At 30.9% G+C, this 57671-nt stretch carries 58 protein-coding genes, 8 tRNA genes and 1 pseudogene (2 of these 67 cut by a window edge); 31 read left to right on the top strand and 36 right to left on the bottom strand.

Annotated elements, in window-relative coordinates; translation table 11 throughout:
• On the top strand, positions 1-222 hold the final stretch of the coding sequence (frhB, locus tag ACZ5LY_RS03840; protein ID WP_464576925.1) for a coenzyme F420 hydrogenase subunit beta. The gene continues 621 nt to the left of window position 1, outside the view; the window shows 222 of its 843 coding nt (coding positions 622-843); its start codon lies beyond the left edge, outside the window; the stop codon is at positions 220-222.
• Here the strand turns inward: frhB and ACZ5LY_RS03845 are convergent, their stop codons facing one another.
• Entirely contained in the window at positions 223-603 is a 381-nt protein-coding gene (locus tag ACZ5LY_RS03845; RefSeq protein WP_013414109.1) for a CBS domain-containing protein, read from the bottom strand.
• An 89-nt stretch (positions 604-692) separates the two neighbouring features.
• Between ACZ5LY_RS03845 and ACZ5LY_RS03850 the strand changes: the two genes are divergently transcribed.
• The 3 genes from ACZ5LY_RS03850 (at position 693) to ACZ5LY_RS03860 (ending at position 1992) form a co-directional block, all read left to right on the top strand.
• Positions 693-766: transfer RNA gene (locus ACZ5LY_RS03850), tRNA-Lys, on the top strand.
• 8 nt (positions 767-774) lie between these two features.
• Positions 775-846: transfer RNA gene (locus ACZ5LY_RS03855), tRNA-Gln, on the top strand.
• A gap of 123 nt (positions 847-969) precedes the next feature.
• Positions 970-1992, top strand: coding sequence for an adenylosuccinate synthetase (locus ACZ5LY_RS03860; RefSeq protein WP_464576927.1), 1023 nt, complete (start codon positions 970-972; stop codon positions 1990-1992).
• Here ACZ5LY_RS03860 and thiD read toward each other — a convergent pair whose 3' ends face one another.
• The 7 genes from thiD to ACZ5LY_RS03895 form a co-directional block, all read right to left on the bottom strand.
• Positions 1993-2754 (bottom strand): bifunctional hydroxymethylpyrimidine kinase/phosphomethylpyrimidine kinase, encoded by a 762-nt coding sequence (gene thiD, locus ACZ5LY_RS03865; protein WP_464576929.1) that lies wholly within the window; start codon positions 2752-2754, stop codon positions 1993-1995.
• A complete protein-coding gene (cofC, locus tag ACZ5LY_RS03870; RefSeq protein ID WP_013414112.1) occupies positions 2748-3419 on the bottom strand; it encodes a 2-phospho-L-lactate guanylyltransferase in 672 nt (223 codons plus the stop codon). Before cofC ends, thiD begins: the two co-directional genes overlap by 7 nt.
• Positions 3420-3430: 11 nt before the next feature.
• Positions 3431-4078 (bottom strand): ARPP-1 family domain-containing protein, encoded by a 648-nt coding sequence (locus tag ACZ5LY_RS03875; RefSeq protein ID WP_464576931.1) that lies wholly within the window; start codon positions 4076-4078, stop codon positions 3431-3433.
• 11 nt (positions 4079-4089) lie between these two features.
• Positions 4090-5490, bottom strand: coding sequence for a proline--tRNA ligase (gene proS, locus ACZ5LY_RS03880; RefSeq protein WP_464576933.1), 1401 nt, complete (start codon positions 5488-5490; stop codon positions 4090-4092).
• A 73-nt stretch (positions 5491-5563) separates the two neighbouring features.
• Positions 5564-5638 (bottom strand) — tRNA-Arg (locus tag ACZ5LY_RS03885).
• Positions 5638-6375, bottom strand: coding sequence for a proteasome assembly chaperone family protein (locus ACZ5LY_RS03890; protein ID WP_464576935.1), 738 nt, complete (start codon positions 6373-6375; stop codon positions 5638-5640). The genes ACZ5LY_RS03885 and ACZ5LY_RS03890 overlap by 1 nt, the downstream gene beginning before the upstream one ends.
• Positions 6359-6799, bottom strand: coding sequence for a PepSY domain-containing protein (locus tag ACZ5LY_RS03895; protein ID WP_245526729.1), 441 nt, complete (start codon positions 6797-6799; stop codon positions 6359-6361). The genes ACZ5LY_RS03890 and ACZ5LY_RS03895 overlap by 17 nt, the downstream gene beginning before the upstream one ends.
• Positions 6800-7082: 283 nt before the next feature.
• On the opposite strand from ACZ5LY_RS03895, the gene ACZ5LY_RS03900 reads away from it, so the two are divergent.
• Positions 7083-7772: a hypothetical protein gene (locus ACZ5LY_RS03900; RefSeq protein WP_464576937.1), complete on the top strand. Its 690-nt coding sequence runs from the start codon at positions 7083-7085 to the stop codon at positions 7770-7772.
• On the opposite strand, the gene ACZ5LY_RS03905 is transcribed toward ACZ5LY_RS03900, so the two are convergent.
• A complete protein-coding gene (locus ACZ5LY_RS03905) occupies positions 7759-8907 on the bottom strand; it encodes a tRNA (guanine(10)-N(2))-dimethyltransferase (RefSeq protein ID WP_013414118.1) in 1149 nt (382 codons plus the stop codon). The genes ACZ5LY_RS03900 and ACZ5LY_RS03905 overlap by 14 nt on opposite strands.
• Positions 8908-8993: 86 nt before the next feature.
• On the opposite strand from ACZ5LY_RS03905, the gene ACZ5LY_RS03910 reads away from it, so the two are divergent.
• Entirely contained in the window at positions 8994-9905 is a 912-nt protein-coding gene (locus tag ACZ5LY_RS03910) for a CPBP family intramembrane glutamic endopeptidase (RefSeq protein WP_013414119.1), read from the top strand.
• A complete protein-coding gene (locus ACZ5LY_RS03915) occupies positions 9871-10953 on the top strand; it encodes a DegT/DnrJ/EryC1/StrS family aminotransferase (protein ID WP_013414120.1) in 1083 nt (360 codons plus the stop codon). Before ACZ5LY_RS03910 ends, ACZ5LY_RS03915 begins: the two co-directional genes overlap by 35 nt.
• Here ACZ5LY_RS03915 and hycI read toward each other — a convergent pair.
• The 4 genes from hycI to ACZ5LY_RS03935 all read right to left on the bottom strand — a co-directional run bounded on the left by hycI (position 10945) and on the right by ACZ5LY_RS03935 (position 14173).
• Complete coding sequence (gene hycI, locus ACZ5LY_RS03920; protein ID WP_052293476.1) at positions 10945-11343, bottom strand: hydrogenase maturation peptidase HycI; 399 nt, start codon at positions 11341-11343, stop codon at positions 10945-10947. The genes ACZ5LY_RS03915 and hycI overlap by 9 nt on opposite strands.
• Positions 11344-11383: 40 nt before the next feature.
• A complete protein-coding gene (locus ACZ5LY_RS03925) occupies positions 11384-12166 on the bottom strand; it encodes a methyltransferase domain-containing protein (RefSeq protein ID WP_464576940.1) in 783 nt (260 codons plus the stop codon).
• On the bottom strand, positions 12153-12575 hold the full coding sequence (nikR, locus tag ACZ5LY_RS03930) for a nickel-responsive transcriptional regulator NikR (RefSeq protein ID WP_013414123.1): 423 nt from the start codon (positions 12573-12575) through the stop codon (positions 12153-12155). Before nikR ends, ACZ5LY_RS03925 begins: the two co-directional genes overlap by 14 nt.
• A gap of 314 nt (positions 12576-12889) precedes the next feature.
• The gene (locus tag ACZ5LY_RS03935) at positions 12890-14173 is read right to left on the bottom strand and encodes an FAD-dependent oxidoreductase (protein WP_464576943.1); all 1284 of its coding nucleotides are present in this window, start codon (positions 14171-14173) and stop codon (positions 12890-12892) included.
• Positions 14174-14250: 77 nt separating this feature from the next.
• On the opposite strand from ACZ5LY_RS03935, the gene ACZ5LY_RS03940 reads away from it, so the two are divergent.
• The 3 genes from ACZ5LY_RS03940 to ACZ5LY_RS03950 all read left to right on the top strand — a co-directional run bounded on the left by ACZ5LY_RS03940 (position 14251) and on the right by ACZ5LY_RS03950 (position 15732).
• Complete coding sequence (locus ACZ5LY_RS03940) at positions 14251-14490, top strand: HypC/HybG/HupF family hydrogenase formation chaperone (RefSeq protein WP_013414125.1); 240 nt, start codon at positions 14251-14253, stop codon at positions 14488-14490.
• Between the two features lie 227 nt (positions 14491-14717).
• Complete coding sequence (tfe, locus tag ACZ5LY_RS03945; protein WP_013414126.1) at positions 14718-15239, top strand: transcription factor E; 522 nt, start codon at positions 14718-14720, stop codon at positions 15237-15239.
• Positions 15226-15732, top strand: a complete 507-nt coding sequence (locus ACZ5LY_RS03950; protein ID WP_013414127.1) for a TIGR00295 family protein — start codon at positions 15226-15228, stop codon at positions 15730-15732. The genes tfe and ACZ5LY_RS03950 overlap by 14 nt, the downstream gene beginning before the upstream one ends.
• Here the strand turns inward: ACZ5LY_RS03950 and ACZ5LY_RS03955 are convergent, their stop codons facing one another.
• The 9 genes from ACZ5LY_RS03955 to map form a co-directional block, all read right to left on the bottom strand.
• Positions 15733-16641, bottom strand: coding sequence for a DUF5591 domain-containing protein (locus ACZ5LY_RS03955; RefSeq protein WP_013414128.1), 909 nt, complete (start codon positions 16639-16641; stop codon positions 15733-15735).
• Positions 16642-16643: 2 nt separating this feature from the next.
• A complete protein-coding gene (locus tag ACZ5LY_RS03960; protein ID WP_464576946.1) occupies positions 16644-17477 on the bottom strand; it encodes a coenzyme F420-0:L-glutamate ligase in 834 nt (277 codons plus the stop codon).
• Entirely contained in the window at positions 17474-18115 is a 642-nt protein-coding gene (locus tag ACZ5LY_RS03965; protein ID WP_464576948.1) for a (Fe-S)-binding protein, read from the bottom strand. The genes ACZ5LY_RS03960 and ACZ5LY_RS03965 overlap by 4 nt, the downstream gene beginning before the upstream one ends.
• Before the next feature lie 2 nt (positions 18116-18117).
• Positions 18118-18819, bottom strand: coding sequence for a GTP-binding protein (locus ACZ5LY_RS03970; protein WP_013414131.1), 702 nt, complete (start codon positions 18817-18819; stop codon positions 18118-18120).
• Positions 18820-18824: 5 nt separating this feature from the next.
• Positions 18825-19586: an ATP-binding cassette domain-containing protein gene (locus ACZ5LY_RS03975; RefSeq protein WP_464576951.1), complete on the bottom strand. Its 762-nt coding sequence runs from the start codon at positions 19584-19586 to the stop codon at positions 18825-18827.
• Positions 19583-20362, bottom strand: coding sequence for a phosphosulfolactate synthase (gene comA / locus ACZ5LY_RS03980; protein ID WP_464576953.1), 780 nt, complete (start codon positions 20360-20362; stop codon positions 19583-19585). Before comA ends, ACZ5LY_RS03975 begins: the two co-directional genes overlap by 4 nt.
• Positions 20363-20470: 108 nt before the next feature.
• Entirely contained in the window at positions 20471-21682 is a 1212-nt protein-coding gene (locus ACZ5LY_RS03985) for a glycosyl hydrolase family 18 protein (protein WP_464576955.1), read from the bottom strand.
• 31 nt (positions 21683-21713) lie between these two features.
• Entirely contained in the window at positions 21714-23249 is a 1536-nt protein-coding gene (locus tag ACZ5LY_RS03990) for an oligosaccharide flippase family protein (RefSeq protein ID WP_464576957.1), read from the bottom strand.
• 12 nt (positions 23250-23261) lie between these two features.
• Complete coding sequence (gene map / locus ACZ5LY_RS03995) at positions 23262-24179, bottom strand: type II methionyl aminopeptidase (protein ID WP_013414136.1); 918 nt, start codon at positions 24177-24179, stop codon at positions 23262-23264.
• A gap of 260 nt (positions 24180-24439) precedes the next feature.
• Here map and ACZ5LY_RS04000 point away from each other — a divergent pair.
• From ACZ5LY_RS04000 to hjc, 6 genes are all read left to right on the top strand, one after another.
• A tRNA-Asn gene (locus ACZ5LY_RS04000) sits at positions 24440-24512 on the top strand.
• Between the two features lie 7 nt (positions 24513-24519).
• Positions 24520-24593, top strand: a tRNA-Ile gene (locus tag ACZ5LY_RS04005).
• A 13-nt stretch (positions 24594-24606) separates the two neighbouring features.
• Positions 24607-24681 (top strand) — tRNA-Glu (locus tag ACZ5LY_RS04010).
• Positions 24682-24703: 22 nt separating this feature from the next.
• Positions 24704-24787: transfer RNA gene (locus tag ACZ5LY_RS04015), tRNA-Leu, on the top strand.
• 17 nt (positions 24788-24804) lie between these two features.
• Positions 24805-24877: transfer RNA gene (locus ACZ5LY_RS04020), tRNA-His, on the top strand.
• A 35-nt stretch (positions 24878-24912) separates the two neighbouring features.
• Entirely contained in the window at positions 24913-25329 is a 417-nt protein-coding gene (gene hjc / locus ACZ5LY_RS04025; protein ID WP_013414137.1) for a Holliday junction resolvase Hjc, read from the top strand.
• On the opposite strand, the gene ACZ5LY_RS04030 is transcribed toward hjc, so the two are convergent.
• Complete coding sequence (locus ACZ5LY_RS04030; RefSeq protein WP_464576960.1) at positions 25323-26261, bottom strand: FkbM family methyltransferase; 939 nt, start codon at positions 26259-26261, stop codon at positions 25323-25325. The two genes, hjc and ACZ5LY_RS04030, sit on opposite strands and share 7 nt — an antisense overlap.
• A 24-nt stretch (positions 26262-26285) precedes the next feature.
• Positions 26286-27440, bottom strand: a complete 1155-nt coding sequence (locus ACZ5LY_RS04035) for a glycosyltransferase (RefSeq protein WP_464576962.1) — start codon at positions 27438-27440, stop codon at positions 26286-26288.
• Between the two features lie 180 nt (positions 27441-27620).
• On the opposite strand from ACZ5LY_RS04035, the pseudogene ACZ5LY_RS04040 reads away from it, so the two are divergent.
• Positions 27621-27701 (top strand): annotated as a pseudogene (locus ACZ5LY_RS04040) (hypothetical protein); the annotation flags it as partial.
• A gap of 51 nt (positions 27702-27752) precedes the next feature.
• Positions 27753-28019 carry a hypothetical protein gene (locus tag ACZ5LY_RS04045; protein ID WP_464576964.1) on the top strand — a complete coding sequence of 89 codons (267 nt, stop codon included), beginning with the start codon at positions 27753-27755 and terminating at the stop codon, positions 28017-28019.
• Here ACZ5LY_RS04045 and nrdD read toward each other — a convergent pair whose 3' ends face one another.
• Together nrdD and ACZ5LY_RS04055 are read right to left on the bottom strand one after the other, a co-directional pair.
• A complete protein-coding gene (gene nrdD / locus ACZ5LY_RS04050) occupies positions 28020-30296 on the bottom strand; it encodes an anaerobic ribonucleoside-triphosphate reductase (protein ID WP_464577991.1) in 2277 nt (758 codons plus the stop codon).
• 316 nt (positions 30297-30612) lie between these two features.
• The gene (locus tag ACZ5LY_RS04055; protein WP_464576966.1) at positions 30613-31317 is read right to left on the bottom strand and encodes a sortase; all 705 of its coding nucleotides are present in this window, start codon (positions 31315-31317) and stop codon (positions 30613-30615) included.
• Between the two features lie 64 nt (positions 31318-31381).
• Here ACZ5LY_RS04055 and ACZ5LY_RS04060 point away from each other — a divergent pair, with 64 nt between their 5' ends.
• From ACZ5LY_RS04060 to ACZ5LY_RS04085, 6 genes are read left to right on the top strand one after another with little or no spacing between them, the layout of a single operon-like run.
• Complete coding sequence (locus tag ACZ5LY_RS04060) at positions 31382-32059, top strand: glycosyltransferase family 2 protein (RefSeq protein WP_464576968.1); 678 nt, start codon at positions 31382-31384, stop codon at positions 32057-32059.
• Positions 32038-33036 carry a flippase-like domain-containing protein gene (locus ACZ5LY_RS04065; RefSeq protein WP_464576970.1) on the top strand — a complete coding sequence of 333 codons (999 nt, stop codon included), beginning with the start codon at positions 32038-32040 and terminating at the stop codon, positions 33034-33036. The genes ACZ5LY_RS04060 and ACZ5LY_RS04065 overlap by 22 nt, the downstream gene beginning before the upstream one ends.
• A 5-nt stretch (positions 33037-33041) precedes the next feature.
• Positions 33042-33920 carry a glycosyltransferase family 2 protein gene (locus ACZ5LY_RS04070; RefSeq protein ID WP_013414144.1) on the top strand — a complete coding sequence of 293 codons (879 nt, stop codon included), beginning with the start codon at positions 33042-33044 and terminating at the stop codon, positions 33918-33920.
• Complete coding sequence (locus tag ACZ5LY_RS04075; RefSeq protein ID WP_464576972.1) at positions 33917-34990, top strand: glycosyltransferase family 4 protein; 1074 nt, start codon at positions 33917-33919, stop codon at positions 34988-34990. The genes ACZ5LY_RS04070 and ACZ5LY_RS04075 overlap by 4 nt, the downstream gene beginning before the upstream one ends.
• Positions 34987-35748 carry a glycosyltransferase gene (locus ACZ5LY_RS04080; protein WP_464576974.1) on the top strand — a complete coding sequence of 254 codons (762 nt, stop codon included), beginning with the start codon at positions 34987-34989 and terminating at the stop codon, positions 35746-35748. Before ACZ5LY_RS04075 ends, ACZ5LY_RS04080 begins: the two co-directional genes overlap by 4 nt.
• A 14-nt stretch (positions 35749-35762) precedes the next feature.
• Complete coding sequence (locus tag ACZ5LY_RS04085) at positions 35763-36791, top strand: glycosyltransferase (protein WP_464576977.1); 1029 nt, start codon at positions 35763-35765, stop codon at positions 36789-36791.
• A 9-nt stretch (positions 36792-36800) separates the two neighbouring features.
• Here ACZ5LY_RS04085 and ACZ5LY_RS04090 read toward each other — a convergent pair whose 3' ends face one another.
• From ACZ5LY_RS04090 to ACZ5LY_RS04125, 8 genes are all read right to left on the bottom strand, one after another.
• A complete protein-coding gene (locus tag ACZ5LY_RS04090; protein WP_464576979.1) occupies positions 36801-39089 on the bottom strand; it encodes a beta strand repeat-containing protein in 2289 nt (762 codons plus the stop codon).
• A 160-nt stretch (positions 39090-39249) separates the two neighbouring features.
• Entirely contained in the window at positions 39250-40380 is a 1131-nt protein-coding gene (locus tag ACZ5LY_RS04095) for a glycosyltransferase (protein WP_013414149.1), read from the bottom strand.
• A 1-nt stretch (position 40381) separates the two neighbouring features.
• On the bottom strand, positions 40382-41542 hold the full coding sequence (locus tag ACZ5LY_RS04100; protein WP_464576982.1) for a glycosyltransferase family 4 protein: 1161 nt from the start codon (positions 41540-41542) through the stop codon (positions 40382-40384).
• Between the two features lie 8 nt (positions 41543-41550).
• A complete protein-coding gene (locus tag ACZ5LY_RS04105) occupies positions 41551-42543 on the bottom strand; it encodes an SDR family NAD(P)-dependent oxidoreductase (protein WP_464576984.1) in 993 nt (330 codons plus the stop codon).
• Complete coding sequence (locus ACZ5LY_RS04110; RefSeq protein WP_013414152.1) at positions 42543-43460, bottom strand: glycosyltransferase family 2 protein; 918 nt, start codon at positions 43458-43460, stop codon at positions 42543-42545. Before ACZ5LY_RS04110 ends, ACZ5LY_RS04105 begins: the two co-directional genes overlap by 1 nt.
• Positions 43427-44368, bottom strand: a complete 942-nt coding sequence (locus ACZ5LY_RS04115) for an NAD-dependent epimerase/dehydratase family protein (protein WP_464576987.1) — start codon at positions 44366-44368, stop codon at positions 43427-43429. Before ACZ5LY_RS04115 ends, ACZ5LY_RS04110 begins: the two co-directional genes overlap by 34 nt.
• Positions 44369-44370: 2 nt before the next feature.
• On the bottom strand, positions 44371-45924 hold the full coding sequence (locus ACZ5LY_RS04120; protein WP_464576989.1) for a glycosyltransferase family 39 protein: 1554 nt from the start codon (positions 45922-45924) through the stop codon (positions 44371-44373).
• Positions 45908-47458 (bottom strand): glycosyltransferase family 39 protein, encoded by a 1551-nt coding sequence (locus ACZ5LY_RS04125; RefSeq protein WP_464576991.1) that lies wholly within the window; start codon positions 47456-47458, stop codon positions 45908-45910. The genes ACZ5LY_RS04120 and ACZ5LY_RS04125 overlap by 17 nt, the downstream gene beginning before the upstream one ends.
• A gap of 514 nt (positions 47459-47972) precedes the next feature.
• Between ACZ5LY_RS04125 and ACZ5LY_RS04130 the strand changes: the two genes are divergently transcribed.
• Together ACZ5LY_RS04130 and ACZ5LY_RS04135 are read left to right on the top strand one after the other, a co-directional pair.
• Positions 47973-50216, top strand: coding sequence for a pseudomurein-binding repeat-containing protein (locus ACZ5LY_RS04130; RefSeq protein ID WP_464576993.1), 2244 nt, complete (start codon positions 47973-47975; stop codon positions 50214-50216).
• A 126-nt stretch (positions 50217-50342) separates the two neighbouring features.
• Entirely contained in the window at positions 50343-51062 is a 720-nt protein-coding gene (locus ACZ5LY_RS04135; RefSeq protein WP_464576995.1) for a radical SAM protein, read from the top strand.
• Between the two features lie 11 nt (positions 51063-51073).
• On the opposite strand, the gene ACZ5LY_RS04140 is transcribed toward ACZ5LY_RS04135, so the two are convergent.
• The gene (locus ACZ5LY_RS04140) at positions 51074-52417 is read right to left on the bottom strand and encodes an MFS transporter (protein ID WP_464576997.1); all 1344 of its coding nucleotides are present in this window, start codon (positions 52415-52417) and stop codon (positions 51074-51076) included.
• 125 nt (positions 52418-52542) lie between these two features.
• Between ACZ5LY_RS04140 and ACZ5LY_RS04145 the strand changes: the two genes are divergently transcribed.
• Positions 52543-53034, top strand: a complete 492-nt coding sequence (locus ACZ5LY_RS04145) for an NOB1 family endonuclease (RefSeq protein WP_464576999.1) — start codon at positions 52543-52545, stop codon at positions 53032-53034.
• Between the two features lies 1 nt (position 53035).
• Here the strand turns inward: ACZ5LY_RS04145 and ACZ5LY_RS04150 are convergent, their stop codons facing one another.
• Positions 53036-53578: a cysteine hydrolase family protein gene (locus ACZ5LY_RS04150; protein WP_048060594.1), complete on the bottom strand. Its 543-nt coding sequence runs from the start codon at positions 53576-53578 to the stop codon at positions 53036-53038.
• A 138-nt stretch (positions 53579-53716) separates the two neighbouring features.
• Between ACZ5LY_RS04150 and ACZ5LY_RS04155 the strand changes: the two genes are divergently transcribed.
• The 4 genes from ACZ5LY_RS04155 to ACZ5LY_RS04170 all read left to right on the top strand — a co-directional run.
• Positions 53717-54826, top strand: a complete 1110-nt coding sequence (locus ACZ5LY_RS04155) for a DUF2117 family protein (RefSeq protein WP_464577001.1) — start codon at positions 53717-53719, stop codon at positions 54824-54826.
• Between the two features lie 9 nt (positions 54827-54835).
• Positions 54836-55813, top strand: coding sequence for a methanogenesis marker 2 protein (locus tag ACZ5LY_RS04160; RefSeq protein WP_013414162.1), 978 nt, complete (start codon positions 54836-54838; stop codon positions 55811-55813).
• A gap of 75 nt (positions 55814-55888) precedes the next feature.
• The gene (gene mmp3, locus ACZ5LY_RS04165) at positions 55889-57421 is read left to right on the top strand and encodes a methyl-coenzyme M reductase-associated protein Mmp3 (RefSeq protein WP_013414163.1); all 1533 of its coding nucleotides are present in this window, start codon (positions 55889-55891) and stop codon (positions 57419-57421) included.
• Positions 57402-57671 carry the 5' portion of a methanogenesis marker 6 protein gene (locus ACZ5LY_RS04170; protein ID WP_464577003.1) on the top strand. Its footprint extends 156 nt past the window's final position, so 270 of the gene's 426 nt are visible here — the first part of the coding sequence; it begins with the start codon at positions 57402-57404; the stop codon falls past the right edge of the window. The genes mmp3 and ACZ5LY_RS04170 overlap by 20 nt, the downstream gene beginning before the upstream one ends.

Below are 57671 nucleotides of genomic sequence, written 5' to 3' on the forward strand. Positions count from 1 at the left end.
GGATCTGTTGGTACACCAGATGGATGGTCAACAGTTTTAACACGGACAAAATTTGGTGACAAATTATTTAAGGAAGCTGTGGAGGTAGGAATGTTTGAAACAAAACCAATAGAGGAAGTTAAGCCAGGATTAGGATTGCTAAAAAAACTAGCTAAACAGAAAAAGGAAAGAGCAGAAAAAACAATTGAAGAAAGAAAGAAATTAGGGCTTCCTGTGCCCTAATTACTTTTTTGGCACTAGTTTCCCAGATGCTACCAATCTACATATATCTGTTTTTGTTATTACCCCTACCTCTTTATTGTTTTTTGTAACTAACAGTCCAGAGACATCAGACCTTAACATCAAATTTGCTGCAACTTTAATGTCTTTTTCTGCAGGTATTTTTATAGGTTTTTTAGTCATTATGTCTTTAATTTTAATTTTTTTATTGGAAATATCAATTCCAGCAATGTCTGTGTATGATATTACACCAATTATTTTTTTGTTTTGTGTTACAAAAAGCCTCCTTACACCTTTTTTAAACATTTTTTTAACAGCTTCTATTGGGTGCTCAGAAGCATCTATTGTTATAATATCTTTATTCATTACTTCCTCTACTCTCATGAATATTCCCCTAAAAAATTTTAGGCCGAAAAAATTATATAGTGTAAATATATTTAACTTAAATTGGATAAAAATAATGAATTTAAAATGGGCCCGTAGCTCAGTCTGGCAGAGCGTCTGGCTCTTAACCAGATGGTCGCGGGTTCAAATCCCGTCGGGCCCGCTCAAAATAGTCCCGTGGGGTAGTGGTAATCCTGCCAGGCTCTGGACCTGGCGACGGCGGTTCGAATCCGCCCGGGACTATTTTTTATCATTTTTGCCTGATTTTAACAAAATATATATATTGGACAATGTTAGGTATGTAAGGGGATTAATAAAATTCTAGAAAAGTCCTGATTTTTAATTAAAAAAGGAGGAGACCAACCGATGACATGCAGCGTATTAGTCGGTGGAGAATGGGGAGATGAAGGAAAAGGTAAATGTATAACCTATTTATGCCATGTTGATAAACCAGATATTGTAGCAAGGGCTGGAGTAGGTCCAAATGCTGGGCATACTGTGGAGTATAAAGGCAAAAAATATGCAGTAAGATTGACACCTTCTGGATTTATACATAAAGATGCAAAATTATTGATAGGTGCTGGTGTACTAATAGATCCAGAAGTTTTCTTACATGAGATGGAATATTTAAAAGAATATGAAGTTGATAAGAGAACATTTATTGATTACAGGTGTGCAGTAATAGAAAAGAAACACAAAGAATTGGATAGGAAGTCTAGTCATTTATCTGAGAAGATAGGAACCACAGGTACTGGTTGTGGCCCAGCAAATGCTGATAGAGTTATGAGAAAAGCCAAATTAGCCAAACAAATTTCAGAGTTAAGTAAATATTTAACCAATGTTGCAGAGGAAATTAATGAAGCAATTGACGATGATAAGGACGTAATTATCGAAGGTTCACAAGGTTTTGGCTTGTCATTATATTATGGCACTTATCCATATGTAACAAGTAAAGATACTACTGCAAGCTCAGCTGCAGCTGACGTTGGTGTAGGTCCTACCAAAATTGACGAAGTTATTGTAGTTTTTAAAGCATATGCTACAAGAGTTGGAGAAGGACCATTTCCAACAGAAATTAGCCAAGATGAAGCAAAAAAAATGGGAATCGTTGAATATGGGACAGTGACGGGTAGACCTCGCAGGGTAGGCTTGTTTGACATGGAATTAGCCAAAGAATCATGCATGATAAACGGCGCAACTCAAATAGCACTTACTTGTGTTGATAAATTGTACCCCGACTGTGGAAGAGTTAAAAAATATGAGGATTTATCTGTAGAAGCAAAGAGATTCATAGAAAGAATTGAGGAAGAAACTGGAGTGCCAGTAACAATAATATCTACAGGTCCAGATGTTGAGGATACTATTGATTTAAGAAAAGAGCTAATATAATTATCTTAGAATATCATGCATCATCCAAAATTGATTCAATGTTTTCCATTTTCCATGTAATATAGCGTTTTTTGTAAATTTACATGCATCTTTAATAGATTTAATTTTGCTATTGCCTCTATCCAAGTATGCAGTAACTGCAGCAGAAAAAGTACAGCCAGTCCCATGAGTATTCTCACTCTCTATAAGTTTACTTTTTATTATTTTAATTTTTCCATCAATGTAAACAATATTTTTACCTGCTAGATCACCGCCAGTTATCACAACATCGCAAAATTCGCCAATTTTTTTAGCAGCCTTTTTTGCATCGTTAATATTATTTATACTAATCCCTGAAAGTTTTTCAGCCTCAAATTTATTTGGAGTAACTAAACTTGCCCTTGGCAGCAAATGTTTTTTCAACGCCTTAATAATACTTGATTCAGATAATGAATAACCAGATTCAGAAACCATAACCGGGTCCACAACAGCCTTTAAATTATATTCTTTAATTTTTTTAGATACGACTTTAACAATGTCCTTTGTATATAACATCCCTGTTTTACAATATTTTATAGGTAATTCCTCAAGTATAATATCTATTTGTTCTGAAATAAAATCTGGAGGAAGAGGCAATATCTTTGATACTCTCTTTGTATTTTGCACTGTTAATGCAGTTATTACTGCTGCACCATAACTTCCAATAGAAGAAAATGTTTTAATATCATTTAAAATTCCAGCACCGCCTGAAGGATCAAACCCTGCTATTGAAAGAGTTACCATTTCTCTCGTTCCACCTTTAATCTTATATTCCCGTGCCAAGGTTTAACTGAAAATCCAAGTTTCTTAAGATATTTGTATGTCGATGTTCCTCTGCCATGAAGTAAAATTTCACCTAAATCTTCTTTTGTGTTGACATCTACTGAAAGATAAAATGAATCATATACATAAAAGCTGAGATTTCTTTTTTTAGCTTCTTCTATATGTTTAAAGAAACTTAATTCTCCAAATCTTAAAGGTATAGCTTTTGGTTCTAAGAGGAGAGCATTAGTTCCACCACCTTTAGAAGGAGCAATGACTATGTCATATTCTTTACCTTTATTTATTAAAGTATGTATATCGCATTTAAGAACAAGAGGAACATCTGCAGGAATTATTAGTACTTTGTCAAAATCTCTATATTCATCTATTGCTTTTTCCAAAGCACCATTTAATTCAATTATTTCACTTTCTTCAAATATTTCTACCCCTATTTCATACCCAAACTCTAATATATTTTCATCAGAACTTACTATAACTATTTCATCAACAAAATTATTTAATGCAGATGTTACATCACGTATCATTGCCTTTAACAAATTTTCTCTTTCAGCAGTTGATAATATAGTAGATAAACGCGTTTTAGCGCGTGGAAGTTCTGAGACTGGTATCATTGAGCATGTGCGCATTTTAGATTCTCCTATTTTTGGAAAAATTGTTTAAATCTATTTATTATTTCTTGCAATAAATTTTTACTTATATTTTGAATGTTAAAACTACTACTCATGTTTTTACTAAATTCTGCCTCCATCTTGTAAATCTTTTCTTGCAGTGTATCATATGAAATATTATTTTTTGATACAAAAGCTAAACTTTCTCCTGAATATGGATCATAATTTGTGCCCCTCACCAACAACCATATTTTAAGTTGTGTATCAGTTATATTTTCCTGGTTGGTCCAATTGGTAGAAGAAATTACATAACTTATAGCTTCTGGTGCATACCCATCAGCTTTCAAATGTTCTCCTTTTATAGCACATGTTTCAGGTTCTATACAAAATGCAGGCACATCTGCATATGTATGCGGTACTAAAATATCATCTTTTGCAATTACTAAATCTTGTGATTGGTTGCTTTCAAGTATTGTGCCTTTTTTAACATAAATTGGAAAGTACTCATTATTGTATATACGAACTTGATGTGGAACAGTTCCAGCAGGTGTAAGTTGAACAATATCCACATTTTTCATTTTTTCAAGAGTTAGTTCATTTAAAGAATAATTTAATCCCCCTGGTATCAAAGCAAACAAAATTATAAATAAAATTACTAAAAATATTCTAACATTCAATTAAAATACCTCTAATATGTTTTTGCAAGTAAAACTTTGTATTTTCCATCTTCATTACAATTTAAACATTTTCCTGATGATTTACCTTCTATACCAAGCATGTCTGCCTTTATTTTTTCTTCTAAATTTTTACCACAGTTTTCATTGCCACACCAAATAACTCTAACAATGCCTTTCCCATTATTTATTATATCTTTACATTTTTTGATATCATCTACATCATATATCTTCTTTTTCATTTTCTCCCAAGCTCTCTTTCTCATATCATTGTTCATCTTTTCAATAATAGATTTTATATTTTCAACAAAATTATCATCAAACTTAACATCCATTTTCTCTCCAGAATCTCTCCTTACTACAACTACTTTATTTTTTTCGATATCTTTAGGCCCTATTTCTATTCTCAATGGTATTCCTTTCATCTCCCATTCATAAAATTTACGTCCAGCTCTTATGTCTCTGTCATCCAAATGTACTTTCAATTTCCCTTCTTTTAATTTCTTTTCAACATTTTTACAAAATTCTAAAACTTCTTCTTCTGTTTCTTTAAATATTATAGGAACTATTACTATTTGCATTGGAGCAATTTTTGGTGGTAAACAAAGACCTTTTTCATCTCCATGGATGCTAATCACTGAAGCAATTACTCTATCTGAAACACCATAACATGTTTGATAAGCATGCTCATGTTTACCTTCTTCTGTTTCAAAGGTTATATCAAAAGTCTTTGAAAAATTCTGACCAAGGTTATGGATAGTACCTATTTGTAAGGTCCTACCATCAGGCATAAGAGTATCAAATGCTATTGTATATACAGCTCCAGGGAATTTATCCCATTCAGGACGTTTTGTAATCAAATAGGGAATACCTAATGAATCGAAAAAGGTTTTATATATATTTATAGCCTTTTTAACTTGTTTTTCTGCTCCTTCTAATGTCTTATGGACTGTATGAGCCTCTTTAAATGTAGTTATTTCTCTAATCCTTATCAATGGTCTAGTGTGTTTTGTCTCATATCTAAAAGTATTTACAATTTGATAAACTTTTAATGGTAAATCTTTGTGTGTCCTTATCCACAAAGAAAACATAGGATACATTGCTGTTTCACTTGTTGGTCTTAAAGCTAATTTTCTTTTTAATTTTGCTTTTCCTCCATGAGTTACCCAATAAACTTCGTCTTCAAATCCTTTTATATGTATAGATTCTTTCATCAATTCTTCTTCTGGTATTAATAATGGGAAAAGAACTTCGTCATGATCTTCATCAAGTAATTTTCTTAAAGTTTCAATGATTTTTTTTCTAATTTTGAAGCCATAGGGGAGCCATGCATGCATTCCTTTAACTGGATACCTAGAATCTATTATTTCAGCATTTTCTAGTATTTCATGATACCATTCGCTAAAATTTTCCATTCTATCCACCTTATTTAGACATTTTACTTAAATTGTGATTAAAATAAGAATAAAAAGTAGAAAAAGGAAGTAGCGGACCCGGCGGGATTTGAACCCGCGATCTTCGGATTAGAAGTCCGACGCCCTATCCAGGCTAGGCCACGGGCCCTACAGATAGATAGGTAATTCTGGTTCTTTTTGTTGTTGTTTCTGTATTTTTTCAGCTAATCTTTTTAATCTTGATTCTATTTTTTTGGCTTCATCTAATAATGGTTGAGGATCAACTTCAATATCAGCAATTTTATTTAGTAACTCTATAACGTTTGCAGCAGCCCTAGGATCAGGGTATGGACTGATAACTTCAGCAAATATACATGATGCAGGTATGTTTTTTGTTTTACATTTAGTTAGTAAAGTACCTGCTAGTCCTGCAATTATACCTGATTTTAAAGTTGGTACTCCTAGTTTTTCAAATCTTTTTAAGGATTGATCATTATTACCTGCACCAACTATTTTTGGTGCACCACCTCTCGCCAAAACACTACTAATAGTTATTACTTCCCTACTATTATTTTTTTCTACCCACTCAACTATAATATTTGTTATATCGAACACTGAATCGCTGGGGATGAGGAAATCTGATAAGAATAATACTATGTCATCCCCACCATACATCCTAAATGGATGTAATGCTTTTCCTTCCTTTAATACAGCTACAGGTGGTAATTTTTTAGATTCTATATATCCTATTTCTTTTAGACCTAAATCTTCTATAACTCTCCATCCAACTATATTACCTATTAATCCAATGTTTGGAGATCCCTCTATTACTAATGCATCTTCTATAGAATTTTTACAAACTAATCTACAATCTCCACTTTCTATTATTTTATCCTCCGGGGGCACCTCCCGCTCCTCCAAGGTTTTTACCTGTTTTTACATCTATGTATATTTCACCAACTTGTTTTCCATTTTTGATCACTGGAACAACATAAACTGGTTTTCCATCAATGTAAACAATTTTTGGAGATCCTGGGGATGCTCCAGGTTCCTCTATGTATTTACTTGCTATATTTTTTGCGTTTTCATGTCCTATTTCTGTAGATTCCTTATCACCTTTTTTTGGGTTATTACCTTCCTCTGTGCTCATAACATTTTTGTTTTTTGATCCTTCATTTATATTTTTTGGTTTATTTATATTTTCTCCAAAATTTTTTGTTGGGTTACCTACCCCTTGGAACACATGGTGTAGAATATTATATCCAGCTATAACTACCCCTATCATACCTATAACTAATATAGCTAAAGCAATACTTTTCTTTGAATTCACTTTTATCCCACCTTCTCCATAAATCATTTTCTTGAGTTTCTCCTATATAAATTTTTTTTAACATAATTTGAATGTTGAACTGTGAAGCCATAAGACCTTATTATCTTAAATATATCCCTCAAATTTATTCTTATATTTGAAAAATTGTAAAAAATTGTTATTTTCTAAGAAAGTCAAATTCTTTTTAGTTTTCAAAAAAGAAAATATTTTTAAGTTTAAATAAAAAATTATACACAGTTAAAATTTTTAACTCAAAAACCTTTAAAGATGGAGGAGAATCAAGTTGCGTAAATTTATGATTTTCATTGCAATCATTGCTGTATATCTAATACATGTTCACTATGTTGTGGCTAATGGACCCTTCATTCCATTAGGTAGATTAGCCTTTGTTAAATTAGCAAATCCAGATATGTATCCAGGACATCCACATTCTAAAGTTCTTGCAGAATATGCAAAAAAATATGGATCAAAATGTGCATTAGTTGTTCACTATTGTGGAGGTTCTAATTATCGTCATTATATGGAAGGAGATGTACTTATAATACAACTTGCTTACATTGAAAAAAATAAACCTTATACAACTACAATAAACTGGTCTGAGGTATGGAGAGAAGGTATATATGGAATACCAGATAATGAATGGGAATATAAGGCAGATGGAAAAGTATTTAAAAATTTGGATGAGGCATTATCCTATGTTGAAGAATTAGCTAAAAGAAATGGACAAAAGGGTCCAATACCTTTAGTCTACCATGGTACAGTGCGTGAAGGAAATGTAATAATTAATCAGGGCTGTGGTTTTCCTCTTTACTACTACTTGTTAAGAAAAGAATATGGACCACTAGTAGCTTATTATTATGTTATTAAAGGAATATTATTCCCTTACTTCAATTTACCATATAGAGATTTTGAAATTAGAAATGCATCTCTCCTACAATTCTACTATACAAACAACATGCTTAACTATGAGTAGCATTGGAAAGTTTCCTTATCACTTTTTTAATAGTTTCAACTGGAGCATCTGTTTTAATGCCTACGGGGCTATAATGTGTTCTTGTTGCACGGAATCCAAGCTCTCTTAGAGAATTTATAATTTTGTCTATTTTTGGGGCGCTAATTCTTAAATCACTACATATTCTATGAACATCATAATATGTGGCAGGCATTTCACATTCCTGCGAACAAACTTCAATAAATTTTAAAATTTTTTGATTGGCATAACTAACTATAGACTTCCTAATTTCTTTAACAAATTCAGGATCATAAACCTTGCCAACCCACAATGGCCCACCAACATGTAGTTTATGGCCACAGGATGGACATTCTGAAGGATGTTGGTAGCTTAGTCCAGCACGTGTTTCTCTATAAAAACAATTATTACAATGTAAAATAAAACCTATGTTTTTGTCAATACATTTATCTGTCTTTTTAGCTCCTTTTTTTACCTTTAAATATAGTCGTACATAATGTTTGGTACTATGTGAAAATTTTGGAACAATGTACTTGTCATATTTTGCTCCATTCATTGCAACAAAAGCCATAAGTATACGCACAGCATTTTCATGGCAATATTCTGTTTTTAATGGTACTGAATTGTATTTTCTAATACATGCAGTTCTATAGGTCCCACACAATGCTGATGTATCAGTTGCAGTTATACATAATAGGGAATCTCGTTTTGCAGAATAAAGTGTTGAATCAATGAAAGGTGAAGGTGTTCCAAAAGGATCTATATCTATAATATCAAATTTACCTCTGTTCTTCCTCAAAAATATATTGGCTTCTTCTTGTGAAACTTCAGCTTCAATATTATTTAAAGCTACATTTTTCTTTATAAATTTTACAGCTGTTTCATCTATATCATTTATAAAAACTTTATTTACATTTTTAACTTCTTTAAAATACCTTATACCACGTATACCACTTGCACCAAAAGTATCAGCAACAGATATTTCCTTATTGATTTCTTTTTGGAATTGTTGCAATATAATTACAGATAAGTCTCTATCAAATTTCATTGCAGGATTATAAAATACAGGAGCTTCTGACGATACTTTTTTGAATTTTGGAATTTTTATCTTTACTTTACCCTCTCTAATTGTTTCCATCCTATCACCAAAAAAGTTTTTTATTAAAAAATCGGAATAAATTAATTTTTGAAAAAGGTTTTTAATCAAATGGTAGGGGAGAATGAATGTCAAAATTTTTGCTAAGAGTAAAAGAAGGAAAAAATGAATGGTGGAGATATCTAATAACTATAATACTGACATTTGGTTCTCCAATAATTCCAGGCATGTTTCTAGGGATTGTATTTGTCTTTACACAAAATTTTCAAATTCTTAAATCTTCATTATTCCTGTTAATATTACTTGGTATAACCTATTTCACTAGTTTTATATTCTTTTGTATATCTGTTAGATATATCCATGGTAGAAAACTCATATCATTGGTAAATAGTTACAACAAAATAAGATGGAAAAGAATTTTCAAGGGAGCTATCATTTGGTTCTTAATCTTAATAATTACAGACATAATAATTTACTTTATAAACCCTGCTAATTATAAATTTAACTATAGTTCTACCTTCTTCCTTTTATTATTACTTTCTCTAATTATTTTCCCTGTGCAGGCAACTTTTGAAGAATTATTTTTTAGAGGATATTTGATGCAGGCATTAAGTTTGAAATTTAAAAAACCTTTAACTATAATTCTAATTACTTCTATAATATTTGGAATTTTACATTGGTTTAATGCATTCAAAATTTCCCAAAGTTTTTCGATTGCCATGGCTGCCACAATTTTAGGCATAATTTTGGGGATTGTAACAATATCTGATGAAGGTATAGAATTAGCTGTTGGTGTCCATATTATTAACAACATTTATGCATCTTCTTTCCACAGTTCTTATGATGTCGATATAGGAAATCTTCCATCATTGATTACAAGTCCATATGATCCAATATTTGGCATAATACATGCGATTATGATGTCTTTAATGTTTCTAGCGATAATAAAGCCAAACCTAAGTGTTTTAACATCTTCTATAAATCAAGTAAAGGAGGTAAAAAACCATGATACCTATTTCAAAACCAATGATAGGAGATGAAGAGATCAACGAAGTTATAAACGTGCTAAAGTCAGGGCAAATAGCACAGGGGCCAATGGTAGAAAAATTTGAAAAAAAATTTGCTAAATATGTTGGAACAAAATATGCTGTAGCTACAAGCTCAGGCACGACTGCATTACACTTATCTTTGTTGGCTATAGGAATAAATAAAGGCGATGAAGTTATAACAACTCCATTCACTTTCAGTGCTACTTCAAATTCAATATTATATGTGGGAGCAAAACCTGTTTTTGTTGATATAGATCTTAGAACCTATAACATAGACCCTAACAAGATTGAAGAAGCTATAACTGATAAAACTAAAGCAATAATTCCTGTACATCTTTATGGTCATCCTGCAGACATGGACCCTATATTAGAAATTGCTGAAGAATATTCATTATATGTAATCGAAGACGCTGCTCAGGCACATGGAGCTATTTACAAAGGAAGTAAAGTAGGTACTTTTGGAGATGCCGCATGCTTCAGTTTTTACCCAACTAAAAATATTACAACTGGAGAAGGAGGAATGGTAACTACAAACAATAAAAAACTGGCAGAGAAAATCAAAATACTTAGAAATCATGGAGAAGTAGAAAGATACAATCAAATAATGCTTGGGTATAATTTTAGGATGACTGATGTAGAAGCTGCAATAGGTATACATCAATTAAAAAAATTAGATAAATTTAATGAAATCAGAATTAAAAATGCAAAATATTTAACAGAACATCTGGAAAAATTGGATATAATAACTCCAGAAGAAGTTGGTAATGTTAAGCATGTTTATCATCAATATACAATAAGAGTTCCTAAGAGAGACAGATGGGTTAAATGTTTTGAAAAGGAAGGTATAAATGTTGGAATATATTATCCAAGGCCTGTTTATAAACAAGAATTTTATAGGAAAATGGGTTATAAATGTAAATGTGTAAATGCAGAAAAAGCTTCTAAAGAAGTACTTTCGTTGCCAGTGCACCCTGCTTTAACTGAGAATGATCTTGATAAAATTGTTGAAGTATCTAAGGATTGTAGCAAATTAATTTAATATATCTGATAATATTTTAATCAGCTTGTTACCAGCTTTTTTAACTTCATAAGAAATTTTAGTATCTATATTTAAATTTTTTGGTTGTATTCCAACCAATCCTATCTTATAATTTCCTTGTGATTCTAGATATTTTATTGTATAGGAAAGTGGAATGCTATGTGTAGAAGACATCTCATATTCTGCTATTTCTTTTTTATCAATGAATTCTATTTTACCAGGTTTTTTGCCCATGTTTATAGCATCTATAATAAGTATATGACTAGGATCTTCAATCTTTATTTTCCATGTAAATTTATCAGGGGCTGTTCCAGCATTTAACAAAACAACTTTTTTGTTGTTTGGTAATCTTGAAACAATGTAGGGACCTATACCATCATCTGACCTCAATTCATTTCCAATGCCTAAAATTAATGCTTTTTCATAGTCTTTAAAAAATATTTTTAATTTTTGCTTTAATTGTATTTAAACCACCACCCATTCTATAAGAAAGAAAAAGTTTTATTGTATCTCCAGCTCTTACTTCCTCATTTTCAACTGGAATAAAAATTGGTGTATTCATCATTGGTGTTGGTCCACAAATTATCTCCTCTGAAATAAGGGTAAAGGTGATTATCTTAATACCTCTCAAAATTCCACTATTTTTTATTTGCAACCTAATAGTATCTTTAAATTTTTCTTTATTTTTATTTAAAAAAAGTATTTCGTTGTATTTTTTAATTTTTCCCAAACTTTTGTATTCCATACCTTTTCTTTCATAAATTATGTGGGGAATGTTTGCATCCACAGGTTCAACACAATTTATGACTCCTAGTGGGATAACATTGCCATTTTCTTTTAGAAATGTTATAGCTTTGTTCATAACTGGAACTTGTTTTTCATCGATTAATGCAGTATCTAACATTTCACAGATAATTGTATCAGCATATTCTGGAAATTCAAACTCAAAAACATCTTTATTAATTACTTTAACATTTTTAAAATTATATAAATTCTTCTTTGCATAATTAGCTATTTTTTCATTTTTTTCTATTGCAAAAATAAATTTTGCGTGAGGCGCTGCAAAATATGAAAATATTCCACTACCTGTACCTAAATCATATACAATACCTTTTGCTAATTTCTTTATTGCTTCATAAAATGCTGACAATCTTTCAGTGTCTTTTAATAAATTATAATGATAGGGTGTAACAAAAAATTTACACTTCTTCATCTATTTCTTTTCCTGTTGAAGTACTTGTTAAGCGTACATGTTCAACGCCTTTTAATCGCATTAATTTCTCTGTTAGTTCCCTGATCTTTGCCACATCTCCTTTTGTAACAAGTACTTCAAGGCAATGTTTATCTGTCAAATGTACATGCATGCTAGCATTTATGTATTTTCTGTATTCATGTTGTACATCTGAGATTTCTTCAACAATGCCTTTATATTCTTTGTTGTAAATTACTGCAATAACACCAATTCTTTCTCCTTCCATCTCATGCATCCACTGATATCTTACTATATAATCTTTTATTGCATCTCTTATTCCTTTTGATCTAGATTGGTATCCTCTATTTCTTAATATTTCATCAAACTCTTCTAACAATTTTTTAGGTAGGGACATACTAATCCTCATCATTAATATCACCTCCCTCAATACAATAATAAGTTAATACTTATATTTAAATATTCATAATAAATTAATACTAGTTATTTTAATTAAATTAAAAAATAGAATCAAATAATTATCTGTATGAATTAAAAAATTAATAGAAGCATGAAAACCGTTAAAAAAACAGCTTGATATGTTTTATTTTTTCTTTTACATTTATCTCCAAAATTATTGTGTTATAATTAATACAATTATTAATATAATTAATATTTGTGTAATACTTAATTTTATATTTTTAATATCAGGAGAGATTAAAAGTAATAAAAGAACAACAATATTCTCTATATTCTCTTAGCTAAAAACCTTAATAACTTATAAACAGAGTCTGTAGAGGGATGAACTTCTATAAAATTGTCAAAATCCTGAACTTTACTTCCAAGCCTCAATAAATGGGAAAGGTATGCTACATAATCTCTACCAATAGGTGATACTGCATATACTCGAGATATTTCTCCAGTATTTAAATCTACAGAAACTTTACTTAACCCTGTATTTTTGTTTAAAACTTCCCAGAAGGATCCTGGACCAGCTGGTCCAGGCATTTTAGCATTTACAAGTTTTTTATTTTTATTTTCATCTATAAATGCTACATCATATTTGAGAGATATTGAGTTGGGTATATAATCATATCTCATCCTCGTTTCAATTCCAGCTGCATTTCTTGCAGCTACTATACCTTCCATCCTTGCAACAGGCGTATTTTTAGCTCTATTAGTTACAGCTCCAGCTGCATAAACATTTTTCATGCTTGTTTCCATTTTTTCATTGACTATTATATGTCCTTTAGAATCTTTTTTGACATTGACAATTTTTGAGTTAGGTGTTACGCCTGTAGCCAAAAATGTTTTACCTTCTATTTTTCCTTTGCTAGTTTCAATATATTCCTCACCTATTTTTAAGGTTTTTGTATTTTCATAAATTTTTACGTCATCTAAAAGCTTTTCAACCACATATTTTTTAATTTCAGGGTCTAAATTTTTTAAAAATTTACTCCTGCAAATCACGTTAACTTTGCATCCAAACCTAGAAAAAATATAAGCAAATTCTGATGCAGTATGTCCTCCACCCACAATATTTATAACTTCTGGGAGTTCATCAATTTCAAGGACATCTCTGTAAGTTATTGCATTTTCAACGCCATCTATTGGAGGTATATGTGGTTTTATTCCAGTTGCAACTATCAATTTATCATAACTTATTTTTTCTCCATCTACTTGTACTTTGTCTTCAATAACTTTTGCTTCGCCATATATAATTTCTACACCAGATTCTTTAGTTTCCTTCTCATTTATCTTCCTAATTGTCTTAATTGTCTTTTTTAATTTCTTCAATAGATGTTTGTATTTTATTTCACACTCAAAATCAATTATTCCATGATTTTTTAAATTTTTGGCGTTATCTATGAAACGTGCAATGTCATTTAAGCCACATACAACCATACATCCCTCATTTAGGCATGTACCACCCATATATTTTTTTTCAATCAATAAGGTTTCCTTGTTAAGCGCTGCTAACTCCATTGCTGCAAATCTTCCTGCTGGTCCTCCTCCAATTATTACATACAATTCAATCCCTCACACGATAACTTAATAAACTTTAAGTATTTCTATACTCCAATAAATAAATAAGAGGTGAGAAAGTAATGTGTATTGCGGCCCCTGCTAAAATTGTTGATATCAATAAAAATAAAAAGATGGCAACTGTTGATTTTGGCGGTGTAAAACAAAAAATAAGGATAGATCTAGTTGAAGATGAAGTAGATATTGGAACTTATGTTCTAGTACATTCAGGATATGCCATTGAAGTTATGTCTGAAAAAGCTGCCAAAGAGTCACTTGAAGTATGGGAAGAAATGATGCATCAACTTAATTCTAAAGAATAATAATTTTAATCAAATATTTTTGATTTTATTTAAAATTTCATCAAAAAATATATAATTTTAATTTTACAATTAAATATATAAAAGGTAAAAATGTAAAATTCTAAAATTCTGATACCTATCATAGCAAAAAAGTAACTTTGCTATATTTTAAATCAAAATATTAAAATTTAATAATTAAAAAAATAATGAAAAATCATTAAGTAATTTTTTGTGCCAGGTGAAAGGCAATGTTAGAAAAACATGGCATTATTGATGAATTACTAGAGGATCTAAGTGAAGAAGAAAAGAAAAATAGCTTATTAATAATAAAATGTTTGGAAAATGGCTTAACAACAGACGAGGAAATTGCAGAGAACATTGACATCAAGTTAAACAAAGTGCGAAAAATTCTTTACATGCTTTATGATAGAGGAATAGTTAGTTACAGACGTAGTAAGGATCCAAAAACACAATGGTACAGATATAGTTGGAAATTTGAGCCAGAGAAATTAGAAAGAATTATAAAAAGAAAGCATGAGAAAATTGTAAGAAGCCTTGAAAAAACATTAGAATTTGAGAAAAATAACATATTTTTTGAATGTGAGAATGGAGATTTCAGATGTACTTTTGAAGAAGCAATGGAATATAATTTCCACTGTCCAAAATGTAATTCAAAGTTAGAATATATTGACAACTCTGAAATCATCAATGAAATCGAAAGAAAAATAAATTTTTACAGGAACAACGGGTCAAATAATGTCGAAGAATAAATCTAAGATTTTTAAATTATACAAAGAAGTAAATTTACCAGAAAATGTAATTGAGCATTGTAAAGTCGTAGCTGAAAGGGCTCTTGAACTTTCAACAAGATTTAATAATGTAGATAGAGAGTTAGTATTGAGTGGTGCCCTATTACATGATATAGGTAGATCAAAAACACATGGAATTGACCATGGGATAGTAGGTGCTAAAATATTGCGAAAAAAAGGTTATCCTGAAGAGATTATTAGAATTGTTGAAAGACATATAGGTGCGGGTATACCTAAAAATGAAGCTATAAAACTTGGATTACCTCCTAAAGATTACATTCCAGAAACTCTTGAAGAAAAAATAGTTGCTCATGCAGATAATTTAGTTAATGGCAACAAAAAGGTAGATATTCATTATGTTTTAAAAAAATGGGAATCTAAATTTGGGAGAGATCATCCCGCAATAAAAAGATTAAAAAAATTACATAAAGAATTAACTGGTGAGGATGTTTAATTATTTTTTTAACCGTCTAATTTTCACAGCCACTCCATAATCAGCTTTTACCATTTCATTTCCACTTAAGACGGCTTTTCCCACACCTACAATATCTCCTTTGTAAGTTACAATCACTTCATCTCTTGGTACTATTGACTCATCTGCTTCTATAACGCCTGGAGCAAATATTTTATTTGTTTTGGGTTTGAAATCAATTTCTACCTGTTTTGTTCCCAATTCTAGCAATCTTTTTCCACCTTCTAATGTAAGATTATATAATCCAAAATTCTTAGACAAAGTACAAATATGGTTTCTATTTTCATCTAGTATGATTTTATTTCTCCTACCTCTAACTCTACAATTTTCTGGTATTAAAATCTCAGCTCCTTTTCCAAATTGATATATAGCTATAGATTTGAGTTTATGTAACAATAATTTTTTACGTGGAATTTTCTCATATTTAGACAATTCTGTTCTCAAATTATTCATCGATTCTTTAGATATAGGTGACTTATCTTCACAGGTGAATATACATTCATCTAAATACTCTTCACATACTTCTTTATATCCGCCTACAACATGTGCAATTACTTTTTTGTCTCCCACATATTTTTTTAATAATTCTCCAACAACCTTTTTCTCCTCGAAATACCATTCCCCTGTGGTTGAAACATCATAAGCACGTATAGGATATGTTTCTTCCATTTCTCTTGGACAAATTCCAAAAGGAGATGTTAATATAAGCTCTTGATAACCTTTAGTTACTCTTCTAAAAATTTGATGACTTAATGATCTCGAATATGGTTTTGTAGCACTACATGGCAATATAACTATTGGTTCATCAATTGGTTTTAATAATTCCATTCTTTTTCTCCATCTTATAGCCTCAGGCCTATAAAGTGATTCTTCTATACTACATAAAATCAAATTCAACACCTTTCATTTACTTTCCTAATAATAACTGCTGGTACATGTTTTATCGTGTTAAGCATCTTTATATCCACATCTTCTCTTCCAAAAAATTCTTCCATGTCATAAACAGTTTCAAATGTGTTGAATTTCTCTTGGATTTTTTCAGCTATTTTTGAAATTTTAATTAGTTTAGTTACAGGTAATTCTTTAGAGGAAGCTATTGGTGTAGGTCCTATCTTTTTCCCAAACCTTCCAAGTAAATAAGCTAAAAACCCTAAATTGGATTTTATGCCTCTAACAGCTATAGGTAACGATGTTATTAATTTCCCAAAAACTTTGTATGTTGCATCAGTGTCAACGATTACAACAGTGACTTTTTTATTCCATCTCTCTAAAATTTCTTTAGAAATATATTTTGCAACATTCTTTGGATTTTTTGGTAAAGGTGCTACATAAGTGTCTGGAACATTGCTTAGATCAACTCCTGCTTCAGAACTTGGTTTTAATGCATGTAACCATCCATAATGTCTTAAAATAAATTCTTTAAGGTTTCTAGCTTCTGGTGGTAGTTTCCTCAAATTTTTTATGGTTCTAGATTTTATCCTAAATATCGGACCAAGAAAATACCCCCACAAAAATTTTGACCAAATTTCGGCAAGAAATATTGCACTTAAGGAAGGTTTATACTTCAAAATATCATAAATTCTTCCTTGAGCAATTGCAATCGGAGTCTCAGAAATTACTAAAAAATCGTTGTTCTTAAGCAATGGTCCAGCACGCCTGATTATTACCTCAAAACCTTCGTTTGGCTTAATGTATCTAGTTTTCACAGGTATTGCTTCATATTTCATAAGGGTCTCCAAACCTTTAGATCAATGCTTTCTATTTTTGCTTTTCTACCTTCCATTTCTACAACTACTCCACTATGTACTTTTTGCATCATACAATGCTTTGGTATAAATCTAACGGTTTTGCCAACTTTTGGTATTTTTCCATTAACTCTTCCTATAAACCCAAGCACTAAACACAAACCAATATCTTTAAATTTAAAATTTTTATCTCCTAAACGATGTTTAGGTCCAACTATATGTACAGTGATTAAGCCATTTTCTTCTTCTAATATCTCAGCAAAATGTGTAATTGGACATCCAAGAGGTCTATACCTTATAATATCTCCTTCTTTTAATTTTACATCAGAAAATGGATATAAAATTTCTCTACAAGATTTTTCGTTTTTCAAAGGTTCTAAAACAAAATCAGCCGTATAATTATCTATTAACCCAACTATTTCTTTTTCTATTTCTGGTTTTTCCTTAACTAATTTTTTTAGTTCATGTAATTTATCTGTATCCAAAAAACGACATCTTTGAATGTCTAACCCCTGTTTGATCACTGCTTTTGCAAAATCTTCACACCTCTGAAATCCACATATCCCACAATTGTATCCTGGAAGAAGATTTACAATTTCTTCTAATTTTCTTGTTCCCATGTTTATTCTCCCTCATATCTTTGGAAACCATCGATATTACGTAATACTCCACGATGATATTTTTTTCCAATTCTTCTTTCACCAACGCAAAGTGTGCAAATAGCTAATGGAGCTGAGTATCTTAATTTTTCATTTTTTAACGATAAATCCTTTGTTTTTGTAATTTCAAATGCTAATTTTGCACATCCCTGTCCACTCAACCCATTAGCTTCAATTATTTTTGATTCTGGATTAACCTCAATTATCCTCTCTCTAAAAATCTCTCTTTCTGCCTGTGAAATTAAATCTCCTTTAGTTATCACAACAATGTCTGCAGTTGATAAAAAAGGACCTACTTTTAGTGGTGTATTTGGACCTTGAGTAGCATCTATTACACAAACTCCCAAACAATTTTGAGTATATGGAGCACACCGATGACATAAACCAGCAGTCTCAACTATTAATAAATCAGATTCATTTTCTCTTGCCCAATGAATCATTTCTTCAATATTAAAAATTGTAAAGTGATCTGGACACATGTCCATAGCAAGTCCTAGTTTTGTTGGAATATCTAACTTCTTAAAAACTTTATCATCTTCACTATGGAGACAATCCACCTTTACTACAGCAGGATTATATCCATTGTCTTTGAGAATTTTTAGAGTATGTGTTAATATTGCTGTTTTCCCAGCCCCAGGAGTCCCAGCAACTATTACTAATTTCATTTTTATCACATTGGAACATTTTCTATTTTTTTACCTAGACGCACTTTTTCTCTTAAGTCCAGGAGTAATTCATCTATTTCATTCAATTTTTGAGAGATATTTTTTTCTTCTTTAGTTGTTTTGATAATTTTCTGCATCCCACCGTTTTTCATTACAATTCTTTTATCTGTGTTTAAAACCAATGTGGGATCATGTGTTACTATAAATATTATTTTTCCATGCTTAGTTAACACATTTAAAGCTTCATGTTTTTTAATACCTGCATTTTCAATTTCATCTATTACAACGATTGGAGATTTACTTATCAATGCAATATCAGCTACCATCAGGGCTCTAGATTGACCTCCACTCAAAATTGTTAATTTATCTGTTTTTTTAATTGGTTCTCCAGTAAGTTTATTTGCAAGGTCTATAACTTCATCTACACGTTTTTCATCTACATTTCTACATTTAGCATGTAATTTCAAAAATTCCTCCACACTCATGTCAGCTAAAAAATTCATGTGCTGTGATAGATGTGCAACTAATTTTTTCTTTGGATTTACACGATACTCATAACTAGGCTTTTTATCATTCACTAAAATTTTTCTTTTTGAGAATGTATCTCTTTGTGCCAATTGTTCAATATCATAAATTAATGAGCTTTTTCCACTACCTGTTGGACCTACCACACCTACAATTTCTCCTTTTTTTACTTTAACTTTCCTAACAGGTTCTTTTTCACCAAATTTATCATATCCACCAATTATTGTCAATGAATTTATCATTCTAGCTTCACCTTCCCTATTGTATCTCCTCTAAGACCTCTCCTTATAGTTTCAACTGCAATTATGTCTTCTGGTGGAATATTACCCAGATTTACATTTGGACCAAGCCTTATAATGAAATATGTTTGTTGATCTTTTTGTGGAGCTTCCCATATCACTTTTTTAACAGGTAATTTTGAAATTAAATATTCTACTTCGCTCTTTTTCACATTTCCATTTTGATCATAAACACCTACATTTCTTCCACTTTCTCTAGCTTCAATTGTGACCATTTCTACTCCAGAATTTAGATCATGTTTTGCAATTTTCACTCTTTTTTCAGGTGTGAGTTTTTTATCAATTTCTGGATTTTTTTTACCAATTTCAGAAATTACTTTAAATCCTTCATCTATAGCATTTTCTATAATTTCAGATCTTTCATCTAAAGATAAATTTATACTTCCATCAGATATTTCAATAAATTCAAATCCTAAATCTTTTGCTTCCTCAAAATACTTATCTAATTTATTTTTTAAATATGCAACCTCAAACAATGTTCCACCAGGCATGACTTTTACATCATATGAATTGTAGATCTCTATTTTTTCTTTAATCAAATCACGATCACATAAAGTTGCAGTACACCATCCAAACTTTACAAAATCTACATATTCACTTCCAATTTCCATGAGATCTTTAACTGTCTCAGCTCCAATGCCTTTATCCAGCATTACAGTTATACCAAAATTTCTAGGCTTTTCTTGTCTTTTTGGTCTCAAAAATTCAAATGCTTTCATGCGCTCACCCCTTGAACATGAGTATTTTTTGAACATGGATACTTAAAAAATTAATTAATAAAAAATATTAACTAATTAATACAAAATTCGAAAAAATAATGAGATAATTTACCAAATATCCACAGTTTTATCCTTATTTGTAAACCTAGTTACATGTTTAAATACAGATTTTGGAGCTATGTATTTACATATTTCCACTATTTGTGGGTTACAACCTTCAATACAATATTTTAACTGTAAGTTAAGAAGTTTGTGATACCTCACAAAATTTGTAAAAATAAGAGTTGTACTTACTGCATATGTATTTGGGTATTTACCTAAATTTAATGTTATTTCTTCACCAGGACCCAAAACTAGCGAATATTCTTTGTAAAATACTTTATTTCCTTTAACACTATCAGTGTAAATACTTACATAATATGAAATCTTTACAAAGCTGTTTCCTAAATTCTTTATTGTTATATTATAGAGATAAGGTGCAAAAAAATCAGGGTCTATCATACTATACCTAAATATAGCAAATCCACTGGCACCATTCTCCAATGCAGCCCTGATATCTTGGACTAGTTCACTTGCTGGCAACTTAACAGGATTTTTATCTGATCTATATGCAAGTATTCCTGTGACAACTGGCTTTAATGAATGCTCAACAACATATCTAGTTACTTTCCCTATCCACTCAGTTGTTTCATTGTAGTTACCTTTGTAAGCCATTGGAACAATGAAGTCTAGATATCTTGACATCTTTGTGTAATCTTGGCCATATATATAGTTAGCCCACATTTCTGGCATAACTGCTGCTGAAACTAATGCATTTGGCTTTATCTTCTTCACTGATTCATATACATACTTAACTATATCTGCTATTATATCTGTACCATTCTTTGGTGCATTTCCTGGATATCTTATGTAATCTAGGTGTATTCCATCAACGTTGTATTCCTTTATATACTTAGTTGCCTTCTGAACCAGCACATCTTTGATTTCAGGGTGCTTAACTGGGTCTATCCATGTATCGTTTTGCCTTAAGCACATTATCCATGCATGGACTCTTATATTTTCATTCTTGGCCTTGTTTATGAATTCTTTTGTGGAGTTTTGAAGTGTTGGATCCTCAAAAGCCCTTTGAAATAAAAAAATATTAGTTATATCTCTACTTTTTAAATAACTAAAACTCACATTGTCCATTTCTGTAGACCAAACCCAAACACCATTTAAAGATGTAGAAGAAATATTTTGAGCATGAGCACAATCTAAATTTAAAATTAAAGCTAAGCTAATGCTAATCAATATTAAAGCCATAGGAATGTGGGAATTCACATCAGTCCCTCCAATTCTTAATATTTTTAAATCAACTTATAAATTTTTCCAATATGTTAGCTATTTTATCTATATATTTAGCTAGTGGCCCCATTTTCCTTCCGGCTTTTCTTATCAACTTTATGTCTTTTTCTTCAAAACCTTTTAAAACCATGAGGAAAATTGTATAGATTACAGGACTTATGAATACCATTAATATTAACATAAAGATTGTTTTTGGTAGGAATGACAAAATAATACCCAAAAGCAATGAAGCAATTATTATTTTTGCAAATGCAGAGAAAGGAGGTTTCACTCCAGTTACTTCAAATGTTTTAAACATTGATATTAGCATTATTATAAATGTTGCAGAACTTGTAGCTGTAGCAGCTCCAACCATTCCATAAATAGGAATTAAAAACCAGTTAAATATGAAATTCAATATCGTTCCAAAGAACAGAATATACATAGGAAGTGATGGACGTCCTACTCCCTGAATTATACTGGAAGATACAACAAAGAATGTATAAAATGTCATTCCCATAACCAATATTCTCAATGGTTCGGCTCCAGGAACATATTGGCTTCCAAAAAGCAATGAAATTACAGGTGATGCAAATACAGCTATTCCAACACATATAGGCAGCACTGTTAACATCACAATTCTATATGATTGTGTCACATAGTCTTCTAAAAGTTTTTTATTTTTTAAAGAATAAGCTTCTGAAGCTGCTGGAAGCGCTGCTGTTGCAACTGAAATGGATATTACCAAAGGTAATCTTGCAATAGGATCTGCAGCAGAATAATATCCAAGATATATCGTAGGTAAAAAGTGACCAATTAAAAATGTATCAATATCATATATAGCCATTTCAGATAAAGCTGCAAGAATAACAGGTATTGAAAAATTTAAAAGCATTTTAGCTATTTTAATTTCTTTTTTAAAATCTATTTTTGGATATGTGAAATCATCAGCTAAATATTTTTTAAATACAATTAATGATGCTATTAAAGACACTAAAAATCCTAAAGCAGTTCCAATTACAGCCCCAACAACATAAAAACCTAAAACGACCAATATTGCTGCAAAAATAATTATACCAACTTGTTCTACAAATCTTGTTACAACGATATATTCCATTTTATAAATTCCTTGAAATAAGCCTCTAAATACTCCAACAATCACGCTAAAAGGCAATATTAGAGCTACAGCTTGTAATGGAAGTATAGCGTTTGGTTTGTGAAAAAAGTTACAAGCTATCCATGGAGAAGTAAAAAATATTACTAATGAAAATATGAACGCTAAAAGTATCATTAGTTTCATTGATACATATAAAACAGCCCTTGCATCTTCTTTTTTATCCAATGCCATATATTCGGCAACATATTTAGCAATGGCTGGTGGTAGCCCCCCAGCAGCCAATATCTGGAATATTCCTTGAAAAGGCATTGTAAGTCCTAGTATACCATAACCTTCTGGCCCAAGCATCCTACTCATTAGGAATCTATAAATATATCCTCCAATGCGAAAAATAAAATTACCAATTATTATTAAAAATGTCCCTTTCACAAGCTTTGAAGTACTCATTAAACCACCTTTCTACTCTGTCAATACTACACATGCATCCTTTTCTACAAGTACCGTATGTTCTGCCTGAGAAACCCATGAATCGCTTTTTTCTTTTAAAACATGATAGGGATAAATAATTCGTGGTCTAATAAGAACTTTTAATGCATGTTTTAATCCTTTACTTCCAAGTTTTTTCTCTAACCATCTTTCTGCAAAAGGCAATGTCCTATATTCTTTTTTCACATGTCTTAAAACACGTAATGCATATGGATCTCTCACAGGCCTATCTCTCAAAAATCTAAATATATAAGTTTCTGGTTTGTCAACGACATAACCAACACCATCTGTTGCAAATGGTTCTATTGCAACCACATCTCCTTCCCTTAATTTATGAGAGTTTTGACCCTTAACATTTGGAATAGATAATCCTGAATGTAGGACCCATCTATCAATACTATGCCCTGTTAAATTACTGATGGGTTTAAATCCAAATTTATTTATTGTATTTTCAATTACTTCACCAATTTTACCTATTTCCACACCATCTCTTATTGTATTAATAGCATTTTCTAAGGCAGATTCTGCGGCTTCTATCATTTTTTTATTTTTTTCTGCCAATTCATCGTTATAATTTTTTAAATCTTCATAACCTTCCACAAGTACTGTAGTTGCAGTGTCTCCAATGAAACCATCTACATGGACGCCTATATCAATTTTGACTAAATCACCTGGCAGTATTTTCCTATCATCATTACATGGTGGACTGTAATGTGCTGTAATTTCATTTACTGATATATTACATGGGAATGCTGGTTTTGCACCCATTTTTTCTATTTCATTTTCTATAAATTCTGCCAAATCCAATATTTTCATTTCGCCTTTTACAGCTTTAATTGCTTTTTTTCTAACTTTTGATGCAATTTTGCCAGCTTTCTTGAACTTTTCCATGATAACCACTCACTTAACATGCAATTAAAAGACATTTTATCCATGCTTTTTTACAATCAAAAATTTTATTATGGATATAACTTTTCATCCAAAAAATCAATACTACTCTAGTAAATTTTGTTACTCAAAAATAAAAACCATAATTTGAAAATTATAAATTTTTTTACACTCCTTAAATTTATACATAAAATTCAAAAATTTTATTTGTCCGAAAACTTTATATATGAAAAATTCAAAGGTAAATTATAGCTAAGAAGAATGCCGCCGTAGCTCAGTAGGTAGAGCGCTCGGCTGTTAACCGAGTGGTCGCAGGTTCGAGTCCTGCCGGCGGCGTTATTTTGGGCCCATAGCTTAGCCAGGTAGAGCGCCCGGCTCATAACCGGGCGGTCATGGGTTCGAATCCCATTGGGCCCATTTTTTTCCTAATGCTCCGGTGGTGTAGCCCGGCCAATCATTTCGGCCTTTCGAGCCGAAGACTCGGGTTCAAATCCCGACCGGAGCATAATTTTTTATTTTTATTCATAGCGGGGGTGCCCGAGTGGTCAAAGGGGACAGGCTTAGGACCTGTTGGCGTTAGGCCTTCCAGGGTTCGAATCCCTGCCCCCGCATGTAAGAAATCACAATGGCCGGGGTGGGGTAGTTGGCCATCCTTCGGGACTGTGGATCCCGCGACTCGGGTTCAAATCCCGGCCCTGGCCTTATTTTCATCCTTTAAAACTAATTTTGTGGTATAATGTATAGAAAAGGTTATTGTAGAGAATTAGATCTTGTAAATCTTTTTTGGGATAAAGGTTTTGCAGCTCTCAGAGTAGCAGGTTCCGGAAGTTCTTCAAAACCATTGCCAGATATTGTAGCAGGGAATGGAAAAAAATATTTAGCAATAGAGGTAAAGTACACATCAAAAGAAGTTCTATATATTAATTTCAGTAAAATCGAAGAGTTAATTAAATTTTCAAAACGATTTGGAGCTGAAGCATATATAGCAGTAAAATTTAGCCATAAAGATTGGCTGTTTTTATCACCAAAAGATCTAAAGAAGACTAGAAGTGGTAACTATCGTATTGATATTGATTTAGCAATGCTGAAAGGTAAGTTATTTGAAGAGATTATTGGGGAAGAAAAACAAATGAAACTTATTGATGATCACTGAGAATTTTTTACCATATGGACAATTCCTACCTCTACAATAGGACCTAAAAAATGTATCTCTGCCAGTTTTTTATGACTTTTAACTTTAAAACCTTGGTTTCTTAATTTATCAATTAAAATTTTAGGATTTTCAAAATTTTCATATCTGTGGTATTCAAATATTATTTCTTTAAACATTGAAAGATCAGAATTTTTTATTATTTCATATTCACAACCTTCACAATCCATTTTTAATAAATAAGGCTCTACATTATATTCATCAATTATTTTTTCAATCGTTGTTGATTTAACTCTAATTTTCTTTTCACCATTTGTATATGATGAAGCACCGCCACTCATTTCTAAACCATCATATGAAATTTCTATTTCTCCTTCACTACTACTAACAGCTTTATTTATAAATTTTATTCTATTTGCCAAATTTTTATTTAAATTTATATTTTTTAATGCAAGTTTATACACTTCTGGGATAGGTTCAAAAGCATAAACTTTATAGCCTTTTGATGCAAAATATAGAGCTGTGTCACCTATGTTACCTCCAATATCTATCACCGTTTCATCATCTTTCGCTTTTCTAACTCTATATTGTTCTTCAACAAAAGTTTCATAAATTGCATAACGATTTACAGAATTCAAGAACCTTATACCATTGATTTCTATAATTTTGTTGTTTCTTTGGTTTAAGAATGCTTTTAAATTATTTATTCCTACTTTGGAAAGTTTTTGAGAGCATGCTAATATCAAGTAATCAAAATATTCTCTCTCTATATCATTTTTATCCAATTCGATGTTTCCCAAATATTTAAATGCACATTTACATTTATCTTTCAATCCTAAACGGAACAACAAAACACTTAAAGCACTTAAAGGATCTTTAGTTGCTTTAAAAATTAATTTTGTCCACAAATATTTTGACTTCAAATTTTTAATCAATCCTTCCACCTCTTTTTAAAATTCTCAACTCTTAAAAGCCTCAAAATTATTATACCATTCTTTTAATTTATTTTTTAATTTCTTTTTAAATACTTCAAAGTCAAATGGCTTTGCAAATTCTCTTATTTTTTCATTATCCCATTCTAAGTCATCAAGTATATTTATTGCCTTTGCAATTGAGTTTTCATCCCCTTTAGTCACTATTCCTCCATTATAAATATTTAAACCATTTTTGTTTTGTAAATAACCAGTTTTTTTTAGTAATATTGGTGGAAAACCAGTTTTATTTACAATGACTGGTTTTCCAGCTGCAAGAGCTTCGACAGGTACAATTCCAAAATCTTCATTTTTGGGGTTATAAATGACCGCCTTACATCTTGAAAGAAGATCTAATTTTTCTTTGTTATCAACATAGCCTTTAAACTCAATTAGCTTTCCTTCATAATTTTTAACATATTCATATGTTTTTTTATCATTTCCTTCCTCTCCAATTAAAACTAATTTACTTCTAGTTTTTTCACAGGCATTTATTACAGGCATTATTTGTTTTGCTTTATCAAATCTGCCTATATGGAGAAAGAAATCTTCATTGTCTTTAAATTTATAATTTTTGAGTTTTAAAGGAGGATACAAAATTGTTGAATCTCTTTTTAAATATTTCCATAGCCGATGCTTTATCACTTCAGAATTTACAAAATAATGATCGACTCTTGAATCAACAATACTATCAATGTATCTAAAAAAATTCGCAAAAAAGAAAGATAAAATTCCTCGATTATATGATTTCTTCCAATAATAATGCCATAAATCATAAAAAAATCTCATTGTTGAGTGACAGTAATTTACATGCATTACATCCTGTGGTGTAATCAAAGCTCTTGGAGGATTTCCAGATGAAATAATAATATCAAAATCATCAATTTCACCTATATCTATCATCTCATAATACAAATAAAGGAATGATGCAATTTTTGGTTTGAAAATTCTAGCCCAGCGAGGAATATATTCAAACAAATTAATTATCTTTATTTTTCTTGCTTCTGGTTCAATTAATTCCTCATTATCTTTAAAAACAAATGTATATATCTCTTTTTTGTCTAAAGCTTCAGCTATATCTGCTACTAATTTTTCTCCACCACCTGATATCACAAAGCTTTCATGGAAGATCCCTACTTTCATTTTTTTACCTCACATTATTTAATTCAACATCTATATATTTAACCGAATTAATATTATTAATAAAATTTTGAGGTGTGAAATATATGCAATGTTTGTGCTGTTGCAGTTACTCATGGTGATAGATTTAGTTATTTACGTAAGTGTATTAGTGCGGCATTTAATGAAGGTGTTAATAAGGCTATAATTGTTGACAATAATTCAGATCCTAGAAGTAGAGAAAAATTACGTAAATATGAAGAAAATAATGATAAAATAAAAATTATTTACTTAAATGAAAATTACGGTTCTGCTGGTGGTTTTAAGAGGGGAATGATGGAAGCATGCATAACTTATATAGACTTTATTATTTTGCTAGAAATGAAGAATACTTTTTTTAGGAAAATATATCCAGCAAAACGAAATAAATTACTGTATTATATTAACATGTTTACATTCCTTTTTATTGTCTTGATCCACGATATATTTATTAACCATTCTTTAATAGCCTTAAAAACTATTTTAAAAGCAAAAAAGGATGGGAAAAAAGGTAATTTAGGTAAAAATCCAAATTTTGAATACCAATCCACAAAAGTAAATTAACTATAGTGAAATTCGTCTTCTATCAAGTAACTCTTGTCTTTTACCTTTATTCCAACCTCCACTTGCTCTTTTTGCCCTACCAACCTGTTGTACATAACCTGTGATCCTATCATACCATTCAATTTCATCTTTTTCTCCACAGTTAATACATGAATCTTTTAATCCTCTCATCAAAGTCTTACATCTCAAACAAAAACTAAGTGCATTGCTATATGCCCAAAATCCTATCTCTGATCGTTTACAAATTTTCTCTGTTAAACTCATCAATCCTTTAGGATTTGGTGCTGATTCACCTAACCAGACGTGAAATATATGTCCACCTTTTGTCAATGGATGGAATTTTTCCTCTATTTTAAGTCTATCAATGATGTCAAGCTCAGAATCAACTGGTATATGACTTGAATTTGTGTAATAATATGCTCCTTCTGTGCCCTGAACTACAGCATCAAAACGTTCAATATCAAGCATTGCAAATCTATGTGCTGTAGATTCTGCTGGCGTTTGCAGTACTGACCATCTCCAACCTGTTTCATCCCTTAACTCCTGAGCTTTTTTGTTTATTTCTTCAATGATTTTAATTCCAAACCTCCTACTATATTTATCCTCTAATCCTTCTCCTGTATGTGTAATTAACATTTCATTAAGTCCAACAAAGCCAAAGCTAAGTGTTGCATTCTCAATTCTATAATACATCTCGCCATCGAATTTCTGTGATAAGAAAGGTAAAATATTGTATTGGTTCAAACATTTTAATGCATGCTCCCTTCGTATTTCAAGTACTTCTTTTGCCAATCTTAAATAATCATGTAAGTAGTCATATATTTCATCATCATCTCTACTCCTGTAGGCGATTCTTGGCAAGTTTACAGTTACATAAGCTAAATTACCTGTCCTTAAACAATCAGCCTCCCAATTCCCTGTCCATTCTGTACCTAATCTAGTTCTACATCCCATTGCATTTACTAAAACATTATTATAGCTTGTTTCCATATTTAAGAAATAAGGAGTACCATATTTAGCTGATAACTCATGCACCATCTCCAAAAGCTCAGGATCCCATGTTTCCTTTCTTAATACATAAATTGTATTTGGGAAGAGATGTGGTTTTCCATAAGCATCTCCTTCAAGTAAAACTTCTGTGAAAGCTCTTGCTAAAAGTTTTGCCTCATCCTGATAATCCCCATAAACTCCTACTTTCTCACCACCAGGACCGTATGCTGTTTCATCCTGGAGGAATTCAGGGACTCCTAATTCTAAATTAATACTTGTGAATGGAACTTGACTTCCTCTAGCAGCGTAAGCCATATTAAGATTGAAAATAAACATTTGAACAGCTTGTTTAATGCGTTCATAGCTTAATCCCTCTACAAAAGGTGCAACAAATATATTCCACAGTGACATTGCTTGGCCGCCAGACATATTTTGTTGTGCTGCTAGCATTATTTCGCCACAGTGATTCATCAATGTTTCTAGATGTTTAGGTTGTGCAGCAACACTTGTGTGATCTCCTGTCCCATCCACTTTGAGTCCAAAACGAATAAAAAGCCTTAAATCATGTTGGAGACAATTTAGAGGTCTAGCAGGGAAAAATTCAAGGTCATGAATATGTATATCTCCACTCATGTGTGCATCTGCAAGATGAGAAGGAAGCAATCGTAATAATGCATATTGTTTGAATGCTTCATCAGCTACATACTTATGTATTGTTTCTGAGTTATGAACCATGTTTGCATTATCTCTTGAACCTTCTTCTATCAATTTTTCAATATTATATACAGGAATTCCTAATCTTGTATGTCTCTTCCTCAAATCTTCAAGACCATACTCAACTAATTTTACATTTACAAATTCTCTTATCATTGGGGAAGTTACATGGTCAATCCTAAGTTTTTTTAGTTCTTTCCAAATTTCAGATGCTATTTTTTTAGCTATATGTTTTGGAGCCCCTGTTTCAACAATTAATGCTCGTTCTATTTTTTTCTTATCAAATTTTTCTATTTTATCTCTACTTGTTCTTACCTTTAATTCATTTGCAGCCAAATATTCATCTGCAGCCTTTTCATCAATTTTTTGTAATTCATTATATACCAACATTTTTATTTCACTTGTTGTCATTCCATCATATGCATTTGAAGCTACCTTTGATGCAATTTTTTTTGCCACTGACAATGAGACACCAATGTTTAACAATGATCTAATTATTTTTCCAGGTCTAAACTTTTCTTTAATCCCACTGCTCTTTTTTATAGTAATGCCTGCTTTCGATGGAACATACATCTTTACATCTTTTTGCAATTGGATCACCACTAATAATTTCAATTGAAAAATTATTACTTAAAAACTTTGCATAACATGTTCCATTTCTAAAAACTTAAAAAACAAAAATGGAAACTTGCAAGTAATCATCTATATCAAATCTTATATAAAATTTTCCAATTGAAAAGCACAGGAAAAGGTTATAAAATGAAAAAAAGAAATATGGTGTTAAAAAAGTTGAAAATAATATATCTTTAATTTAAAAAACTAAAAAGAAGATGTTCAACAAAATTTAAAGTCTGAAAATAACATGTTCAAAAATTATTTTTAGGAATTTTTAGCTCCAAGAAAGTAATTTATCTGAAATAAATTCTGGAGGTACTGGATTTATATAAGCAAAAATTAAAATTAAAGTTAAAGAAAGGAATACAACCAATAAAATAAGTTTGTCCTCTCTATATGGGTATATTTTATAAATCAGCATGCAAAATAGGAAAAACAAAACAATTATGGCTAAAGAATAATTTTTATTTGGATTTTCCACTTTTATTTTTTCTAAAGGTAATATCTTAACAATCTTACATTCAACTATTAACCTTTTACTTGTTGAACCAAAAGGATAGCAAGTAACAAGTAACAATTTATTGCCTTGACGCAAAGGTATTTCATAGTCTGCAGGAACTACAAATGATTTATCAACTTTATATTCAATTTTTCCAACTTTTGGCCAATTAACATATACTACATCGCCTTTTTTCAATTTATCTAAATTCATAAATGGAGATCCATAAAGCGTTCTATGTCCAAAGAGGACTGTAGTTCCAGACCCAGGAATGGACGATCTAGGATCATAGTATACACCATAAGCTAGTGATTTGTTGTTGATTTCTTCTTTTAAGTTTATTGCAGGTATCTCTAAGGTGGCTGTGTATTTATTCTCTATAGTTATCTTTGAGGCATAATAACTTACCTCAATAAGTGCATAAAGAAAAATTATAAAAACCCCAACAATGATCATAACTGTAGATAATTTTACTTTCACATTTCCGCCCCCAGTACACATTGATATCTCTCTACTATCTAAAAAAATTAACGAGGTAAAAAACGTGAAAAAAAATATAATAATAATACCAGCGTACAATGAAGAAAAGTCGATCGGAAAGATTGTTAAAGAATGTTTGAAATATGGTGAAGTCCTAGTAGTTGATGATGGTTCAACAGATAATACATCAAAAATTGCAAAAAAATATGGTGCAAAAGTAATAAAACATGGGGAGAATAAGGGTAAAGGTGCAGCATTGAAAACAGGGATTAAAGCAGCATTAAAAGAAAAGTATGATACATTAATTTTTTTAGATGCTGATGGTCAGCATGATCCTAAATTTATACCCTATTTTTTGGATAAAAAGGCAGACATGGTTATAGGATCCAGGTTCTTACATGGAATTGAGGAAATGCCGCTGCAACGTCGGCTTTCCAACATGATAACAACTAAGATTATAAATTTGATAACAAAATATAATTTAACAGATAGTCAGTGTGGTTTTAGGGCTATCAAGGCGAAAAATGCAGAAATTTTTCTTTCTATCCCCTACAATGATTATATATTTGAATCAGCTGCAATAATTAAAGCTGCTGAACATGGACTTAAAGTTGAGGAAGTACCTATAACTTGTAAATATCAAGGTAGAAAATCCTACATAAAGTTGAGAGACATTGTAAAATTTATAATTTTCCTAATAAAAACATTAGGTGGAAAATTGTGTCAAAAAAAAGCATTATAATTTTTTCAATAAGTTTTTTATTAATATTATCGCTGATCTTGTGGATCGGACCATATAAACTTTATAAAACAGTGATTAAGGCAAATTGGAATTTATTAGTATTAGCAATGTTTACACACATCTTTGCAATTATCATTAGGTCTGTGAGATGGGGAATATTAACACGGGAAAATGATCTGAAAAAAAATTTTATTGTGAAAACTATAGGTTTATTTGCAGGTAATATAACACCTTCAAGGGCTGGCGGTGAACCAATAACAGCCCTGGCAGGCAAAAAAATCAATAAAATATCTTTTTCATTAGGAATGTCCGCAGGATTAGTTGAAAGATTTTTTGATCTTGGTGTAGTTGGTATTATTTTGATTATAGTTGGGTTCTCAATGCCTAAACTACGATTTATAGCTATTATTGGTGGTTTATTATCAATTTTAATCACTGTCCTCATCTATGTTTTTGCTTGGAATGCAAAAATAGGAACAATGTTGTATGTTAAATTCCACAATATTTTAAAATTTTTACCATTAGATGAAGAAATATTGGATAATCTATATGTTAAAGCCATAAATACAATTGAAAAAATAGTTACAGAAACAAGAAAAATTTCTGTTTTTAGATTATTTTTAGTTTCATTGTTATCAATTTTGTCCTGGCTAACAGAATGTTTTAGATTGTATCTAGTGATACTTGCATTCAACAAGTATATTGCCTTCCCACTTGTTGTTGTATTATTTTTAATTGTAAATGTGGTTGGCATTGTTTCTGCATTGCCTGGTGGTATGGGCTCCATCGAAGTCTCATCTACAGGTTTATTGGTTTTATTTAAAATTCCAAGTTCTATAGCAGGTAGTATTGCATTTATGGACAGAGTTGTATCATTTTGGTTAGTAACAATACTTGGATTGGCATTTTCAATATATTATGCACCAGATATACTAGATGAAACTAAGAAATATATTGAAACATTGAAAACTGAGTGATTTTCATGGATGATGTGGCAATAATAATTCTGAATTGGAATGGATGGAAGGATACAATTGAATGTTTAAAATCTCTTAACAATTTAAATTATAAAAATTATGAAGTTATAGTGGTTGATAATGGATCCACAGACAATTCTGTTGAAAAAATCAAGGAATACATAGAAAATAAACCTAAATTTAAGTTAATAGCAAATGAAAAAAATCTTGGTTTTGCTGGTGGAAACAACATAGGAATTAGATATGCACTAAATAATGAATTTGAATATATTTTGCTTCTTAACAATGATACTGTAGTTGATGAAAATTTCTTAAAGCCTATGGTAGAATTATTGGAATCAAGTGATGATATAGGATTTGTTGGACCAAAAACTTATTTTTATGATAAAAAAAATGTAATTCAGGTTGCTGGCGGTGGATATGTAGATTTAACAACTGCCAGAGCTTATCTGTTAGGTTATATGGAAAATGATTCTAGTAAATACAATGAAGTAATTGAATTGGATTATGTAAGTGGTTCATGTATTTTAACTAAAAGAGATGTAATTGAGGAAATAGGATTGTTAGATGAAAGGTTTTTTATGTATTATGAAGATGTTGAATGGTGTTACAGAGGAAAAAAACATGGTTATAAGTCATTTTATCAGCCAGAGGCTGTAATATGGCATAAACATGGTGCATCCACAAATAAATGTTTTGAGTTGTATCATTTAAACAAAAGTAGAATTTTGTTTATTAAAAAAACTGGAATGAAAAACTTCATTAAATTTGTTTTTAAATTTTTTTCAAATGTTTTTTGGCTGGAAAGTTACTATTATATAAGAAAATATCCTCAAGCATATAAATGTTATTTAAAGGGATTGTTGGAGGGTTTTAAAGGATGAAAATAAATTTTACAGTGAAATTAACAGCGATGACAGGGGGTATAAGATTTGTATTTGAAATTGCAAATAGATTGGTCGAGAGAGGACACGATGTAACCATAACAGCATTAGGAGGAGATCACAGATGGTTTCCATTGAAAGCAGAAGTAAATTATGTACCTTTACCAAAATTCTTTAAATTTTTTGATTACGTGAAAAGACTTATTTTTAGAAGAAAGCTGTATTATTATGAATTAAATACTCTAGCTAGAAAAATAGGTCTTAACATTGATATGATTAAAGTTTTGGCAAAATATACACCTGATTGTGATGTTAACATTGCAACAAGATTTTTAACAGCGTTTGCTGTATATAGAAGCAATAAAGGAATTCCTGTTTATCTCTGCCAAGATTTTGAGGAATCTGTTGCTGAAAAAGGCGACTACTACCTTAAAATGTTTTATGAATCTTTGAATCTTCCTATGCATTTTATAACCATATCTGAATGGATGAAAGAATGGTTAAGTGAGTATTCAAACAATGTTTTTTTAGTTAGGAATGGAATAAATCATGACATTTTTTATCCAAGAAATGTTGAAAAAGATGGAAAATATGTGATGGGTATATATAGGGATTTAGAATATAAAGGTGGAAAAGAACTTATAGAAGCATTGAAGATAATTAAAAGAAATAAAAATGATGTTAAAACAATAGTTTTAGGTAAAGACTTTGGAGATATTAGTTATAATAGAGTTAGTGATAAGAAATTATCAGAATTATATAATTTAGCTGATGTATTTATCTATACCTCAAAAGTAGAAGGTTTTGGATTACCTCCATTAGAAGCCATGGCTTGTGGAACAGCTGTTGTAACAACAGATTGTAAAGGTGTTAGAGAATATATGGAAGATGGAAAAAATGGATTCATAGTTCCAAGAAATCCTAAAAAAATTGCGGAAAAAAGCATTGAATTATTAGAGGATGAAAAGTTAAGAAGAAAAATTGCAAGAATGGGAATTAAAACAGCAAAAAAATATAATTGGGATAGAAGTGCTGATGAATTTGAAAAAATACTATACAAGATAGTATGATATCGGTGATATGCGTATACAACAATGAAAAAATTTTAAATGATTATTTGTTAAGGTCCTTAGAAAAACAAGTTGACCATGAAAGAATACTAGTGGATAATAGATTCAATAAATTTAAATCTGCTGCTGAAGCCTTGAATTATGCTGGAAAGAAAGCAAAAGGAGATTATTTATTATTTTGTCATCAAGATGTTGAACTTCTAACAAAAGATTGGCTTAAAAAAGCTGAAGAAATTCTTGAGGATCTTGATAATTTAGGTGTTGCTGGAGTTGCTGGTGTAACTAAAGAAGGTGTAAAGAAAAATGTTATAATTCATGAATTTCCACCAAAAAGGTGGGGTACTCCAACAAATAAACCTGTTGAAGTAGAAACTGTTGATGAATGTTTATTTATAGTTCCAAGAGAAGTTTTTAAAAAATATAAATTTGATGAAAAAACTTGTCAAGGATGGCATCTTTATTGTGTTGATTATTGTTTAGATTTAAAAAAGAGAGGATTTAAAATATATACTCTTCCATTGAAAATATATCATCTCTCCAAACATTCTGAAGAAATGAATGCATTGAAAACCATTTTAAATCTCGGATATCATCCTAGTGATTATTATGAAGAACTTAAGAAAATTTTAGAGAAACATAAAGATCTCAAGGAGATACATACTACATGCGGTACCTGGAGAACAGATGAACCATTGCTATTACAAAGATTAAAACTTCTATTTTCATTGGCATTAAGAAAAATTCAAGGAAAATCATAAAGGAAGTTGTTTACATGAAAGTATGTTATTTTGGTTCATATCCAGAATATTATCCAAGGCATAGAATTATAAAGAAAGGATTGGAAAAACATGGAGTTGAAGTTTGTGAAGTTGTTGATAGATCACATATATTGTTAAGGTATCCAAAACTTGCATTAAAATATTTTAAGGAGAAAAATTTTGATGTTATTCTTGTTGGTGAGGCAAGTAATTTTGTTCAGCCATTGGCATTACTTTTAAAAAAAATAACAAATAAGCCATTGATATTTGATACATATGTTTCTGTATATGATACAAATAAAGATAGAGGTATTTACAAGAACATCAACAAAATATTCTATTTTTTAGATAAAATAAATTGCCAATTCTCAGACATTGTTTTGCAAGATACAAAACAAAATTTACAATATTTTCATGAAACATTTTCTATTCCAAAGGAAAAATTTAGGGTTGTATATATTGGTGCTGAGGAAGATATTTTCTATCCAAGAGATTGTTGTGAAGATAGATTTAATGTTTTATTTTATGGAACTTATATACCACTTCATGGTGTTGAATATATTGTTAAAGCAGCTAAATTACTTCCAAATGTTAAATTTACACTTATTGGAAGAGGTCAGACATATCCAAAGGTTAGAAGATTAAGTAAAAATTTAAATAATGTAATATTTAAAGATAAGGTTCCCTATTTTCAACTTCCTAAATATATTGAGAGGGCTAGTGTTTGTTTAGGTATATTTGGAGGAACTGACAAGGCTATGCGAGTCATACCAACTAAAATTTACCAGTCAATAGCAATGAGAAAACCTGTTATAACTGGTGACTCACCAGCTATTAAAGAACTTTTTGAGGATAAAAAGAATATTTTATTGTGTAAGATGGCTGATGAAAATAGTTTGGCAGAAACAATTGAATTACTTAAAGAGGATGAAAAATTACGTAATAAACTTTCAAAAAATTCATACAAATTATTTAAAAAGAATTTAACTTCTTACCATATTGGTAAAAAAATAAAAAAAATAATAAAGGAAGTAAGGTTTTAATTTTTTATTTTACCAGATGTCTACTGTACCATTCTTGTTTGTGAATCTTGTTGTGTCTTTAATTGTTGTTCTTGGTGGTATGTCTTTGGATATTATTTTGACTTGTGATGCACAACCTTCAATGTTGTATTTTGCATATAAATCAACTGGCATGTAGTTTCTTCTTGTGTTTGTGAATACTGCTGTTGTTGATACTGCATAGGTGTCTGGATATTTACCTAGATCTATTGTTGTTTCTTGTCCAGCATTCAATGTTATTGTTAATTCTCTATAGCTGACTTTAGTTCCATTAACTGGATTTGTGTAGATTGAGATGTAGTATTTGAATGTTATTGCTGATGTTCCTGTATTCTTTAATATTATTGAGAATGTCTTATTCTGGACTACAGGAGTTGGTGTTGGTACAACTGGTGTTGTTACATTCACTGTAACTGGTGTTAAGTTTCCTATTGTAACGTTGTAGGTTCCAGCTTGTGTTAAGGTGTAAGATAGGCTTACAGTTGTTGAGTTTCCTGGACCTAGTGTTACTGTTTGATTTGCAACTGCTGAACCATTAATGTAGAGTACTGCTGTGTAGTTTCCAGCTGTTCCTCCAGTGTTTGTAACTTTTGCTGTTGCAGTTATTGTTAGTGGTGCAACTCCAGATGTTGGAGTGACTGTCAAGTTGCTTAGTGTGAAGTTTGCTGGTGTTGTTACAGTTACTGTAACTGGTGGTAAGACATCTGTTACATTTGTTCCTATTGTAACGTTGTATGTTCCAGCTTGTGTTAAGGTGTAAGTGAATGTTATTGGAACTGTTGTATTATTTCCAACTGTTAATGCCTGGCTTGCAACTGCAGTGCCATTCACATATAATGTTGCTGTCACATTAACAGGTGTTGAGTATTTGTTTGTGAAGTTTGCTGTTGCAGTAATGTTTAATGGTGCAACTCCAGATGTTGGAGTGACTGTTAAGTTGCTTAGGACATAGTTTGGATCATAGACTTTAACTGTTACTTTTGATGTTGGTAATATTGTTGTAACATTTGTACCCATCATTATTTCATGAGTTCCTACACCTAAGTTTGGATAGTTGAATGTTATTGGAAGTGTTGAATTTGCAGGAACTGTAATTGTTTGATTTGCAACTGCTGAACCATCAATGTAGAGTATAGCTGTCACATTAACAGGTGTTGAGTATTTGTTTGTGAAGTTTGCTGTTGCTGTAATGTTTAATGGTGCAACTCCAGATGTTGGTGTAACTACTAAGCCAGTTAGGTTATAGTTTGGATCATAGACTATTATATTCCTTACTTTACTGTCTGTAATGTTTAGATTGTTATCTAACAATGTGACATTTAATGTGTAAGTACCTGGAGATTGTATGTATGGATAGAAGTAATATGTGATTGTTTGTGGTGTTGGTGCATTTATATTCACTGTTGTATTTGCATTATATACTACATTATTAGTTGCATTAATAGTAACATTTAGATATCCTGTGAAGTTAGCACTTGTCACAGGAACTGCCACTGTAATTTGTCCAGGATATATTGTTGTTGGTGATACAGTGATGTCACCAAGTGCAACCTTACCTACAGTTACTGGTACAGTGTTGGTTGTGCAGTTCCAAGGTTGACCAGCTATTGTTGCATTAACACATACATATATGTTGTAAGTTCCTGTTTGGTTTAATGTGTAAGTGAATGTTATTGGAACTGTTGTCTTTGCAGGAACTGTAATGTTTTGACTTGGATTACCAATAATTTGACTTGTATTAGTAGCATTCAAAACATATAATGTTGCTGTGTAATTCCATTGTATGTCACCAGTGTTTGTGATGTTACATGTTGCAGTTATTGTTAATGGTGCTACTCCAGATGTTGGAGTGACTGTTAAGTTGCTTAAGGTAGCATATGGTGGATTTAAAACTGTGACTGTAACGTTGTTACCCTTCACAACTGTTGTACCATTTGTTGCCCAGACACTTACTGTATGATTACCTGTTTCTGAGAAGTAATATTGTGTGTTGTATGTCCATACTACATTAGGAGTACTATTATTCTGTTGGAAGTTAGTTCCCCATAATGCATTACCATCATACACTAAAGTAGCATTTGCACCATTAGTATCAGTTGCCCCATTTGTTATAGTTGCATTAATATTACATGTTGTATTCTTAAATACTGTAATACTTGTGTTTGAACTTGTTGGCTGTCTTGTGTAAATATCTGGAGCAGTAACTGTTACATTGTCAACTTTTACAGCAGAAGCTACGCCTGCTAGCGCAAATACTGCCAGCACCATTGCCAGCAGCATTAAATTTCTCCTAATATTTTCACCTCCAAATTTCCTTTTTATTCACAAGATAGCCTTATGAAAACATTCTATATTTAAAATTTTCGGTATTTTCACATTCTATACACTTTATATTTTAAAAAAATTGTTCAAATTTTGTGAACACTACACATAATAAAAACTAAATACATTGTTCATACACTTTCATAGTTTCCTTAACAACATTGTCCCATGTAAATTTTGATAAAGCAAATTTACGAACTTTAGATCTTGAATTATAACTAAGCAATTCTTTTAATGCCTTAACCAATTCATTGACATCATAATTAATTATCCTACCAACTTCATCATTTATCCATTCTGAAATTCCACAATATTTTGTAACAATAACTGGAGTTCCGCATACCATAGCCTCAAGTACAACATTCCCAAAAGATTCATAATAATCCTTTGATGGTAAAACAAAAACGTCCGCATCAGTATAAGCCTCAATTTTTTCCTTTCCATAAATAGGACCTGTTAAAACAACCTTCTTATCTATTTTTTTAATTAATTTTTTTAGTTTTCCGAGATAATGATCATCAGGGCCTGCAATAACTAATGTTACATCTTCATTGTTAAGCTTGGAATAAGCCTTAATAAGTAAATCCAACCCTTTTCTTTCATGAATTCTTCCTAAATACAAAATCATTTTGCCTTCAATACCAAATTTTTTCTTAAATCTACCTTTTTTAGGTAATTCCCATGGATTAATACCATTAGGAATATGAACTACACGACTCATATTTACTTTTGGAAATACTTTCTTATATTGCCTAGATTCAATTTTAGATGATGCAATAATCCTACAAGCATTATAGAATATCTTTGATCCAATAAAATCAAATATCTTTTTCCTAATTGTTTTTGAGAATCTTGGTGCTGAACCTCTTGGCTGCAATACATAAGGAACATTATATTTTCTTGCATAATAATAAGCAACTAAAGCTAAGAAATTACGGAACTCATGTATATGAACAATATCATAGTCCTTAATCTCTTTTCTAGCAACTATTGGCATATAATAAGGTAGCGGGATGTTATGTGAAGATAAGAACATAGACAAATTTCTAAAATAATAAACATTGATGCCATCAACATTGATAGCTCTATTCTTAACAACATTAATTCTCCTCTTAAATCCATCTGTTGTATAAACAGTTACATCATGACCTAATTTAGCTTGCCTATAACTTATTTCATATACAGATCTTGGAGGTCCTCCAGCTTCCCAAGATGGTTTAAAATATGGAACAACATGAAGAATCTTCATTTTATCTTTCCAATAAATTTTTAAGTATTTTTTCAAATTTGTCAGTTATTTTTTCCCAATCTCTTTTCTCTACATACCTTCTAGCCTTAATTCCTTCTTTCTCAATATCTATCTTCCTTGCCAAATCAATTGTCTCCTCAGGTTTATCCACATAAAATACGCCATTCCCTTTGTTAAATTCCATGACTATTCCAGGTAACCTGGTTGCTATCACAGGCTTTGCCATTGCCATATATTCATATATTTTTATTGGGACTATATCTTGCATTATTTTATGTTTATGAGCTGGTAAAACACAAATATCAGCGGCAGCTAAAAATTTTGGTATCTCATCATATTTTTTCCTACCAGTGAGAATAATTTTGTTGCATTTATTAGCTATTTTCAAAAGATCATCATAGATATCTCCATCACCAACAATCATTAACTTCATATTTACATCTTTTTTACACAATTCTTCAGCTAACTCTTTTAAACCAGAAAATTCATAAAGATATCCCATAAAAAATAAAAGTAATTCATTATCTTTAATTCCATATTTCTTTCTTATCTCTCTACCATCTAAACTTAAATCAAATTTACTTAAGTCTATTCCTGCCCCCAATACTTTAGTTTTTCTAGGATTAGACCCTAAATCAATAGCAAATTGGGCCAAACGCTTGTTTATTGCTAAAACCAAATCTGACTCCTTAATAATTTTTTTCATCAATATTTTTCCAAAAAACTGTAAATAATTTTCAGGAATAAGCCTATATAGAACATCTATTAAGTAATAAACAAAAGGTATGTCATGTTTTTTAGCTTCATGAACTCCTAAAAAAGAATTTAAAATTCCAAAACCCAATATAACATCAGGATCAAATTCTTTAATTTGCCTTTTTATTTCCTTTTTGTGGAAATAAAGGATGGATAAATAATCAAGAATTGGAATCTTTACAATGCTTGGCCTAATCACTGTAACATCAGCCTCAGGAATTACTTTATGTACATTCCTAAATATTTTCCTTTTTTCAAAAATTTTATATCCTTTCTTTCTATAATCTATTTCATAATCAATTACTCTTATCTCATGACCTCTCACTGACAACCTATCAATTAGATGATGCTGTTGATGTGGGTTCCTAGTTATCCAATCTGACTCTTGTAATAGAAGTATTCTCATTTTTCACCTCAAAACTCTGCAGATCTCTTTATTTTATCCCAATTCTCAACAAACCATTTATATGTAATCTCAAGTCCTTCTCTAAATGAAACTTTTGGTTCATAATCTAGCAATTTCTTAGCTTTTTCAATTGATGACAATAATCTCGTTTTGACATCCCATTCTCTCCTTCCAACATATACAACGCCTGCTTCATTCCCTGTTAATTCATTGACAATTTTTGCTAATTCAATAACCTTATGTTCCTTCCCTGAACCTAGATTTATAGCTTCTCCAATTGCTTTTTTACGAACACCCATTTTTAATAATCCTCTGACTATATCACCAACAAAGGTCCAATCTCTTGTTTCATTTCCAGTGCCTGTTATTGGAAGTGGTTTTCCTTGCATTGCCCAATAGAAGAAATTAGGTATTACATTACGATATTTTCCTGGAACTTCTCTAGGGCCATAAGCATTGAAAAACCTTGCATTCACAATTGGCAAATCATATAGATTGTAGAAGTAATTACAATAAAGTTCACCAAGTAATTTAGTTACCTGGTATGGTGTATGTAGTGAAATAGAGACGTCATCTTCTTTAAATGGAATTTTAGAATCAAGGCCATAAACTCCACATCCAGATGATGCATAAACAAATCTTTCAACTCCAACAAGTTGTGCATACTCTAAAACTTTCAGTGTTCCCAATCCATTAACTAATAAATCGGTTTCAGGATGATCAACACTATTTTGGTTTGCAAAATGTGCTGCAAGATGGAAAACATAATCTGGTCTTTCTTTATACACCCTTTTTAATATCTCATCATCAAGTATATCTCCTTCAACAAATACTATGTTTTCATGTTTTGGGATATTCCATTTGTAGGAGGAAGATAAGTTGTCAAGTATTATTACATTTGCACCTAGCTCAGCTAATTTTCTAGATAAATTACTTCCTATACATCCTGCTCCACCAGTAACTAACACGGTCTTACCATCATATTTCTTAAATTCTGACATTATGATCCTCTCCATCGTTCCTTCATCATTCTATTTATTGAATCAAGTATTATACCTGTAAAGATAAAAAATGTTCCAAATAGTGCCATTATACCTGCCACAATTGTAGGACCTATATTTACACTCCTGCCAATTAAATAATCTCTAAGAAATATCAATCCAAGTATCATGCCAATAACCATGACTACTAAACCAGGCAATGTGAAATAGTAAAGTGGACGTTCAAATTCCATGTCATGTAATATTTTAGCTAAAACTTTTAAACCATGACTTATTGGATTCTCAGAAGGTTTGCCAACATCGTATCTTGATCCAATTTCAACTTCAACAATTTTTAATCCAGCTTTTGCAGCATCGACTAACATTTCACTTTCAATTCCGAATCCATCATCCTTAAATCTAAAATATGGCATGCATTTTTTTGAAAATGCCCTAAACCCACTTTGTGTGTCTGAAATTTTAATACCTGCAGTTATATTTGTTGTTACATCCAAAACTTTTTGGCCTATTCGTCTATATTTGGGAGTTCCTGGATCTCCTCTAAGATATCTACTTCCATTAACAAAATCTGCCTTACCTTCAATTATAGGAGTTATAAGTTTGGGAATTTCATCTGGATTATGTTGAAAATCCCCATCTAAAGTAACTATTATGTCAGCATTTTTGTTTTTAGCATATTCAAAACCTGTTTTTAAGGAGGCACCTTTGCCTTTATTTTTATGATGTCTAATAACTTTAGCTCCTGCTAATTCAGCTATATCGCCAGTTCTATCAGTACTACCATCATCTACAACAATAACGTCATCTACATATTTTTTTGTTAATAAAACAACACTGCCAATAGATAATTCCTCATTAAATGCAGGGATCACAGCAACAACTTTCATGATTCTATACCATAATATTCTTTCATCCATTCCACAGTTCTCTTAATACCTTCCTGTGGTGGAACTTTAGGATCATGACCTAAATCTCTTTCTGCCTTTGAACAATCAACAATTTTGACTCGTGTTGTATGCGGCTCAACTTCTTTGTATCTAACTATGGAATCATCTCTACCTACAGCCTCTAAAACCATATCAGAATATTCTTTAATGTCATATAGCCATTCTCTTCTTCCACCAACATTATATACCTCGCCAGGTTTAAAATTATCAACTATGTTAGCAAATGTTCTAACAGAATCTTCAACATAATCTATTATCCTTTTATGTCCTTTATAGACAGTGTATGGTTTGTTATGTAATGCATGGTAAATAAATTTAGGTATAAATCCTCTATATGGATGGTATTTTTCACCAGGCCCATAACAATTTACTGGCCTAACTCTAACAATTTCAGATCCATGCATTCTTTCTGCATTCATACACATTAGTTCTCCTGCCCACTTGCTTATTGCATAATCATTCATTTGATATGTATCTTTTATAGGGTTATTAACCATAACATCTTCATGCATTACTCCATCGTAATCTCCATAAACTTCCGCTGATGAAAAGAATATCAATCTAAAATCATGTTTTACTTGTAGGTTGAGAATATGTTTAGTTCCTATCACATTAGTCTCCCATAAATTCTCATAGTAATGTTCACCATTCCATCTTCCATATTCAGCAGCTAAGTGATATACATAATCAAATTTCCAACGTTCGAAAACTCTTTCTAGCTGTCTATAATTCCTAACATCAGCTCTTATGTAATTCTCCCTGTCACTATGCATCAAATCTAGAGAAATTACCTCATGTCCTCTGCTTTCTAACTCCCTAACTAGGTGTTTTCCAATAAATCCTTCTCCACCAGTCACTAAAATTCTAAATGTTTCCATTTTTACATCTCCCTCTTATATATCACTACTTGTCCAATTTTTTTTATTGGATAGTATCCATGAAGTGGCACAGATTTACTTGTGTCACTATGTATATAATAGTATGGAGGTGCTTTATTCATAAGTCGCCAGAACAATTCCTTATCACTTTCACTATAAATACGTGTAAAAACGTATTTTTTTAGATACCAAGTAAATGCAGGACCTCTGTCAGATGCTATAATTTTGTATTTATAATCAGGATCATATTTTTTTAGCCATTCTGCAGCAAGCTTTTCAGATTGAACCCAGGGATCACTTTTGGGCATCTCTATTAAATATATACCTGTGTTAAATATTATCAATGTAAGCAATACTGTCGCTATATTTTTTATTTTCGTAACTTTAGAAAATTTATGTACTCCTAATGTAAATGCATAAGCCAATGCAGGAGTCATTGTAATGAAATAGCGATCAACCTTAACAGGATGTAATGTATGTAGAATAAAGAATGATAGAAACCATGTTAAAAATATTAAATCTAAGGCCAATCTTTTATCTTTTAAATTCCTATATAGAGATAAAATCATTCCAAACATTATAAATTCGGCTATATAAAATGGAAAATTAAAGTAAATTGATAATGCAAGCACTATTGCTAATATAGTAGGTAGTAGGTATTTTTTTGGATTTTTAAAGGTAAATGGTATTATTCCAATGATGATGAAGATTAGTATTAAATATGAGATTAAAGTTGGTTCACTATTAGATGGCCAAAGCATATCCTCATAATTATGTATGACTTTAGCTGAGATATATTGTGGTATATATTTGAGGTAATAGAGAAAATCTAAATTATAGCCTGGATTTGTAGATGAAACTGCACCACCAGTAGAATATTTAATGAAAGGAACTATATTTTTTTGTCCAAATTGTTTTAAAAATTCATAGAATTCATAATAAATAAATACTCCAATGCCAATGCTCGCTACTATTTTCTTAATATCAATTCTTTCTTTATATATGTAGAAGGTAAGAATTAGTGGGAAGATTATCAATGCAGATGTATATCTTGTTAAAAAGGAGAGAACTGCAACAGGGAATACAAAGTATAGATATCTAGAATTCTTTTTAACACCCAGTAATACAAAATATAAACTCCATAAGGCTAAAGATATGGATGGAACATCTAATGCTCCACTAACAGCCCACATAATGATTAAAGTGAAAGTTGCGAAAGCCGTAGCACCTAAAAATGATTCTACTTCACTAAACTTCAACTTCAATATTAAATATAGAGCAATCACACCTAAAACATAAAAGATTGCTGACACTATAAACAATGCAGTTTCAGACACATAGCCTAGTTTAAAAATTAAAGAAGTTAGATAAGAGAGAAATGGAGGTAAATAAAGAGTATCACTTGCACCTATGCCTGCCATTTTTGCTGCATTGTTTAGATAAAAAAATATATCCCAATAGTAAACCCCAATCTTACTTTGTATTTGAACGAGTATTATGGCAAGTATTGAGGTAAAGATAAGTAAAGTGAGAAGATACTTATCTACACCTTTCATAGATTATGGCTCCTTTAAATTTTTTAATGATTTCAAAACCTTTTAATTCAAAACCTTTTTTTGTCCATATGAAATAAGTTGCATTTGAATTTATAAGCATTTTAGATAAATCATCTATACTCTTAAAATCATCTGGATTCCCTCTTTTCACTTCATATTTAAGATACCAACTCATTCCAATCCAATGATCTGAAAATATAATCTTCTGTCTATAATTTGGATCATAATTTTTTAACCATGTTGCTGCATTCTCCAAATTTGAATCTAATCTATATGGAGTTATAGTGAAATAGTAACTTAAGGAAGATATAACAACGCCCACAGCTAGAAAAATTACTAATGCATTGTATTTCGAGGTTGAAATTAAATTTTTTAATTCTGAAATTCCAAGCATCAGAATGTATGTTAGTGGAATAACCATCGTTATAAAGTACCTATCAACTTTGAGACATATTAAGCTATGAGCAAACAAATAGGTTAAAAACCATGTGAATACCATTAAATCTAGTTTTGGAATTTTAGATTTTGAATAAAGAAATAACATGCAAGGAATTAATAACAATTCAGGTATAAGGTAAATTAGTTGATATTTCAATGATAAAATTGTTAAAAAAATTGTTGGGATAATTCCATAAATTGCCCTATGTCTTTTTAAATATAAAGAAATCCCCAAAATTGAAAGAAAAGCTAAAACATAACTTATTGGAGATGTGTATCCCATACTTGGATTTAGATATGTACCTAAATACTCTTTTGAAGGAAAGCTACTTATGTATTGTAAAATATGTTTCAGATAGTAGAAACTATCTAGATTGAATCCTGGATATTCTGGATTAGGTGTGCCTGGAATTCCAATGCCTAAAAAGATGAAAGGATTACCTACTTTTAAATATAAAAAATACATGAAGGAAATTAAAATAGGACTCCCAAATGCAGCTCCTATCATCAATTCTTTAATATTTTTAAATCTACTCACAATCAAATATGTTAAAATAGGAATAACCAATAATCCTGCTGTATATCTTGTTAAAAAAGCTAGAAGATAAAGAATTGGTGTAAAAAACAAAAATTTTTTGTTTTTTTCCATACCATAAACAAATGTGAAAATTGTCCATACACTTAGCATGGCTCCAGGAACATCCAGTGTTCCAGCAACCATCCATGCAAGTACAACAGACATGCATGAAAGAATTAATGTTCCTGCAAAACTTTCAATAGTTGTAAATCTAAGTCTTAAGAATAAATATGTTCCTAAAACTCCTAATACATATATTATCCCACATATTACAAACAAAACAGCTTCAGATACTCCTACAACCTTAAATAACATCCCAGTTAAAAATGGGATTAAAGGAGGAAGATATTGTTTATATCCTGGACTAATTCCAGCAAACATTAAAGCATTCCAAAGATATATGTACGTATCCCAGTATACTACCCCAAGTTTTACCTGAAGATTTAAAAAATAAATCGTTATTAATGTTATAAAGAGTAATAAAACTGAAATCATTTTTTTATCTTTTTTTGGATGCATAATATCCCTCCTACTTGAATTTATCTTTAAATGAAATATCCGCCAATAAAATTAAATATCTTGAAATATTCTATGGATTAACAATGCCTTTCATGCTCAACAAATCTACATTTAATTTTCCTTCAATTGTTTATCTTTATATAAGTTGATATTACTAAGTGATATTAAAATTAAAAAACCAGTTTTAAGGGTTAAAGAATGAGAATAAACATTTTCCTATAAAAATATTTTTAGATATCTAATATTTTCCTATTATACTTAACATTTTATCTTTATTTACGATGACGCCCTCAAAGATTAGAGATTATTAATTAGATATATTAAAAGATTTTAATCTCTTTTTATTTTATCTAAAACAATTTCTCCTTGCTTCTTATCCACGTTTTCTTTCGAAAAATTTATATATTGGTTTAATGTGTATGCCTTATTGTGGTGGGGCATCCAAAGGGTGCCCCACAAGTAGGAGGGAGATAATATTCCGCCGTGTAAATTGAAGTTAGTGGGATTAATTCTAGTGAGCTTAGTCATACTAAGTCTCAATGGAGTGAACGCCCAGGCAAATACAACCTTACAAAACACAACAACATCATACAACTCCTCTATCAGTGTAAATGCAGTGTGGGTAAAAGCATGGGACATGGAAAAAATGAATTTCACATCGGTGAAACATAAAAACATAACAGATGTTTTCCTTGAGCAGCAGGCATTTGAAAAACCAAAATTCCAAAACTCCACAAAAGAATTCATAAACAAGGCCAAGAATGAAAATATAAGAGTCCATGCATGGATAATGTGCTTAAGGCAAAACAATACATGGATAGACCCAGTTAAGCACCCTGAAATCAAAGATGTGCTGGTTCAGAAGGCAACTAAGTATATAAAGGAATACAACGTTGATGGAATACACCTAGATTACATAAGATATCCAGGAAATGCACCAAAGAATGGTACAGATATAATAGCAGATATAGTTAAGTATGTATATGAATCAGTGAAGAAGATAAAGCCAAATGCATTAGTTTCAGCAGCAGTTATGCCAGAAATGTGGGCTAACTATATATATGGCCAAGATTACACAAAGATGTCAAGATATCTAGACTTCATTGTTCCAATGGCTTACAAAGGTAACTACAATGAAACAACTGAGTGGATAGGGAAAGTAACTAGATATGTTGTTGAGCATTCATTAAAGCCAGTTGTCACAGGAATACTTGCATATAGATCAGATAAAAATCCTGTTAAGTTGCCAGCAAGTGAACTAGTCCAAGATATCAGGGCTGCATTGGAGAATGGTGCCAGTGGATTTGCTATATTCCACTATGGAATAATAGATAAGAAATTTTTCATGGATAATCCAATTGATGTCAGTATAAATCAAATAAAGGATGCTGCAGCTAGAGTAACCAAATTTATTGATGTAAACAACAGACTACCTAGATATGTAAAAATTGGTAACCAGGAAATATCCATTGCACAGTACCTATATCTTGTAGCTACTGCACTTAAACAAGGACTTAAAGGAACTGTAACAGTGATTAACGTTGACAATCCTGATAATTCAACAGTAATGGCTTTAAAAGGTAATATCAAAAAGAACGAGTACCTATCCTTAGCAAAAAGAGTTTCAGACTTTATAGAGTCATATGAAAAAGCACCTAATTTTGCTACATTTAAAAACCAAAAAATTTCGTTTGAACAATTAGTCGCCTTATTCTCTAAAGCCATAGCTAACAACTTACCTAGTTATATAAGTCTAGAGAAATTAAATGGCATAAAGTCAGGATATTCAGCATTTAGCGCTGGCAATCCATTAAACTACACCCGTATAGACACCACCATTAACAATCCAATAATCACAGTCTCAGACATACTTGATGCAGCAGCTAGAGTTAAAAAATTCATAGATACAAACCAAAGATTACCAAAAACAATAAAATTGGCCAACCAACAAATAAAACCTGCACAGTTCTTATATTTAGCATGCAAAGTTATTACTGGCGACACATCAGCATTGTCTATACCAAACATGGCTGAAGCCATAAATGGAGACTCATTAACAACAATAACATTGCCAAAAGACAAGTATGTTGATGTAGCAAGTAAGGTCATTAAATTCATGGATACAAACGGAAAAGCTCCCAATTTTGCAACAGTAGATGGAACAAAAATATATTACAAAGACTTAGTTTACATGGCAGCAAAGATACTAAACTTTTACAAAGATAAAAACAGACTACCAAATTATGTAACAATAGATCCAGACATTACATCAAGACCTGAAAATACACCATACAGGGGTGAAGATATATCACAATACCTTAGAGCAACAGCAAATTGTCAAGTCAATGACCCAAGAATACAAAGTCTAGCTAAAGAATTAACAGCAAATGCTGCAAATGACTGGGAAAAAGCATCAAATATATTCAATTGGGTAAGAGATAACATAGATTACAGTTTCTACTACAACACAATGAAAGGCGCAGTAGGAACTTTATTAACAAGGAAAGCAAACTGTTGTGACCATGCACATCTCTGTGTAGCATTATTCAGGGCAGCAGGACTCCCAGCAAGATATGTACATGGATATTGCCAATTTGTGTCAGGAAACTGGTATGGACATGTCTGGGCTGAAGTATTAATTAATGGAGTATGGTATGCGGCAGATGCAACAGCATTTTGTAATAGTTTAGGCGTTGTGAAAAACTGGAACCCAACTACAGCTACAATATATGGAAGATACGCAAGCCTACCTTTCTAAATTCTTTTTTAATTTATTTTTTTATTTTTTACAAAAATAAATTTAATTCTTCATAAATATATTTATAATGATTAATCATAATAAATTATATATACTTCTTTTGCACTACAAGTTTTTGTGATTAAGATGTCTTTAAGATCTGTAAGATATTCTAAGAAATATTCAAGAGTCGTTATATATACAGAAGGATGTGTTTTCAATTGTAAGGGATGTTCTTATAAGGCAAAGATAAACAGGAATAGAATTAAGAAAAGAAATATCACAATTGACAAAATTAAAAAAATTTTGAAAATTTTTGATCCTAAGTACCTACATTTTGTTGGAGGTGAACCTCTTCATACACCGGAGGTATATGATATAGCTAATTTTTCTAGGAGATTAGGAATTAAAAATGTTATAGGACATTCAACAGGATGGTATCTCCCATCAAATGATTTTGATAAAATAAACATAACAATAAAGTCCTACAGTAGTGAAATTCATAAGGAGTATACTGGCTACTCTAATAAAAGAATTTTGAGAAATTTCAAAAAATGTTATGAACTTGGCTTAAAGATTAAAGCAAGTACGGTTTTTATACCATCATTTATAGATGAAGAAGAAATTAAAAAAATTGCAAAATTTATAAGCAAAATTGATTCTTCAATACCTCTCCATATAACTGGCTACATTCCTATGCCAGGTACTCCTTGGAGAGCTCCAACCCAAAAAGAAATGGAAAATATTGTAAAGATAACCAAAAAATACCTTAAAAATGTTACTTATTCTCTTTATAAAAATGTTGAAGAATACAGTAAAATGATAAGAGAAAATCCCCAATATCAAAGTGTTGAGATATTAGCATAAATCATCTTGATTCATTTTTTTGAAAATGAAATTAACAGTATGCCAATTATTGATAGGAATAAGAAAACTAGCATTGATAATTCCATAACTGTTGTAAAGACTGGACCATTCACTTTAGCCCCTGTTTTTGAATAGAAATGTAATATAGAGATAATTACACCCATACCAGTACATTGTCCAACAACTCTAAAGGTACTTAATGTTGCTGATGCAACACCGAAAAATCTTTTTTTAACAGAACTCATGACCATGTTTGTATTTGATGGTGAAAATAGTGCAAATCCAGATCCCATTAAAAATAAGCCTAAATATAATAACATTTCATTCTTTTGCATAGAGAATAATATGAAAGTAGTTATAGCAGTTGCTATAGATAGCATTCCTCCAGCTGCTACATATCTAGGGTTCAACTTATCTGAAAGTCTTCCTCCAAGAGGTGCCAGTGTAGCAATAGTAACTGGTTGAAGTGATAGAACTAGACCTGTTTTTTGTGGACTAAATCCCTGAAATGATTGTAAATAATAACTTAAAAGAAATGTAATAGGATAAGCAGCAGTGTAAGTGACTAACATTGCAAGTCCATTCCAGCTAAATTCACGTTTTTTCAATATTTTAGGATTAAAAACTGGGTCATCTACTCTATTTTCATAGTTGTAAAGTAAGAAACTTAAGACACTGCCTAGAGAAACAAATAATAATCCCTGGGTTTCATATAATGAAGATACTCCTAATAATAAAAATATAAATGAAAATGCTAAAAAATTAGAACCTTTAACATCGAAATCTTCTCCTTTTGCTTCTCTCCAGTCACCTTTTATCATTAAAGTTGCATAGCCACAAAGAATTGCAAGAGGAACATTGAAATAAAAAACTCCTCTCCATCCAAAATATTGGGTTAAAAATCCACCAATAGTAACACCTGAAAATAATCCCAAATAACTTCCAGTAGAAGATAATCCAAATGCTCGTCCTCTTTTGTGTTTAGGAAATATAGATGCCAAAATAGCATTCACATTGCCAAAAATCATTGCACTGCCAATACCTTGTAAAATCCTGAAAAATATTATGGTTTCTCCTGTAGCTGAAATTCCAGCTAAAGCAGAAGAAATTGTAAATATAGTTATACCTAGCTGAAATATTCTTTTTCTACCATATATGTCTCCAAGTCTACCCATAGGTATTAACAAAGCTGCAAGAGTCATTAGGTAGGATGTAGGTATCCAACTGAGTATTGATGCTGAAACTCCTAATTCACGACCTATTTCAGGTAGGGCTATATTTATAGAAGAGGTTACAAATGGCGTTAAAAAAGGCCCTACCAATGCTATTATTATTGCATATATGGATCTAGACATATGGTGTTTGTTCCTCCTGTAGGAACAATAACTTATCTAACCATTATATAAATGTTTCGTTTTATGATAATCAAACAAAAAATTAATAAAAAATTATAATCTTCAGGGAATGTAACAATTTATTAATGGAAATATTAGATGCATCTGCAATCATCTGCGGTTATAAACCAAAGAAAAAAGCATTTACAATTCCTGAAGTAACATCGGAAATTAAAGATATAAGATCAAAACAATTTTTAAATTCTTTATTAAAGAAAAGAATTCTGGAAATAAAAGACGTAGATGAAAAAACCATTAAAGATACAAAGAAAATTTTAAGAAAGATAGCTGATATCTCAAAATTATCATTCACTGACATAAAACTTATTTCCCTGGCAATCTCCCTTCATAAAAAAGGTGAAAATGTTGTGGTTGTTACAGATGATTATATGGTGCAAAATGCTTTAAAGATACTTAAAATTCCTTTTATTAGTTTATTAAGCCAAGGTATTAAACAGGTGTACAGATGGGTGAAAATATGTACTGCTTGTAAAAAAATATATCCTGAAGAATATAAGGGTAAAGATTGTGAGATATGTGGGTCACCAATTGTAAAGAAAAGAATTAGCAAAAATTAATTTATTTCTCTAGTAATTTTTGCACTTCATTTGCCTTCATCACTTTACAACCAAGTATTTCTTTCATATATTTTAATGCCCATTCATGATCTTCATTACTTAATGCACTTACTCCATCTTCAACAATTATCACGTCATACCTAGCATAATACGCATCTATCGCTGTATGAAATACACATATATGTGTATGTATTCCTGTTAACACCAAAGTATCAATATTTAAATCTCTTAAAATATAATCTAGACCTGTTTCTCTAAAACCGCTGTATGACCTCTTATACAAAACTATATCCTTATCTTCAGGTTTTAATTCATCAATTATTTCACTTTCCGGACTTTCTGCCATTGCATGGGGACCCCATATCTTTAGTTCATGATCAAAATGGAAATGCTTGTCAGCAAGGTATATAATTGGTATTTTATTTTCTCTTGCAACTTTGATTAATTCTTTTATAACTGGTATTATTTTTCTTGATTCTGGACTACTAAGTTTCCCATGTACAAATTCTTCCAACATGTCAATTATCAGAAGTGCTATTTTCACAATAATCACCTAAAAATATTCAAGCAACAACTTTTAAACAAATTTTAATAATAATTTTATTTCAACTTTTCAAACTTATAAATGTAAAATAAAAAAATATTACTAACTATAAATAAAATATTATCATTGCGGGATAGAATGTTAAAGATAGGCGTAGTTGTCCATGGCCCACACATCATAGATACAGGATATGCATTAAAAATAATCAAACTTCTAGAGAGGTATGGGAAAGTAAAGGCCGTACTTGGTGGAACAATGGGTAGAACGGCAGTGTATGATGCACATCTTGAGAATATTATAGATATATCAAAAAAAAGGTTGCCAAGTGAATCTATAGATATGTTAGCAAAAGAATGTGACTTTGTATTCCTATTAGATTATGGAAAGTCAAAAATTACTGGTCATGCATTTGGATATAAGGTTTTTAAAAAATTAAAAACAAATCCTAAATTAATACAAATTGAAAGACCTGGAGAAAAGGATGGCACCATCATCGTATGGAACAAAAAAGCTGAAAATTTTGCAAAAAAAATTGCTAAAAAATTAAAATTAAAGTTAGTTAAAAAAGAAGACGTTGAAAAGGAGATAAAAGGTAAAATAATCTATGAAAAAAATGGAAAAAAATATAGGAGAGTATTGGGGGTTTCAAAAGGAGAGAACATATTTGTTAATGGGATCGTCGTTGGAAAAGCAAAATCTAATGAAGTGACTTTAGTTGCTAAAAATGGCATCATCATCGATATAATAGGTGGGAAATTGAAAAAACATGGAGTAGAAAAATTAGGGAAAGTAGATTTAGAAAAAGCAATAATAAAAACAGGTCTTTTAAGAAGATCAGAAGTAAAAGCACGAAAAGTTATAAAACGAAAATCTAAAAAAGAATTTAATGTAGGATTTTTAGATCACGCTGCTGAAGATGTATACCAATTAAAAAATTGTGATGTTGTTGTAACAATTGGAGATGATACTACATTAGTAGCATCTGATATTTTATATAGGTTTGATGTCCCTGTTATTGGAATAACTGATGGAGATGTTGATAAAGTTGTTAAAAAAGGTTTTAAAAATCCAGGATCCATGATTATAGAAGTTGAAAAAGGATGGGATGACAAGATAGGTAAGATAATCTTGTCAAAAATATTTAAAAACAAAAAATACATTAAAATTAAAAATATTAATAAGTTAAAAAGAAAAATTCAAGAAATTATCAACAAGATGAACATAAAATATAATATAAAAGAATTTTGAGGTGTAGAATTGGACCTAAATAACCTTGTAAAATCTATCAAAAATTTTGAAGGAGTAACACGAAAAAAATCAATAAGCAAGTTACTTTCAATATTAGGAAACTCTGATAAGATCTCAGGCCATACTTACTTAAGTTATGGAGACGATGCAGCAGCAATAAAACTTGGAAATGGAAAGCTATTATTGTTAGCTGCAGATGGAATATGGGACAAACTTATGAAAGCAGATCCTTATTGGGCAGGATATTGTTCAGTGTTAGTCAATGTCAATGACATTGCTGCTATGGGTGGAGAACCACTAGCAATGGTAAATGTTCTGTCTATTAAAGACGAAAACACTTGTTTTAAAGTAATGGAAGGTGTAAGAGAAGGAGCAAAAAAATTTGGAGTCCCAATGGTTGGTGGTCATTTACATCCTGCAACACCATACAATGTATTAGATGTTTCAATAGTTGGTATAGTATCCGAAGATTCTGTAATTACAAGTCATAATGCAAAAATTGGAGATAAAATAATCATTGCTATAGATCTTGATGGAAACATCCATCCAAACTTTCCATTAGCATGGGACACTACAACACATAAGAATTCAAAATTAGTGAGAGCTCAAATAAAAGCAATGAAAAAAATAGCCTCTAAAAAGCTTGTAAATGCTGGGAAAGACATTAGCAATCCTGGAACAATTGGAACATTGGGAATGATGCTAGAAGCATCCAATACAGGGGCAATTGTTGAATTAGATAAAATACCTAGAAATGAATCTGTTGAATGGGAAAGATGGTTAAAACTTTATCCTGGTTCTGGATTTGTATTTAGTTGTCCAGAAGAATGTGTTGAAGAATGCATAGAAATCTTAAGTAAAGTAAATTTAACAGCTAATGTTGTTGGCGAAATAATCCCTGACAGAAAACTGTATCTTAAATACAAAAATACCAAAAAAATCGTTTTTGATTTTAGGAAAGAATATATAGTAGGTCTTAGATCTTAAAATATATTATGAAAGAGTTAATTAGGGATAATGTTAATATCTATTTCTCAAAATTTGTGAGCAGAGGGATATAATTTGCTAGTTGAAGTTAATGGGAAAAAAGTGGATTTACCGCCAGGAGCTACAGTGAAAGATGCTATAGAGAAAACAAATGCTCCTTATAAAAAAGGATGTATCATAGGGATAGTAAAGGCTGCCAAAGAAATTGAAAAACATGTAGACAGATATAGAATAAAAACAAATAAAGGTAGTATCATTGTGGAATTAGAGAATGTGCCTGAATTAACAAGAGTTTGGAAAGAAAAATATAAAAATTTTATTGGGCAGAAAATTAGATGGACATCCTCAGAAGAAGTAGCAATTGGACCTATTAAAACTGAGTTAAAACCTACAAAAGAAGAATTTGAATATAAGGAAGGAGAAGTAATTTTAAGTCTATCAGGGTTTAGTCCTGAAACAACACATGTGATATTTTGTAGAGAAGATCATTCTTCTGTATATGCTGTACCACCATATAATAGAGGTGTGTTTGCTAGAGTTATAGGCGGAAGAAGAACCTTGCACTTGTTGGAAAATGAAGATAAAATAATATCAATTGAACCTATTATTGAGCGTGAAAGTATTGTGAAAAGTGCAACCACAACAGACGTTAACACAAAATTAGAAGAAGGAAATAGAGTTTTTACTTATGTTGAAGTTCATCCAGTTCCAGAATCACCAAAATCTGTAGAACATTTTTTAATAATGACTGAAAACAATAAGATGAAAGTTGATTATGAATCAAATTCATTTGTAGGTTTTTATGCCTTTGAAGGTATAGGTAGAGGTGTTGAATTAATTAAGGAAAGGAAAAGAGGATCTGTAACACTTAGGAATAGAGGTAAAGGAATTGGACGTATATATATTTACAGAGAGGATAGAGTATCAACGCCTTCTCATAACTTAGTAGGTTATGTGAATAAAGGAATGGAATTGATAGACATAGCAAAAAAAGGAGATTATATAACTGTTGTGTCTAAACCAGGCAGAATATCAACAATTTCAATGACTCAAAAAGAAGCAGAGAAATTCTTAGATGGTTATGAAATTAAACAAGTAAGAGATGGTGTAAAAGACGACAATGCAATAATTGTAAAGCAAGAACCAAGATATACTATGGAAATTCTTAAAAAAGGTGAAGTTAGGACTTTTGGTGTCGAACCTGAAAAAATTGTTGAATTAGAGGTATATGATGACAAGGCACCGAAATCTAGTTGGTATTTCAGAAGAATAACAGGACTCATTGATAACCCAATTGGAAAATTAAAAGTTCATTTCTCATTTCCTGGCATGAATTTAATAATGTTTGAAGGAAATACTAAAGAATCTAAAGGACTAGTTCCAGAAAATACTCCAAAAGATTGTGTTAAGGCAGGAGAAATTGGAATAACCAACATGTCTAGGAAGCATGTAGGTTTAATTGGTGTAAGATTTGAGGACAACGAAGAATTTGGACCCACAGGTGAACCTTTTAGTGGCACTAATATAGTAGGAAAAATAACTAAAGGATTTAATAATTTAGAAAAACTTAAAGATGGAGACATTATATATGTCAAAGAAAGAAAATAAAATTACGAAAATGATAATATTAGGGCCAGATGCTAGATTTAACCCCCAAGAACTTGTGCGTAGGATACATATGTTAGGATTACCCATTACAATTAAAGAAACTTGTTATGGTGCTTTAATTCATGGAGAAAAAGAATACATAAAAAAGGCTGAAAAAGAAATCAGGAAATTCGATATATACAACATTTTTATTAAAGAAAGAGGATTTCCACCAGGAGATCCAAGAAGATGCAGAGCTCACAGAGGAGGA

The sequence above is a fragment of the Methanothermus sociabilis genome (genome assembly GCF_055392295.1).

Coding starts and splice junctions, on each gene's coding strand:
- ACZ5LY_RS03845 (WP_013414109.1), bottom strand. CDS start 603: ATGAGAGTAGAGGAAGTAATGAATAAAGATATTATAACAATAGATGCT.
- ACZ5LY_RS03860 (WP_464576927.1), top strand. CDS start 970: ATGACATGCAGCGTATTAGTCGGTGGAGAATGGGGAGATGAAGGAAAA.
- thiD (WP_464576929.1), bottom strand. CDS start 2,754: ATGGTAACTCTTTCAATAGCAGGGTTTGATCCTTCAGGCGGTGCTGGA.
- cofC (WP_013414112.1), bottom strand. CDS start 3,419: ATGCGCACATGCTCAATGATACCAGTCTCAGAACTTCCACGCGCTAAA.
- proS (WP_464576933.1), bottom strand. CDS start 5,490: ATGGAAAATTTTAGCGAATGGTATCATGAAATACTAGAAAATGCTGAA.
- ACZ5LY_RS03905 (WP_013414118.1), bottom strand. CDS start 8,907: ATGGAAACAATTAGAGAGGGTAAAGTAAAGATAAAAATTCCAAAATTC.
- ACZ5LY_RS03910 (WP_013414119.1), top strand. CDS start 8,994: ATGTCAAAATTTTTGCTAAGAGTAAAAGAAGGAAAAAATGAATGGTGG.
- ACZ5LY_RS03915 (WP_013414120.1), top strand. CDS start 9,871: ATGATACCTATTTCAAAACCAATGATAGGAGATGAAGAGATCAACGAA.
- ACZ5LY_RS03925 (WP_464576940.1), bottom strand. CDS start 12,166: ATGAAGAAGTGTAAATTTTTTGTTACACCCTATCATTATAATTTATTA.
- nikR (WP_013414123.1), bottom strand. CDS start 12,575: ATGATGAGGATTAGTATGTCCCTACCTAAAAAATTGTTAGAAGAGTTT.
- ACZ5LY_RS03940 (WP_013414125.1), top strand. CDS start 14,251: ATGTGTATTGCGGCCCCTGCTAAAATTGTTGATATCAATAAAAATAAA.
- tfe (WP_013414126.1), top strand. CDS start 14,718: ATGTTAGAAAAACATGGCATTATTGATGAATTACTAGAGGATCTAAGT.
- ACZ5LY_RS03950 (WP_013414127.1), top strand. CDS start 15,226: ATGTCGAAGAATAAATCTAAGATTTTTAAATTATACAAAGAAGTAAAT.
- ACZ5LY_RS03960 (WP_464576946.1), bottom strand. CDS start 17,477: ATGAAATATGAAGCAATACCTGTGAAAACTAGATACATTAAGCCAAAC.
- ACZ5LY_RS03965 (WP_464576948.1), bottom strand. CDS start 18,115: ATGGGAACAAGAAAATTAGAAGAAATTGTAAATCTTCTTCCAGGATAC.
- ACZ5LY_RS03970 (WP_013414131.1), bottom strand. CDS start 18,819: ATGAAATTAGTAATAGTTGCTGGGACTCCTGGGGCTGGGAAAACAGCA.
- ACZ5LY_RS03975 (WP_464576951.1), bottom strand. CDS start 19,586: ATGATAAATTCATTGACAATAATTGGTGGATATGATAAATTTGGTGAA.
- comA (WP_464576953.1), bottom strand. CDS start 20,362: ATGAAAGCATTTGAATTTTTGAGACCAAAAAGACAAGAAAAGCCTAGA.
- ACZ5LY_RS03990 (WP_464576957.1), bottom strand. CDS start 23,249: ATGAGTACTTCAAAGCTTGTGAAAGGGACATTTTTAATAATAATTGGT.
- map (WP_013414136.1), bottom strand. CDS start 24,179: ATGGAAAAGTTCAAGAAAGCTGGCAAAATTGCATCAAAAGTTAGAAAA.
- hjc (WP_013414137.1), top strand. CDS start 24,913: ATGTATAGAAAAGGTTATTGTAGAGAATTAGATCTTGTAAATCTTTTT.
- ACZ5LY_RS04035 (WP_464576962.1), bottom strand. CDS start 27,440: ATGAAAGTAGGGATCTTCCATGAAAGCTTTGTGATATCAGGTGGTGGA.
- ACZ5LY_RS04045 (WP_464576964.1), top strand. CDS start 27,753: ATGGAAGCATGCATAACTTATATAGACTTTATTATTTTGCTAGAAATG.
- nrdD (WP_464577991.1), bottom strand. CDS start 30,296: ATGTATGTTCCATCGAAAGCAGGCATTACTATAAAAAAGAGCAGTGGG.
- ACZ5LY_RS04070 (WP_013414144.1), top strand. CDS start 33,042: ATGGATGATGTGGCAATAATAATTCTGAATTGGAATGGATGGAAGGAT.
- ACZ5LY_RS04075 (WP_464576972.1), top strand. CDS start 33,917: ATGAAAATAAATTTTACAGTGAAATTAACAGCGATGACAGGGGGTATA.
- ACZ5LY_RS04080 (WP_464576974.1), top strand. CDS start 34,987: ATGATATCGGTGATATGCGTATACAACAATGAAAAAATTTTAAATGAT.
- ACZ5LY_RS04085 (WP_464576977.1), top strand. CDS start 35,763: ATGAAAGTATGTTATTTTGGTTCATATCCAGAATATTATCCAAGGCAT.
- ACZ5LY_RS04090 (WP_464576979.1), bottom strand. CDS start 39,089: ATGCTGCTGGCAATGGTGCTGGCAGTATTTGCGCTAGCAGGCGTAGCT.
- ACZ5LY_RS04095 (WP_013414149.1), bottom strand. CDS start 40,380: ATGAAGATTCTTCATGTTGTTCCATATTTTAAACCATCTTGGGAAGCT.
- ACZ5LY_RS04100 (WP_464576982.1), bottom strand. CDS start 41,542: ATGAGAATACTTCTATTACAAGAGTCAGATTGGATAACTAGGAACCCA.
- ACZ5LY_RS04105 (WP_464576984.1), bottom strand. CDS start 42,543: ATGTCAGAATTTAAGAAATATGATGGTAAGACCGTGTTAGTTACTGGT.
- ACZ5LY_RS04110 (WP_013414152.1), bottom strand. CDS start 43,460: ATGGATGAAAGAATATTATGGTATAGAATCATGAAAGTTGTTGCTGTG.
- ACZ5LY_RS04115 (WP_464576987.1), bottom strand. CDS start 44,368: ATGGAAACATTTAGAATTTTAGTGACTGGTGGAGAAGGATTTATTGGA.
- ACZ5LY_RS04120 (WP_464576989.1), bottom strand. CDS start 45,924: ATGAAAGGTGTAGATAAGTATCTTCTCACTTTACTTATCTTTACCTCA.
- ACZ5LY_RS04125 (WP_464576991.1), bottom strand. CDS start 47,458: ATGCATCCAAAAAAAGATAAAAAAATGATTTCAGTTTTATTACTCTTT.
- ACZ5LY_RS04135 (WP_464576995.1), top strand. CDS start 50,343: ATGTCTTTAAGATCTGTAAGATATTCTAAGAAATATTCAAGAGTCGTT.
- ACZ5LY_RS04140 (WP_464576997.1), bottom strand. CDS start 52,417: ATGTCTAGATCCATATATGCAATAATAATAGCATTGGTAGGGCCTTTT.
- ACZ5LY_RS04145 (WP_464576999.1), top strand. CDS start 52,543: ATGGAAATATTAGATGCATCTGCAATCATCTGCGGTTATAAACCAAAG.
- ACZ5LY_RS04155 (WP_464577001.1), top strand. CDS start 53,717: ATGTTAAAGATAGGCGTAGTTGTCCATGGCCCACACATCATAGATACA.